Consider the following 57,671-nt stretch of genomic DNA (forward strand, 5'->3'; position numbering starts at 1 on the left):
GAGCACGCCGGCGTACTTTTGCCGCGTCCGGAAACGACCCGAAATGCCTTTGTGCTCTGGCCATTGGCACTCTTGCTGCCGCAGGCGTGCTTGCCTGGCGATGGGCGCTGCTATGCTGAACTATGGGCGAACTGGTCCGGCGCGCAAAAGCTCTGGCCGGTAGCCTTCGAGTGGCAAGGGCAGGCGCTGACGCCGGACACTTTGTTGCGCGCGTATGCAGATATCACTGATCAGCACAGCACTGAGCCCCTTTGAACAGACCTGCTTTCAGTCGGTCTTGAAGGCCGCCACGGCATGCAAGCGGGATTTCTCCAGCGCCTTGCCAAGCTCTGCCCCTTGTAAACCCTGCTCCAGTAATGGCTGTACGCTGACAGCGCGTGCGTGCTCGGCGGCCTTGCGCAAGTAATCGGCCTGAGGGTAGGGCCTGTCTTCCAGCCCCGTCCGACCCTGGGCATCGGCCTGGCAAGCACCGAGAAACTGCTCGAAGCGCTCGGGCCGGCGGTAGATATCAAAGGCCTTGAACAGTTTCAGCAGGGTCTCCGGGCGTAATTCCAGCGCGCGGTGGCAGTGGGTGTGGTACTCGCATACCAGTAGCGCCAGTTCCTGACACTCACGCGGCGCCTTTACCCGCTGGTTGACGGCCTTCACCGCTGCCAGGCCTTTCTTTTCATGGCCATGGTGTTTCGGCCAGTGTTCTTCCGGTGTCAGTCCCTTGCCCAGATCATGCAGCAGGCAAGCCCAGCGAGCCGCCAGCGGCAACTCCAGACGCGCGGCCTGTTGCAGCACCAGTAACTGATGGATGCCGGTATCCACTTCGGGATGGTGTTGCTCCGGCTGGGGTACGCCGAACAGGCGGTCCACTTCCGGCAGCAATTCAACCAGGGCGCCGCAGTCGCGCAGGGTCTGCACAAAGATCTCCGGGTTGCGCTCCATCAGCGCGCGGCTGATTTCCTTCCATATACGTTCTGCATTGAGCGCCTGGAGTTCGCCGGACCGGGCCAGTTCACGCATCAGGCTCAGGGTTTCTGCCGCGACCTGAAAACCCAGGTGATGGTAGCGGGCGGCAAAACGGGCGACGCGCAGCACGCGCAGCGGGTCTTCGACAAAGGCCGGGGCAACGTGGCGCAGGATGCGCGCTTGCAGGTCAGCCTGGCCACCATAGGGGTCGATCAGCTGGCCCTGATCATCCATGGCCATGGCGTTGATGGTCAGGTCCCGGCGTTGCAGGTCCTGCTCCAGGGTCACATCCGGGCTGGTGTGAAAGGTAAAACCGCCATAACCGACACCGCTTTTGCGCTCGGTACGAGCCAGCGCATATTCCTCGCCGGTTTTGGGGTGCAGAAAGACCGGAAAGTCCTGGCCGACCGGGGTATAGCCGGCGTCCAATAGCTGCTCCGGTGTTGCCCCGACCACCACCCAGTCGTGTTCATCATGGGGATAGCCCAGCAGGCGGTCACGCACGGCGCCGCCGACAAGATAGGTGGTGTAAGACATGGATAATCTGCTGTCGCTCGGTGTCAGCGCAGGCTAAGACTTTCTGCGGGGCACTGCAAGCGGCCGTTAACTGGGTGGCTGGGAAATACTGATTAACCCCCAAACCTGTGAGGCTCGGTTGGCGCTGCCCCGCTCTGGACCGTTAGATGCCAGGCGACCGCCAGGGATGGCGGAAGAGCAGAAAATGCAGGAGCAATTTTCTGCCAGTGCATCGACGAGCCCCAGGGACGGCTTGTAGCGTGTCTGGGACAGATGGCTGGCAATGCCCCCGGACAAAAGCTAATAATCAGTATTCCCTAAATCGGTGGCAGATTGAGGTTGAAACGCGGCATGCTGTCATCTTCCCTTTCGTGTTGCGGCGGCACATGCAGAGCATCAACCAGGTTATCCCCCTGCATACATTCCAGGTGCACATCGAAGCCCCACAGCCGATGCAGGTGGCGCAACATTTCTTCGCTGGATTTACCCAGGGGTTTGCCGTTGTGGCGCTGATGGCGAAGGGTCAGTGAACGGTCACCGCGGCGGTCCACATCCCAGATCTGGATATTCGGCTCGCGGTTGCCCAGGTTGTATTGCGCCGCGAGCAGTTCACGTACCTGGCGGTAGCCGTTTTCATCGTGAATTGCACTGATTTCCAGCGCATCGTCCTGATCGTCATCGACGACGGCAAACAGTTTGAAATCGCGAATCACCTTGGGTGAGAGGTATTGCAGAATAAAGCTTTCATCCTTGAAGTCGCGCATCGCCAGTTTGATGGTCTGCAGCCAGTCACTGCCGGCAATCTCCGGGAACCAGCGCTGGTCTTCCTCGGTGGGGTGCTCACAGATGCGGCGGATATCCTGCATCATGGCGAAGCCCAAGGCATAGGGGTTGATACCGCTGTACCACTTGCTGTCGAACTCGGGTTGCATGACCACACTGCTGTGCGATTGCAGGAATTCGAGCATGAAGCCGTCGGTGACCTTGCCCTCGTCATACAGGTGATTGAGCAGGGTGTAATGCCAGAAGGTTGCCCAGCCCTCATTCATCACTTGCGTCTGACGTTGCGGGTAGAAGTACTGTGCGATCTTGCGCACGATGCGAATGATCTCACGCTGCCAGGGCTCGAGCAGCGGGGCGTTTTTCTCGATGAAGTAGAGCAGATTTTCCTGCGGCTCGCTGGGGTAGCGTTCCCTGGTCTGGCGGCGCTCGACCTGTTCCGGGTTGACCGGGATGGTACGCCAGAGATCGTTGACCTGACGTTGCAGGTACTCTTCGCGCTCTTTCTGCCGCTGGCGCTCTTCGGCAGCGGAAATCGGATAGGGGCGCTTGTAGCGATCAACCCCGTAATTCATCAGCGCGTGGCAGGAATCGAGCAGGTCTTCCACGGCATCGATACCGTAGCGATCCTCGCATTCACTGATGTACTGACGGGCAAACACCAGATAGTCGATGATGGCGCTGGCATCGGTCCAGGTGCGGAACAGGTAATTGCCCTTGAAGAAGGAATTGTGGCCGTAGCAGGCGTGGGCGATGACCAGTGCCTGCATGGTCATGGTGTTCTCTTCCATCAGATAGGCGATGCAGGGGTCGGAGTTGATGACGATCTCGTAGGCCAGGCCCATCTGCCCGCGCTTGTAGTTTTTTTCCGTATGCAGGAAATGCTTGCCATAGGACCAGTGGTGATAACCCAGCGGCATACCGACCGAGGCGTAGGCATCCATCATCTGTTCCGCGCTGATCACTTCGATCTGGTTGGCGTAGGTATCCAGGCCGTAAATATCGTGGGCAATGCGTCCTATTTCGCGGTCATATTCGCGGATCAGCTCGAAGGTCCATTCCGAGCCGGTGGAGATGGGTTGGCGGCTCATGTGGTCATCCTCTTCTGGAACAGCTTGCGGAATACCGGATAGATGTCGCCGGGATCGATAATCTGCTGCTGGGCAAAGTGCTCGGGGAAATGCTCGCCGACCTGCTCATAGGCGTACCACAACGCCTGGTGGTCACGCGGGGTAATTTCCACATAGCAGTAATATTGCATGGCCGGCATGATCTGCTCCTTGAGCAGACGCTGGCAGATCGGCGAGTCATCATTCCAGTTGTCGCCGTCAGAGGCCTGGGCACAGTACAGATTCCACTCCCCGGGGGCGTAGCGTTCCTGAATGATCTCGTGCATCAGACGCAGAGCGCTGGAGACAATGGTGCCGCCGGTTTCCCGCGAGTAGAAAAATTCCTCTTCGTCGACTTCCTTGGCGCTGGTGTGGTGGCGAATGAAGACCACCTCAATGCGTTCGTAATTCCGTTTGAGGAACAGGTACAGCAGGATGTAAAAGCGCTTGGCCATGTCCTTGGTGGCCTGGGTCATGGAACCGGACACATCCATCAGGCAGAACATCACCGCCTTGGAGCTGGGCGACGGCTGCTTGCTGATCAGGTTGTAGCGCAGGTCGAAGGTGTCGAGGAAGGGCACCTTGTCGATGCGTTCGCGCAGGCGCTGGATTTCAGCTTCCAGTGCCTGGATATCGCTCAGATTGTCCGGTTGCTCCAGCCGCAGCTGCTCGAGCTCGCGTTCGGCCGCACGCAGCCGCGCCCGGCTGCCACCGGAGAGGGCGATACGTCGGGCATGTGCAGCGCGCATGGAGCGCACGATGTTGATGCGTGAGGGATTGCCTTCACTGCTGATGCCGGCCCGTACCGATTTGAAGGTGTCGGTACCGACCAGATGACGCTTGACCAGGTTGGGTAACGCCAGATCCTCGAACATGAAATCGAGAAATTCGTCCTGGGTGATCTGGAAGACGAATTCATCCATACCCTCGCCGCTGTTGGCGGCATCACTGCCACCCTGGCCACCGCCGCCGCCCTCCGGGCGCGCGACGCGGTCGCCACTGACGAACTCGCGGTTGCCGGGATGGACCTGGGTCTGCCGACCTCCAGGGCCGTGATGGAAAATGGGTTCATCGATATCCCGACTGGGAATGCTGATCTGCTCTCCCTGGCCAATATCGGTAATCGAGCGCTTGCCAACCGCTTCGGACACCGCTTTCTTGATGTGCGACCGGTAGCGGCGCAGGAACCGCTGGCGGTTGACTGCGCTCTTGTTCTTGCCGTTGAGGCGGCGGTCAATCACATAACTCATGCGGTGCCCTCCGGATTACTGCGCTTTCCTGACGCGCAGATACCATTCCGACAACAGCCGCACCTGCTTTTCGGTGTAGCCGCGCTCGACCATGCGGGTAACAAAGTCGTTGTGCTTTTTCTGGTCCTCGTTGGAGGCTTTGGCGTTGAAGCTGATGACCGGTAGCAGATCTTCGGTGTTGGAGAACATCTTCTTCTCGATCACGCCGCGTAATTTTTCGTAGGACAGCCAGCTCGGGTTCTTGCCATTGTTGTTGGCACGGGCGCGCAGCATGAAGTTGACGATCTCGTTGCGGAAGTCTTTCGGATTGCTGATACCCGCAGGTTTCTCGATCTTCTCCAACTCTTCATTCAGCGATGCGCGGTTGAGGATTTCGCCGGTATCCGGGTCACGGTATTCCTGGTCCTGAATCCAGAAGTCGGCGTACATTACATAGCGGTCGAAAATGTTCTGCCCGTACTCGCTGTAGGATTCCAGGTAAGCAGTCTGGATTTCCTTGCCGATAAAGTCGACATAGCGCGGCGCCAGGTATTCCTTGAGGAAGCGCAGGTAGCGCTCGCTGACCTCGGCGTTGTACTGCTCCTGTTCGATCTGTTGTTCCAGCACATACAGCAGGTGCACCGGGTTGGCGGCGACCTCGGTGTTGTCATAGTTGAACACCCGCGAGAGGATCTTGAAGGCAAAGCGGGTCGACAGACCATTCATGCCTTCATCCACGCCGGCAGTGTCGCGGTATTCCTGGATCGATTTGGCCTTGGGGTCGGTATCTTTCAGGTTCTCGCCATCGTAGATACGCATCTTCGAGTAGACGTTGGAGTTTTCCGGCTCTTTCAGGCGCGACAATACGCTGAACTGGGCGAGCATTTTCAGCGTGTCCGGTGCGCAGTGGGCATGGGCCAGCGAGCTGCTGGTCAGCAGTTTCTGGTAAATCTGGATTTCATCGCTGACACGCAGGCAGTAGGGCACCTTGACGATATAGATACGGTCGAGAAAGGCTTCGTTGTTGCGGTTGTTGCGAAAGGTCTGCCATTCGGACTCGTTGGAGTGCGCCAGAATAACTCCGTTGAACGGGATCGCGCCGAGGCCTTCGGTGCTGTTGTAGTTGCCTTCCTGGGTCGCGGTCAGCAGGGGATGCAGTACCTTGATCGGCGCCTTGAACATTTCGACGAATTCCATCAGGCCCTGGTTGGCGCGGCAGAGTGCACCGGAGTAGCTGTAGGCGTCCGGATCATTTTGCGGAAATTCCTCCAGCTTGCGGATATCGACTTTGCCCACCAGCGCAGAAATATCCTGGTTGTTCTCGTCACCGGGTTCGGTCTTGGCAATGGCGATCTGTTGCAGAATTGAGGGGTAGAGCTTGACCACGCGGAACTGGCTGATGTCGCCGTTGAACTCGTGCAGTCGCTTGACCGCCCAGGGCGACATGATGCTGTTGATATAGCGGCGCGGGATGCCGTAATCCTCTTCAAGAATAGTCGCATCCTCATCGGCATTGAACAGGCCCAGTGGGGATTCAAATACCGGCGAGCCCTTGATGGCGTAAAAGGGGACTTGTTGCATCAGGGCCTTGAGCTTTTCCGCCAGCGAGGACTTGCCGCCGCCGACCGGGCCGAGCAGGTAGAGAATCTGTTTCTTTTCCTCCAGTCCCTGGGCGGCATGGCGGAAGAAGGACACGATCTGTTCAATCGATTCTTCCATGCCGTGGAAGTCAGCGAAGGCAGGGTAACGCTTGATTACCTTGTTGGAGAAGATGCGCGACAAGCGCGGGTCCATCGAGGTATCGATCAGCTCGGGCTCGCCAATGGCCTGGAGCAGGCGCTCCGAGGCGGTGGCATAGGCCATGGGATCAGTTTTGCACAGCTCCAGGTACTCCTGCAGGCTGTATTCTTCCTGCCGGGTGGCTTCGTAACGGTTTTGGAAATGACTGAATAAGCTCATGGCACGACCTCGCTCTAACCCTGTATGAGGTCCGGGCTTCCACACAGTGGCCCGCCGTTGCTGCGGCACGTGGGTGAGCACATCCAGATGCGTTATTCCCCCAATACCACCCGTCAAGGGCAAGGCCAGGAAGTCTGTCGGAGAAGGCAGCTAGCCAGATCAGGCTTTACCGCCAGGTCCGGCAGGCTTCCCGAGTCAGGAAGCCGGCAGACCGGCTTTCAATTTGGCAGCGTGATGATGCTCGAATCTCACGCTTACCTTTTTCGATTGCCTGATTAAGAGGATAGTTCGTTTGGCGCAGGGGGAAAGTAATAATTTTTTATTTCTGTTGCGGCGGGTGTCATTCAGCGCTCTGGCTGACCTGATCCGGGTAGCTCTGTTGCCAGAGTTCGAAGCCACCATCCAGACTGTAGACTTCGGCAAAACCGAGCCCGGCCAGATAGTCGGCAGCGGGCTGACTGGAGTTGCCGTGGTAGCAGCAAACGATCACGGCAGTAGCCTGCTCGGCGTTGGCGACCCAGTCAGCCAGGTTGCTGTTATCCAGGCGCACAGCGCCGGGCATGTGGCCCTGGGCAAAGCTGTGCGGGTCGCGAATATCCACCAGTTGGGCACCCTGCTGGCAAAGTGCAGCAGCCTGTTCGGGGTTGATCCGGTTGAAACTGGCCATGGTTTGCCTCCTCAATGCTCGCAAGCGCAGCTGATGCTTTCGCCGCTGTTCAGGTTCATCAGGGTCATGCGGTTGCCCCAGACGCAGCCGCTGTCGAGGCCGATGACATTGCTCAGGCCGGTTTTGCCTTCTAGCGCGGCCCAGTGGCCGAAGATCAGCCGAATCTCCGGGTCTTTGCGTGGGTAACTGAACCAGGGAGCATATCCCTTGGGGGCACTGTCGAGCCCCTCCTTGGATTTGAAGTCGAGCGTGCCGTCGGCTTTGCAGAAGCGCATGCGGGTAAGGTAGTTGGTAATCATCCGCAAACGGTCGATGCCTTTCAGCTCCGGTTTCCAGCGCGAGGGTTCGTTGCCGTACATCTCGTCGAGAAACCAGGGTAGCTGCTTGTCACAACGGACCACCTCAGACACTTCATCTGCCCGTTTCAGGGTTTGCTTGACGCTCCAGATCGGGGGGATACCGGCATGCGTCATCAGGGTATTCAGCTCTTCGTCGAAGTGCGCCAGGGGGCGCTGGCGCAAACTACCCAGCAGGATATCGCGATCCGGCGCCTTGAGAATCGGTAGCAGGGTATCGGATTTGCGCAGGCGGCTACGATCGCGGGCGGAAGCCAACAGGTGCAGGTCGTGGTTGCCGAGTACGGCTATGCAGGCGTTATCCAGCTGGTTCAGGAAACGCAGCGTTGCCAGAGAATCCGGCCCGCGGTTGACCATGTCGCCGACCGACCAGAGCACATCGGTCGAGGGATTGAAGTCAACCTCGGCCAACAGACATTGCAATGGTTTCAGGCAACCCTGCAGGTCGCCGACAGCATAGGTGGTCATGGCCGGGCCTTGTGCATCAGTTCAGCGCGTTGGGCTTGGTCAGCCGGAACAGCGGGATCGGGGCACGGAATTTACGTCCATCGGCACACAGCATGCCATAGCTGCCCTGCATGGTGCCAATCGGGGTTTCCAGGATACAACCGCTGGTATAGGTATGGCTGTTGCCGGGCTCAATGGTCGGCTGCTCGCCCACCACGCCGGGCCCGCTGACCTGCTCTTCCTTGCCATTGCCGTCGGTTATCAACCATTGACGGTCAAGCAACTGTGCGCTGTGCGTACCCTGGTTGCTTATGGTGATGGTGTAGGCAAAAGCATAGCGATTGCGCTCGGGCAGTGATTGTTCACTCAGAAAGCGGGTGGCAACAGCGATATGGATTGTGTCGATCAGGGTCTGACTCATAAGGTTTGCTCGTTGTTGTCTGCCTTGCCCAGGCGGTTGGCCAGGCGAACAAAGCCGGCCAGATCAACCTGCTCAGGGCGCAGACCGGGGTCAATGCCTTCTTCCTCGATGATCTGGGCACTGAGCAGGCGCTTGAGCGTGTTGCGCAAGGTCTTGCGCCGCTGATTGAAAGCCTCACGCACCACGATTTCCAATTGCCGGGGGTCACTGGCTGGATGCGGTAGCTGGTGGTGGGGTGTCAGCCGGACGATGGCTGAGTCGACCTTGGGCGCGGGACTGAAGGCGCCGGAACCGACGTCGAACAGGTGCTCGACCTGACAATGGTACTGCACCATGATGCCGAGGCGGCCGTAGTGATTGTCGCCCACACCGGCAGCCAGTCGTTGCACCACTTCTTTTTGCAGCATGAAGTGCATGTCGCGAATGTGCGTGGCCTGGTTGAGCAGGTGAAACATCAACGGCGTGGAAATGTTGTAGGGCAGGTTGCCAACCACGCGCAGCGGGCGTTCGTCATCCTCCAGAGTGCTGAAGTCAAACTTCAGCGCGTCGCCTTTGTGTAACTGGAATTGCGGATTGTGGCCAAATTGGGCTAGCAGGACAGGGTGTAGATCCCTGTCCAGTTCGACGACATCCAGACGCGCTCCGCTGCTCAGCAGGCCGGCCGTTATGGCGCCCTGACCCGGACCGATCTCCACCAGGTGCTGGTCTGCCTGTGGATGAACGGCACGCAGAATACGGTTGATCACGCCCTGATCGTGCAGGAAATTCTGACCGAAGCGCTTGCGGGCCCGGTGCGGAGCAAAATCTGTCATGCCTGAGTCCTGGCTGCCAGCATCTCGCTGGCAGTATGCAGGGCGACCCGGAGGCTGCCGACATCTGCCCGGCCGCTTGCGGCCAGATCCAGTGCCGTTCCATGGTCGACCGAAGTGCGAATAATGGGCAGGCCAAGGGTGATGTTCACCGCCTGGCCAAAGCCCTTGTGCTTGAGTACCGGCAAGCCCTGATCATGGTACATGGCCAGAACCGCATCGGCTGATTGCAAATGTTTCGGGGTAAATAGCGTATCCGCTGGCAGTGGGCCAACCAAATCCATGCCCTCGCTGCGCAGACGCATTAGCAGCGGAATAATGATATCCAGCTCTTCACGGCCAAGGTGGCCATCTTCTCCGGCATGCGGGTTGAGACCGCAGACCAGGATGCGCGGCTGGCGAATGCCGAACTTGGTTTGCAGGTCGTGCTGCAGTATGCGCAGCACCCGCTCCAGCAGTGCTGGCGTGATGGCATCGGCGACGGCACGCAAGGGCAAGTGGGTCGTCGCAAGTGCCACCCGCAGACCGGGGCAGGCCAGCATCATTACCACTTGTTCAGTCCCGGTCAGCTCGGCAAAAAATTCGGTATGGCCACTAAAAGGCACCCCGGCCTCATTGATTACGCCCTTATGTACCGGGGCGGTAACGATCGCGGCAAAGTGTCCGCGCATGCAGCCTTCGCCGGCGAGCCGCAAGGTCTCGAGTACATAGCGGCCATTGGCCGGATCCAGCTTGCCGGGGTGGCAGGGCGCGGCGAGCCGGACTGGCAGCACGCTGAGTTCGCCGGCGGCCTGGGCCCGGGGCGGGCGGCCGGGATCAAAGGGACTGATGCTGACCTGCAGGCCCAATAATGCGGCGCGTTCGGCCAGCAGATTCGGGTCGGCAATGACTACCCGTTCATGTGCACAAGGCTCGCTGGCCAGTTGCAGGCAGAGATCAGGACCAATACCTGCTGGCTCACCAGCGGTTAACGCGATCGCCGCAACGGGCACTAGATCTTGATCTCGACGTAGGCATCCTGGCGAATCTCCAGCAGCCAGGTCTGCAGTTCGTCATCGAATTTGCGATTTTGCAGCAAGCTGGTGGCTTGTTGCTCACGCATGTCGTCAGTCATGTCCACGCGACGCTGGTCGGTCACTTCGATGATGTGCCAGCCGTACTGGGTTTCCAGTGGGCGCGATACCTGCCCTTCGGGCAAGGTGGTCATGACTTCAGCGAACTCCGGCACCACACTGTCAGCGGTGGTCCAGCCCATGCTGCCGCCATTCAGCGCACTGCCCGGGTCTTCCGAGAAGGCGCGGGCCAGATTTTCGAAGGATTCGCCATTGCGGATGCGTTCGTACAGACGCTGGATCAGTTGTGCTGTTTCATTCTCGCTACGGATTTCGCTGGGGCGGATCAGGATATGGCGAACCTGGTACTCGGTGACCAGTTGACCATCACCACCGCGCTCCTCCAGCAACTTGAGAATATGCAGGCCAGAGGGCGAGCGCAGCGGGCGGGTAATTTCACCAACGTCCAGCTCACTGACGGCACTGGCAAAGGCGCCGGGCAACTGGTTTGCCTTGCGCCAGCCAAGCTCGCCACCTTCCAGACCCAGGTCGCCACCCGCGTGGCTGCGCGCCAGATCGGCAAAGTCCGCACCGGCCTGCAGTTCCTGATAAATATCGTCTGCAGCAGCACGGATGCGGGCTTCTTCTTCGGCGCTGGCATACTCATCCAGGGGCAGGATGATCATTGCCAGACGGAATTCCTCGGCCAGCTGCGTGCGACCCAGCTCCGAGTTGAGGAAGTTGCGCACTTCCTGGTCGCTGACCTGAATGCGCTCGGCTACCCGGCGCTGACGCACCCGGCTGATGATCATTTCCCGGCGCACCTGTTCACGGGCTGCGGCATAGCTGATGCCATCCCGTTCCAGCGCGGCACGAAACTCGTCAAGGGTTACGCCATTGCGTTGAGCCAGTTGTTGCATGGTCTGGTTCAGGCTGTTGTCGTCAATGCGGATACCGGCCCGGTCACCCATCTGCAACTGGATGCTTTCCAGAATCAGTTGTTCGAGTACCTGTTGGCGCAGCACGTCTGCCGGGGGTATTTCACCGCCCTGTTCGCTGACCTGGCGGCGTACATTATCCACCCGTTGCTGCACCTGGCTGAGCATGACCACGTCGTTATCGACAATGGCGGCAACCCGGTCCAGTGGCACCACCTGTGCCTGTGCGCTAGTGATAAACAGGCCTGCGCACAGGCTGAGGACTGCGGTGTAAAGCTTAAAAGGCATTATTGTCTCGCTCTCTGTAGCCAGGGATACCATCGGTAAGCAGGGTTTCAACATTGCTGCCAGTCATATTGCCCAGACCCTTGAACACCACCTGCAAGAAAATGCCGCGGTCGGGCTGGTCATTCTGCCTGGGATTCAAGCTGGTTTCGTCATAATCAATCCAGTAGCGGTTAATGACCCGGAACTTCCAGCAGCAGCTTTCATATTCAAAACCACCAAAGGCATCCACCGTCTGATTGCGACCATAGTCCCGCAACCAGCGGCCGATCAGGCTCCAGTTGTTGCCAACCGGCCACATGAAGGAAACGTCATGCTGGTCGGTTTTATAGTAATTGGCAATGTAGCTATCGGTACCTGGTGTGCCGAAGTCCGGATTGAACGTCCATACGCCGCTTTCGCGGTCAAAGCGCAAGCGGTCTTTGCGATAACGATAGGCGAGGTTGACAATCTTCCGCGGGTCCTCGGCTGACTGATATCGCCAGGCGATACTGCCGGAACGCGTAGTGCGCTGGTCAGTATCCCAGTTAAGTTCAGCATTCAGACGCCAATCCTGATTGAAACGCAACTGGTATTGCAGCGCGAGCGGCGACACGGATGATTGCTCGGTTGCCCGGTTGCGATAATCGATACCCCTGAGCTGTACCTTGCGATCACTGAAGTAAAGCGCCTGGCCGATACTCACTCGCTGTCGCTCAATCCCGTTTTCCTGAATCCAGCGGTTGGTCAGGCCAAATGAAAGCTGGTTGGCATCGCCGATCCGGTCCTTGCCGGAAAAACGGTTGTCACGCCACAGGGACGCATAACTGAAGCCAATCTCGCCGGTGTCGAAAATTGGAATATCCCGCTGATCTTTTTCAGGTACGTACAAATAAAACAAACGCGGTTCCAGTGTTTGGGTATATCCCTGATCGAAAAGTTCCGTTTGCCGGTCAAAGTAGAGTCCGCTGTCCAGGCTGAAAATCGGTATGCTGCGGTCCTGGGATGATTGATAGCGCTCATCGGGCAACAAGGTGCTGCGGCCCTGACCGTCGAGCGAGAGATCATAGCGGGTATAGGCAAACTTGACGCTGGGCGTGACATACCCCCACTCGGCTCTGAGGGGCAGGCTGATTGCCGGCTCAATGTGTACCCGCTCACCTTCAGCGCGGGTAAGGCCGGTTAACCGGTCGTCATACCAGCGTTGATCCGGGGTTCCAGTGTTGCCATCCCGGTCGGTAAAAAAGCCGCTCATCAGGTTGCGTTCAAATCTGACGTACTCGCTGCCGTAGCTGGCTTTCAGCCCAAAAGGCATTCCCGGAACAGCCCCGTCCAGCGTGACCTGAGGCAAACGGTCATAGGGTGTGATATCCGTGACTGTGGCTCTTTCATAGGCGTGCAGGTTCAGCCCGGCAATAAAGTTGTTTCCACGCCAGCTCAGGTTGCCGCGCTGGTCGAGAAAGCTGCCGGTATTGATGCCGGTATTGGTCGACAGATCCTGAAAGTAGTAGGGGTCACTGATGTCGGTGTAATCAACCGAGGCAAGCAACCTTGGCGTAATGTCCGTCTGGTGCTGCCAGCTGTACATCCAGCGCTCGGAGCGGTATTTGGACTGTTCCTTGCGTTCTTTTTCCCGATCATCCAGCGCCGCTGCAGCAAATTGCCCTTCGCTGCGTCCGGTCAGATAACGAAACTCGCCTTCCATCAACAAGCCGCGATCACTGAGCAGCTGCGGGTACAAGGTGGCATCGTAATTGGGTGCCAGGTTGAAATAGTAAGGAACAGTGAGCTCGCTGCCCGAGTTGCTGCTGGCCGAAATGGACGGGACCAGGAAACCGCTCTGTCGACGGTCATCAATCGGGAAACGGATGTAGGGTGTGTAAAAGACCGGAAAGTCCTTGACCCGAAGGGTCACGTTGCGGGCTTGCCCCCAACCTTCTTCCTGATTGAGTTCAACTTCCTTGCCGTGCAGCGCCCAGGCATTGTTGCCGGGTTCGCAGGTGGTGTAGGTCGCGTCATTCAACAGAATGACAGCGTCTTCACGACGGTCAATTCGGGCCGCTGTCCCACGCGCATGCTGAGCATGCAGAACATATTCAGCACCTTCGACACGGGTCGCCCCGGTGTCTGTTTCCAGTTCGGCCCGGTCGGCCAGCAACAACATGCCACGATCACGGAGGCGAACCTCTTCACTGAGCGTTATTCGGTTACTGGTGCGATCAAAACTGGCTTGCTGTGATTCGGCCTGCAGCTGGCCGCGATTCAGCAGGACGTTACCCGTTAGTTCGCCGACGTCCTGTGACTGCGCGAACTGGCCGGTATCCGCTTCGGCGAACACCGTCAACTGGTCGGGGGCAGTGGTATCATCGCGCCCGCTGCGCGGAGGTTCAACATAAGTGCCTCCGCAATAGGGCGCGATGCGCGCTTGCATATCGGGGCTGAGCTCTTCCCGCGAGACCCAGTCAAGGTGACGGTAGGCGGTATCCGCTGCAGCCGGTGTAGCCGGTTGACGGGTATTGGCTGTTTCGGTTGCAGTTGGCGCAGCGTCCTGCGGAGCCGCCGTTGGTCGCTGTGGACGCGGTGGCAGAGGGCTGGTTGCTGTGTGTGGCGAACAATCCCAGCCCTGACCATCCGCGCTGGCACGACAGTCAACCTGCTGAGCCAGAGTGGTCATGGGTTGGGCCAGCAGGACACTGCCAGCCAGCAGAAGGGGAAAGCGCAGCGCGAAAGGTGGTGAACGATAGGCCATGGTGTTGTTATCCGGCTTCCAGTCTGGATGTGGCAGTACCTTGTGCGCGCCAGGCGCAACAGGCATGCTGCTGTTGATCGTCAGGATTGTGGATAATAAAGCATTGGGCGCTGCCAGAGCCAGCGCCAGCCGGACAGGAATTCAAATGATGGATGCCAGAGAAGTGCAATTGCGTCAGTGGTTGCCCGCCGCCATTGCGCAGGCAGCGCCTGAGCTTGGGCCTTTGCCCGCTGCCGAGCCGATCCTGAGCGCGGCCAGTGCCGATGCCAGCGCGCGGCGATATTTTCGTTGGCAGCAGGGCGATTTCAGCCTGATTATCATGGACGCGCCGCCGGAACAGGAAGACAGTCGGCCTTTTGTGCGGATTGCCGAGCTGATGACAGAGGCGAGCGTGCGGGTGCCGCGGATTTTTGTCAGCGATTTGCAGCAGGGCTTTTTGCTGCTGGAGGATATGGGGCAACGAACCTTTCTGGAACAGATTCAGGCGGGTATCTACGACAGCTGGCTGGAGCAGTTGTTCAGTGCTGCCATTGACAGCCTTGTGCGCTGGCAACAAGCCAGCCGGCCGGGTGTTTTACCGCCCTATGATAGTGCCGTGTTGCAGCGCGAGCTGGAGCTTTTTCCGGACTGGTATGTGGCGAGGCATCTGCAATGCAGCTTTAGCGAGGTGGATCGTGCAGACTGGGCCGAGTTGTGTCAGCTGTTGCTCGCCAGCATCAATGCCGAGACTCGTGTTTTTGTACATCGTGATTACATGGCGCGCAACCTTATGGTGCCTGCCAGTGGCGAGCCGGCGGTGCTGGATTTTCAGGACGCGCTCTATGGCCCCGCCAGTTATGATGCTACCTCGCTATTTGCCGATGCTTTTTTCAGTTGGCCGGAGCCGCGGCGTGATGCCTGGATGCACAGTTACTGGCAACGTGCTCGTGCAGCAGGCATCGAACTGCCGGGCGACTATGCGGTTTTCCAGCGGCAATACCGCTTGATGGGCGTGCAGCGGCACCTGAAAGTACTGGGTATTTTTGCTCGCATAAGTTACCGCGATGGCAAGCCCCGTTATCTGGATGATGCCCCGCGTTTTCTGGCCTACTTGCAGAGCGCCTGCCAGGCCGAGCCTGAGTTGGCTCCCCTGCAACGCTTGCTTGCACGGCTGGAATTAACGCCATGAAAGCCATGCTGCTGGCGGCGGGCAAGGGCGAACGCATGCGGCCGCTGACCCTGCATACCCCCAAACCCTTGCTGCTGGTGGCTGGCAAGCCCTTGCTGCAGTGGCACCTGGAAGCACTGGCGCGGTCGGGTATCCGTCAGGTGGTCATCAATCATGCCTGGCTGGGTGAGCAGATCGAGGCACACTTTGCCGACGGTGCCGCACTGGGTGTCGAGATACAGTGGTCACGGGAAACAGAGCCACTGGAGACCGGTGGCGGCATCTTTCAGGCGCTGCCCTTGTTGGGCGATCAACCCTTTGTGCTGGTCAACGGCGATATCTGGACTGATTTCGACTTCGCCGGTCTGCAGTTGCCGGCCAACAAGCTGGCGCACCTGGTGTTGATCGACAATCCTGCTCATCACCCGCAGGGCGACTTTGTTATGCGGCAAGGGGCGGTCAGGAATCCCGCTGCAGAACAGACAGGCCTGACCTACAGTGGTATCGCGGTGATTCACCCGGCACTCCTGGCCGGTCAGACTCCTGGCCGGTTTGCCCTGGCCCCGCTGCTGCGTGCGGCAGCAGATAAGGGTCAGCTCAGCGGCGAGTACTTTGCCGGTTGCTGGATCGATGTGGGTACCCCGGAGCGTCTGCAACAGGCGGCCAACGCAGCGGAGCGGATGACATGCTCTGGCCGGTAACCCTGGCCGGCGGTCTGCTGGGTGCCGCGGCTGCCGGTATACCCGGGGCTTTACTCGGTGCCGTGCTGGGGCATGCCCTGGACCGGCACTGGCGATTGCGTCGCTGGACTGATGTGCCGGTTCGGCTGCGCGCACTGGGCGGTCGGAAGCTGAGCTTTGAGCGCGTACTGTTTCTCTGTCTCGGGCATATGGCCAAGGCCAATGGCCGAGTGCAGGCCGTGCACCTGCAACTGGCGCGTGACCTGATGCAACAATACCGGCTGGACGAGACGCGTCGGCTGCAAGCCATGCGCTGGTTCAACGAGGGGCGCGACCAGGCACGTAGTCTGGAACGTCTGGTCGCACGCTTTGCTCGCCGCGAACCGGCTCTGGCAGTGGAGTTGATGGACGCCTGCTGGCGCATGGCACTGGCCAGCGGCAGCCTGGCCAGTGCTCAGCAGCAGTTGCTTAATCAATGGGGCAAGAAAGTCGGTGTTGGTCGCGGTGAACAACAGCGAATGCATCAAAAGCACCGCCCACACAGTCAGCAGCAGGCACCCGTCGCCCGGGAAGATCAACTGCAGCGCGATGCCCGTTTGCTTGGCGTGGCACTGGCGGATAGCCCGGACTCAATTCGGCGTGCCTATCGTCGCCAACTCAGTCGCCATCATCCGGACAAACTGAGTGCCCGTGGTGCCAGCGCCACTGTGCAGAACAATGCCGGCGAACAGATTCGTGATATCAAGGCGGCCTATGCGCGTATCCGCCAGTATCGCGGATTTTGAGCTCGGCGACTTATTTGCGCAGCCAGCCTTCTATGCGGCGATTCAACGACGTTTCCGACTGCCCCGGCAGCAGCGGATGCTGAACCTGATCATAGTTATGGCTACGACCAAGTCGACGGATTTCACGTTCCCGTCGCCGCAGCTGCTCGGGGTCGGGTTCGTCTCGGCTGTGAATTTCCAGCAGTGGCCTGTCCCAGGCTTCCAGCAGGCGGTGCAAGGGTTCACCCGCCGGCCATGGGCGTGGATCAAGCAGAACAACCTTGCCGAGGGCTGGATCATTGCTGTCCTGTCCGGCGGTTCGAAGTACCCACCAGGCGGCTTCACCCTGCCCTAGCAGGGCAACCTGTTCGGCACCTTCAGCTTGCAATGCCAGCCAGGCCTGACGCAGGCGCTGGCGAATTTGCTCGGCATGGGCCTGGCGGGCAATTTCCTGTTCGGCATCGCTCAGATGATCCAGATTGCCCAGTCTGTCCGGCAAGCTGATCGACAGCGTATGCCAGCCGGCATCACTCAAGTGGCGACGACTGGCAGCAATCAGGCGCGGAGCATCGGCATGCTCGCCACGGTCAGCGACCAGCAAAACCCCACCCAGGGGGGCGGGTCGGGCAGCGGGCAGGAAAAGGCCGAGGAAGTTGTCATCACCCGCTTCCAGCTGACGGAATTGTTCCTTGTCCAGTTCGCGTCGCAACGCTGCTTCTTGTCGACTGCTGCGACTGGGCAGATCAGCTCTTTGACTCAGAGCCGAAGGCTCTGTGGCGGGCGGGGTGTCGGCCGCCAGCGCATGAACGAATGTGCCCGATAGCAGGGAAAGCGTGCAGAATAACAGCAGGCAAGGGCGTAAGCGCATGGGGGCATCCTGAAACCGGCAATGGTCGGTACAAGAGTGCACTATCGGGTACAATAGGCGCAAATAATGCTGTTACCGGATATCCGCTATGCCTGATTACGCCATTGCCCCTTCGATTCTGTCGGCCGACTTTGCCCGCTTGGGTGAAGAGGTCGATCGTGTTCTTGCCGACGGTGCTGACATTGTTCATTTTGATGTCATGGACAACCACTACGTACCCAACCTGACCATTGGCCCGATGGTGTGCAGTGCCTTGCGCAAGTACGGCATCACTGCACCCATTGATGTGCATCTGATGGTCAAGCCGGTGGATCGCATCATTGGTGATTTTCTCGAAGCGGGTGCCAGCTATATCACTTTCCATCCGGAAGCCAGTGAGCATGTTGATCGTTCGCTGCAGCTGATCAAGGAAGGGGGCGCCAAAGCGGGTCTGGTGTTCAATCCGGCAACCTCGCTGGATGCCCTGAAGTACGTGATGGACAAGGTGGATATGGTGCTGCTGATGAGCGTCAACCCCGGTTTTGGCGGCCAGAAGTTTATTCCCGCTACCCTGGACAAGCTGTGTGAAGCGCGGGCGCTGATTGATGCCAGCGGGCGGGATATTCGTCTGGAAGTGGATGGCGGTGTGAATGTGCAGAATATTCGCGCCATTGCCGAAGCCGGTGCCGATACCTTTGTGGCCGGCTCGGCGATTTTCAATCAGCCGGATTATCGGGCGGTGATTGATGCCATGCGGGCTGAGTTGGCTCAGGTAAAAGTATAAATATTTTGGCTTGCATGGCTTTGCGCTGGCAGCAGCGGCTGAAGATCCATGCCGGACACGCCGTGAATACTTCCCTGTAGGCTCGTAGATGCTCGCAGAAAATTGCTCCTGCATTTTCTGCGCTTCCGCCATCCCTGGCGGTCGCTTGGCATCTAACGGTACGGCATGGGTCTCCAGCCGCTGCTGCCGGTTGGCCGTGTGCGCGCTGTCCGATACAAGACACATGATTGGTGTGCTAAGTGACGCGTTTGCAAAAGTTCTTCCCGGATAAAAGCCCCCAACTCGTCATGTTCGACCTTGACGGTACCCTGATCGACTCGGTGCCGGATCTGGCGGCAGCGGTGGATCGCATGTTGCAGCAGCGTGGCCGCGCCCGGGCCGGGGTCGACAAGGTGCGTTTGTGGGTGGGTAATGGTGCGCGGGTGCTGGTGCGGCGGGCGCTGGCAGGCAGCATTGAGCATGCGATGGTGGATGAGGTTGAAGCCGATGCCGCGCTGGCTGACTTTCTGCAGGCTTATGCGGCGGACCATTCGCGCAGCCAGTTATACCCCGGTGTGCGTGAATATCTGGATTATCTGCAGCAGCAAGGCACTCCGCTGGCGCTGATCACCAACAAGCCCAGTAGCTTTCTGCCGGATCTGCTCGCTGCCCATGGCTTGCAACAGCATTTTACCTGGGTACTGGGCGGCGACAGCTTGCCGGTACAGAAGCCCGATCCGGCGGCGTTGCATCAAGTGCTGGCAGAGGCGCAGGTGAGCGCGCGGCAGGCCTTGTTTGTGGGCGACTCGCGCAGTGACATCCTTGCCGCCCGCGCGGCAGGCGTGCCCGTGGCGGCAGTGACCTATGGGTATAATCATGGCCGGCCGATTAGCGAGGAAAACCCTGACCTGCTGGTTGATTCACTGGCTGCGCTCATATAGCCTACGGACTTCCCACCCGATGGATGAATCAGCCGTGTTTGTCAGCAACCGCAAACTGATGAGAGTCATCAAAGCGCTCGCCCGCTGGCGTTGGCGTGCCTGATTGATAGCACCTGCCCCGTGCGCGCAGGTAACCGGTTTGTGTGACAATAATTTTGCCCCATGAGGCTGATCATGACTGAAGAAGAATTCAATCGCCTGGCTGGCCAGGACTTCAACCGCATACCGCTGGTGCGGGAAGTACTGGCTGACCTCGATACCCCGCTGTCTACTTATTTGAAACTGGCCGATGGCCCTTATTCCTACCTGCTGGAATCCGTGCAGGGTGGAGAGAAATGGGGGCGTTACTCTATTATCGGCTTGCCAGCCCGCACAGTATTGAAGGTGTATGAGCATCACGTCAGCGTACTGATGGATGGCATCGAAACCGAGCAGCACGAGTGTGCCGATCCGCTGGCTTTTGTCGAAGAATTCAAGGCACGTTATCGGGTCTCGGATATTCCCGGATTACCGCGCTTCAATGGTGGTCTTGTCGGCTATTTCGGCTATGACTGTGTGCGCTATGTCGAACAACGTCTGGCGCATTGCCCGAACCCGGATCCGCTGGGTAATCCGGATATCCTGTTGATGGTGTCGGATGAAGTGGTGGTCTTCGACAACCTGGCCGGCAAGTTGCACGCCATCGTGCTCGCTGATCCGGCTGAGGCGGGCGCTTTCGCCGCTGCCAATGCACGGCTGGACCAATTGCTTGAGCAACTCCGCCAGCCACTGGCTGAGCGCAAGGCATTGTCGCTGGATAATCCCCCGGACTGCGAGCTTGATTACCGTGCCAGTTTCACTCGCGAGGATTACGAGCGGGCAGTGGATACGGTGAAGGAATATATCCTTGCTGGCGACTGTATGCAGGTGGTGCCGTCGCAGCGTATGAGTATCGACTTCAAGGCTGCACCGATTGATCTGTATCGGGCTTTGCGCAGCCAGAACCCGACGCCCTACATGTATTTCTTCAACTTTGGCGACTTCCATGTCGTCGGTAGCTCGCCGGAAGTGCTGGTGCGGGTGGAGGACGGTGAAGTAACCGTACGCCCGATTGCCGGTACACGCCCGCGTGGCGCAACGCCCGAGGCTGACCTGGCGCTGGAACAGGATCTGTTGGCCGATGCCAAGGAGTTGGCCGAGCACCTGATGCTGATTGACCTGGGTCGCAACGATGTCGGTCGCGTGGCCAAGGTTGGCCAGGTCGAGGTGACCGAGAAAATGGTCATCGAGCGTTACTCCAACGTCATGCACATTGTATCCAACGTCAAAGGGCAACTGCTGGATGAGTTGACCCCGATGGATGCGCTGCGCGCCATTCTGCCCGCCGGCACCCTGTCCGGCGCACCGAAGATTCGCGCGATGGAAATCATTGATGAGCTGGAGCCGGTCAAGCGTGGCGTCTATGGTGGTGCCGTCGGCTACTGGGCGTGGAACGGCAATATGGATACAGCCATTGCAATCCGGACGGCGGTCATCAAGAACGGCGAGCTGCATGTGCAGGCCGGTGGTGGCATTGTCGCGGATTCGGTGCCGGCATTGGAATGGGAAGAAACCATCAACAAGCGCCGTGCCATGTTCCGGGCGGTGGCTCTGGCTGAACAGTCGGCGGTTTAAGGCACATGCCAGGCGCAGTAAAACGGCTGATCCTTGCCGTGGTGGTGCTCCTGGCCATGGCTTTGCTCTGGCGCTACTTGATCGATATCGGTTGGATCAGCGCTGAAAAGCTGAAGGACTTGCTCTTGCAGGCCTCCGCCTGGCAGCAAAGCATCTGGCTGTTACCGGCACTGATTGTGTTGTATGTGGTGTCACTCAGCATCATGTTTCCGCTCACGCTACTGGTCGTTGCTACCGGTTTTCTGTTCGATCCGCTCTGGGCGATTCTGTATGCCAGCATCGGGTCCCTGGCTTCGTCGGCAGTGAGTTATTTTATCGGGCATTACCTGGGGCGTGAAGCGATCGACCAGCATGGTAACGGCAGGATAAAAAGGGTAGGTGCCTTTATGCAGAGCAATACGGCCTACAGCATGATTGTGATCAATCTGCTCCCCATCGCTCCCTTTACCATGACCAACATGTTGGCGGGTGCCTTCAACATGCGTTTTTTGCCCTACATGATTGGCTCGGCTATCGGTCTGATTCCCGGGCTGGTCGCGGTGATTCTGCTGGGTGGTCAGTTGGGCAGGATTTTGCTGGCAAGTGAGTCAGAGCAAGTCTGGCAGGCTCTGGCTGTTGCGGCTGTGGTGATCGTTGCCCTGGCCGTCATCATTTATCTGACCAACAGGCGGGTTCACCTGGACGAGTAGGCATCGGGACAGACCGTGGCCGCGGTTTCAAGTGGCCTGTTCAGCATGAAAAGCGGCCAGCACTTCGCTGTAGAAGCCATCGATATTGTTGGCGAAGACACTGACATCGTGTTGCTCGGCAACGGCAACTGCGGCGTGTGAGAATTGCAGGCGTTTTTCTTCATTGCCCAGTAACTCGCTCACCTTGCTCGACCATATGCCAATATCATCCAGGGTCTTGTAGCCGGTATGGCCATCGTCGATGACATCATCGATACCGCTTGAGCGGATAGCCACGACGGGGAGGCCGGCTGACATGGCTTCAAGAATAACCATGCCCTGAGTCTCGGATTTTGAGGCAAACACGAAAAGATCGGCCATTTGATAATACGCCGGCATGTCTTCGGGTTTGACCGGGCCGGCAAATACGACCCTGTCCGCAACGCCCAGGGATTGTGCATGTTTCTGCAAAAACGCCTTGTCATCCCCCTGCCCAACCAGGACCAGCCGAACAGGCTGCTCGGGATTTTTTTGCAGTTCGGCCAGAGCATCGAGCAGGAACTTGATGTTCTTCTCCTTGCCCAGCCGTGAAACACTGATAAGCACCTTCTCTGTGATGCCCAGGCCGAGCTGTTGGCGCAGGTGCTCTCTGGTCAAACGATGTGGTTGGTTGAAATGCGCAAACTCGACTCCGGTTGGCTGCACAAACAACTGCCTGTCTACGCCGATCAAGCGTAGATACTCTGCCGTCGAATAGGTGGGTACAACGATACCGTTACACTTGTTGCAGAAGCGCCGGATGATCAGGTGCGAAATGACGTTGCGGAAGAGTGCGCCCGGGAGTGGTACATAATGTGCGTACATTTCCAGCCGCGTGTGGTAGGTATAAATCACGGGCACGCCCGCCCGTTTTGCCCGCCACATACCCAACGAGCCCAACCAGAAAGGATGGTGCACATGAACCAGGTCAGGGCGTAACTGGTTCATTTGTTTTTTCAGGCCGGCCTGTAGCGGGTTGGTCAGACGAAATTCACGACTCTGACCGAAAGACAGCAAGGTACGTACGCGGGTGATGTCCGGCATGGGGGGTGTCGACTTGCCATAATCAGGCGCGACAATATGCACATGGTGGCCCAGCTGTTTCAATCCTTCCGAAAGCCGCTGGATGGACAAGGTGACGCCGGAGATAAACGGGAAAAAATTGTTGGTGAAAAAAACGATACGTTTCTTTCGCTGGCGATACTGGCTGTCATCAATACTGAAATGGGTATAAAAATCACGATCCTGGTAGATGATTTCACGCAGTTTCAGGCCGACCAGCACCAGCACGCTGACGATGATCAGCAGGCGGGCAAGGCTCACGTAAAAGAAGGTATAGATAGCCGACCAGATGCTGTCCAGGGTTCGCAACAGGGATGATTTGCCGATGTCGGGCGTGATCGGGTTTATTGCAATCTGGTCGCCATTGACCGACACGGCAAGGTAATGATGAAAGCTGTTTTCGCCATCAACGATAATGCCGCCACCGCCACCCGTTGTGATGTGCTGCACGCCGTTGATGTTGGTCTCATGCAGTAGTGACAGGTTTGTCGAGAAAACCATATCCACTTCCCCTTGCTCGATGATCTCGAGTAATTGGCGAGCAATCTCGGGGTCGGAGAAATAGTTGTCTTCTTCAAAGATGGGCGTTTCTTCCAATGGTGGGTGCAGTGGCAGACCGACAAACAGAAAGCGATTGTCGGCCTCGCTGTTGTCCAGCTCGCGACTTAACCAGTCCAACTGCCAACGATAGGGTGAATTGCCGGTACCATCGAGGAAGATGAAGTGATTGTTGCCGACAGTGAAAGAAAAGAAATAGGGCCCTAAATACTGGTAATAACGGAAATCACCAAAGTCACTGTTCTCGTTCTCGCCATAGGTCAAGAGCCAGGGCATTTCCAGCTCTGCAAGCATGTTGAGTAAAGACCGATAATTTTCTTCCGCGCCGCTGCTGACGGCGTTGCCTGCGGAGATCAGAAACCTGTGCTCAGACTGATTCAGCACGGGAATCATCTGCTTCTGGAAAATGTTCGAGGAGTTGTTTATGTTGCCGATGACGGCGAATGAAAATACCTGCTCGTTGCCTACCGAGGCGTGTATCTCTTCGAGCTGCGCAACATGCATCGAAGCGTAGCGGGATTCGGAGAAAAACAGGTACAGCTGGTAGGTTATCAGTACCAGTACCAGCAAAACGACCAGATAATAAGCAAGTTGGAGTCTGCTGGGCTTTTGCATTGAGCTGGGGTGTCTCCATTCTGGCTCGGTTGTTTGATGGCACGAGTATAGCGGCATCAACCGGTGAAATGTATCGGCCCCGGTGCGCACGAGCCAGGCTGGTGATGTGGACGTCAGGCAAGCCCGGCGTGCTATAATTTTTGCCTTGAAAAACTCGGGGCAAGCAGCTGCAGGGGTGATGGCAGAATAACGCTGCGAACGTCACTGCGATGGCTTGAAGAGCCAGGAAAAATGCCCGATGCCTGAGCATCGTCTGTCCCTGTCTTCTTTGTCTTGCCTGTTTCGGCGTCGGTGCCAAGGTTTAACGTACCGATATTTCACGCCCGGCCTACGCTCATTTCCCGTAAATAGAGCCACACCCATTGAATACGCAGAGGATGTCGTGTCCAGGATACTGATGATCGATAACTACGATTCCTTCACCTACAACGTGGTGCAGTACTTTGGCGAGCTGGGTGCCGAGGTCAGGGTCATCCGCAATGATGAACTGAGTATCGAGCAGATCGCTGATCTGCAGCCGGAACGCATTGTGATTTCCCCCGGTCCTTGCACACCGACCGAAGCGGGTGTTTCCGTGCCGGTGCTCAAGCACTTTGCCGGCCAACTACCGATTCTGGGTATCTGCCTGGGACACCAGAGTATTGGTCAGGCATTTGGTGGTGATGTGGTGCGCGCACGGCAGGTCATGCATGGCAAGACCAGCCCTGTCTTCCATGACCGGCAGGGGGTGTTCGCGGGCCTGGAGAACCCTTTGACGGTGACCCGTTACCATTCCCTGGTTGTCAGTCTCGCTACCTTGCCGGACTGCCTCGAAGTGACGGGCTGGACTCAGCATGAGGATGGTTCGGTCGACGAAATCATGGGTCTGCGCCATCGCGAATTCTGTATCGAGGGTGTGCAATTCCACCCTGAATCGATTCTGTCCAGGCAGGGGCATGAGCTCCTGGCCAATTTCCTCGAACAACAAGGTGGCCGCCGCTAAGCCGCACAGGGAGACATCATGGATATCAAACAGGCACTGGCCAAAGTGGTCGAGCACATTGATCTGAGCACGGAAGACATGCAGGACGTGATGCGTCAGATCATGACCGGGCAATGTACGGATGCACAGATTGGCGGATTTCTGGTTGCCCTGCGGATGAAAAGCGAGAGCATCGATGAAATTACCGGCGCTGCGCAGGTCATGCGTGAACTGGCGGCCACCGTCGAGATCAAGGCCGAGCGGTTGGTGGATACCTGCGGTACCGGTGGTGATGGCGCGAATATATTCAATGTATCGACCGCCGCCGCGTTGGTGGTCGCCGCCGCTGGTGGTCAGGTGGCCAAGCATGGCAATCGCGCAGTATCCGGCAAGAGCGGCAGTGCCGACCTGCTGGAAGAAGCCGGCGTCTATCTGGACCTGAGTCCGGAACAGGTCGCCCGTTGCGTGGAAAGTGTCGGGGTCGGCTTTATGTTCGCCCCGGCGCATCACGGTGCGATGAAGTATGCCATTGGTCCCCGTCGCGAGCTGGGCATGCGGACCATTTTCAATATGCTCGGGCCGATGACCAATCCGGCCGGGGTGCGTCATCAGGTGCTGGGTGTATTCAGTGAGCAACTGTGTCGGCCGATGGCTGAAGTGCTGAAACGTCTGGGCAGCGAGCATGTGCTGGTGGTCTGTGCCAAAGATGGCCTGGATGAGTTCAGTCTGGCCAGCCCGAGTCATGTGGCGGAACTGAAAAACGGTGAGATTCGTGAATACCAGATCAGCCCCGAAGATGTCGGCCTCAAGAGTCAGAGCCTGATCGGGCTCAGCGTCGAGAACCCGCAGGCCTCGTTGACGTTGATCCGGGATGCCCTGGGCAAGCGTGAAAGCGAAGCCGCCGAGAAGGCTGCCGATATGATCATTCTCAATGCCGGCGCTGCACTCTACGCCATGGATCAGGCGGCAACACTGAAAGAAGGCGTCGACCTGGCGTCGGATGCGCTGTACTCCGGTCTGGCGCGGGAAAAGCTTGCCGAACTGGTGGCCTTTACCAATGTTTATCGTGAGGAGGCGGGTCAGTGAGCGTGCCGACCATTTTGCAGAACATCATCACGCGCAAGTACCAAGAGGTTGCCGAGCGGAGTCAGCTCACCTCGCTTGACGAGCTTGAACGGCTGGCGGCTGTTGCGGATGCTCCGCGGGGTTTCTCCCGCGCGCTGATGGAGCGTGCGGCACGGCGCGAGCCGGCGGTCATCGCGGAGATCAAGAAAGCGTCGCCGAGCAAGGGTATCTTGCGTGAAAACTTTGACCCTGCAGCGATCGCGCTCAGTTATGAGCAGGGAGGCGCGGCCTGTCTCTCGGTGTTGACCGATGTCGATTACTTTCAGGGTAGTGACGATTACCTGCGCCAGGCACGTGCAGCCTGTGCTTTGCCGGTTATCCGCAAGGATTTTCTGGTTGACCCCTATCAGGTGGTGGAAGCCCGTGCCATGGGTGCGGACTGTATTCTGTTGATTGTTTCGGCATTGGATGATGTGCAGTTGCACGAGCTTGCCAATGTGGCGCGTACGCACGCACTGGATGTGTTGGTGGAAGTGCATGATGGCGCCGAGCTGGAACGAGCGCTGGCGCTGGATACGCCGCTTATCGGCATCAACAACCGCAATCTGCATACCTTCGAGGTTACTCTGGATACCACCCTGGATTTGCTGCCTCAGGTCCCGGCGGACCGTTTGCTGATTACCGAAAGCGGTATTCTCAATCGCGCTGATGTTGAATTGATGCGGGCGCATGAGGTGTACAGCTACCTGGTTGGTGAAGTCTTCATGCGCGCCGCCAACCCGGGCGCAGAGCTCAAGCGCCTGTTCTACTGAGCACCTGCGCTGCCGCTTTTGAGCAGCCATGGTGCGTAGTGTCTTGCTTGATCAATCAGTTTTATTGATTGATTGGAACCATATATTGCGCTTTTTGTCTGACTGGTTCGATGTGAGAATGCCTTCATTGAATTGTCGGATGGGCGATATGCAGCTTAAAAACACCTCTCTCACCTATGGCTGGATAGCCATCGGCTTTCATTGGCTGGTTGCCGTCACGGTAATCGGTCTGGCTGTGTTGGGCCTGTGGATGACCGATCTGACGTACTACAGCCCCTACTATCGCAGTGCACCTTTCTGGCACAAGAGCATCGGCGTTTCCCTGGTGTTGGTCTTGCTGCTGCGCCTGATCTGGCGCTGGTGCAATCCCCGTCCGGCACATATCGCTGCCCACAAGGGCTGGGAAAAACGCTTGGCTGGGCTGGTACATGGTTTGTTGTACCTGTTGTTGGTAGTCATCGTGATCAGTGGCTACCTGATTTCTACCGCGAACGGGCAGGGCATTGATGTATTTGGCTGGTTTACCCTGCCTGCGCTGGTGTCAGGCTTGCCGGAGCAGGCTGATCGCGCCGGGTTTGTGCATTACTGGTTGGCAATTACCGTGTTGGTTCTGGCTGGGATTCATGCGCTGGGTGCGCTGAAACATCATTTTATTGACCGCGATAATACCTTGCGGCGCATGCTTGGGCTGCGCTTGCATTCATCTGAGGAGCATTGACATGAAAAAGACATTCGTCGGTATTGCATTGGGTAGTCTGATGGCGCTGAGCGGTAGTTTGCAGGCTGCCGATTATGTGATCGACAAGGAAGGCCAGCACGCCTTTATCAACTTCAAGATCAGTCACCTGGGCTATAGCTGGTTGTATGGGCGGTTCAACGATTTTGACGGCACTTTCAGCTGGGACGCAGACCAGCCCGAGGCCAGTGCGGTGAACGTCACCATCAATACCGCCAGCGTGGACTCAAACCACGCGGAGCGTGACAAACACCTGCGCAGTGATGACTTTCTCAATGTGGCCGAGCATCCGCAGGCGACCTTCACTTCCACAGCAGTGGAGATGACCGGTGAAGATACAGCGCAGGTAACCGGTGATCTGACGCTGAATGGCGTCACCAAGCCCGTCGTATTGGACGCCAGATTCCTGGGTGAAGGTGAAGATCCCTGGGGCGGTTACCGTGCCGGTTTTGAAGGCACCACCACCTTGCGTTTGAAGGATTTTGCTATTCCGATGGATCTGGGCCCGGCCTCCCAGGAAGTGGAATTGATGCTGACGGTGGAAGGTATCCGTCAGTAATGATCTGAGCCTGTTTCAAGGTCATATTCTTGTCGCCAGCCAACCCGGTCTACTCCCCTGTGGATCGGGTTTTTTGTGTATTGACGAACGCTTTTGCCGGCCCATCACCGGGCTGCACTCAGTGCATCTCGATAGGTGCTGGCCTCCGCCAGCAGCCAATCCCTGAACCCTTGCAAGGTGGCTGATTCGGCCTTGCGTTCGGGAATGGCAAGGTAGTAGGCGTTGTTGCTTTCAAAGCTGTGCGTGCAAGGGTTGATCAGCTTGCCGCTCGCCAGCTCCTCACGGATCAGAAAGGGTGGAATCAGGGCAATGCCCATGCCGTGCATGGCGGCTTGGCCAAGCATGGAAAACAGCTCCAGCCGGGTCCCATTCAGATCGTGTTCGACACGCATGCCGAGTGAAGCAAACCACTGCCGCCAGGCATAAGGGCGGGTGGTCTGTTGCAGCAACGGCAGCTGGGCAATTTGCTCTGGGGTCAGTTCGCTGGCCGGCGCGATCAGCGCCGGACTGCAAACCGGTACCGGGGATTCGTGCATCAGGAAATGGGCTTCGGTCCCTGACCAGTCGCCATCACCGAAGTAGATGGCAGCGTCGAACTCGGTATCAGCAAACAGAAACGGGCGGGTGCGGTTGGTCAGGTTGACGGTGACATGCGGATGTTGCACAAGAAAGCTGTTCAATCGCGGCAGTAGCCATTGCGTGCCGAAGGTCGGCACCAATGCCAACTCAAGCGTGGCAGTGCCCTGGTTGCCCATCACCGACAGGGTGTCGCGCTCTACGGCATCCAGCCCGTTGGCGATGCGTCGGCTGTAGGTCTGCCCGGTTTCAGTCAGCTTGACGCCTCGCCGGGTGCGCCGAAACAGCTGCACATCGAGAAACTCCTCAAGATTGGCTATCTGGCGGCATACTGCGCTCTGCGTCAGCGCCAGCTCTTCCGCCGCTTTGGTAAAGCTCTCATGCCGGGCGGCAGATTCGAAACAGATCAAGGCCTGGGTCGGGGGGATTTTGCGGCGCATAGTGGCATCCTTCGGATGGTTGCAGCCTAAATGCCAGACGCTGGAAGATGACTCTTTGTGCGTGGCTGGAAGGTTTGTGTTCTCGTTAGAGCCTTGAAGTGAGCCACTTCGCCTGTGTCAGTCCTCCAGCCTTTGGCATCAAGCCTGCAACGGCTGTTAATGATTTCGGAGTTCCAATTTAGCACAAGTTGCTGCGAAAAACGCGTTTGCCTGTCGTGGCTGTGGCGACTAGTCTTAATAGCACTTGAATCAGGGCATCTTGCGCCTGAATTACCCGTCACTGTCTGGAGTTACCCATGGCCGAATCAAAAGCAAGTTTCAACTGGGAAGATCCGCTGTTGCTGGATCAGCAATTGACCGAAGAAGAGCGCATGGTGCGAGATTCGGCCGCCCAGTACTGCAAGGAAAAGCTGATGCCACGGGTGCTCAACTCCTTCCGCAATGAAGAAACGGATATCGCCATTTTTCGTGAAATGGGCGAGCTGGGTCTGTTGGGCGCCACCATTCCCGAGCAGTACGGCGGCAGCGGCCTGAACTACGTGTGCTACGGCCTGATCGCCCGTGAAGTAGAGCGGGTGGATTCCGGCTATCGCTCGATGATGAGTGTGCAGTCGTCACTGGTCATGGTGCCGATCAATGAGTTCGGTAGTGAAGAGCAGAAAATGAAATACCTGCCCAAACTGGCCAGCGGCGAGTGGGTAGGCTGCTTTGGTCTGACCGAGCCGAACCACGGCTCCGACCCGGGCTCCATGGTGACCCGTGCCCGCAGCGTTGACGGCGGTTACAGCCTGAAAGGCGCCAAGATGTGGATCACCAACAGCCCGATTGCGGATGTGTTTGTGGTTTGGGCAAAGACCGATGACGACAAGATTCGTGGCTTTATTCTCGAGAAGGGCATGCAGGGCCTGAGCGCCCCGGCGATCAAGGGCAAGGTCGGTCTGCGTACTTCGATCACCGGTGAGATCGTGATGGAAGATGTGTTTGTGCCGGAAGAGAACATGCTGCCGCATGTGAGCGGCCTGAAAGGTCCCTTTACCTGCCTCAACTCGGCCCGTTACGGGATTTCCTGGGGGGCTTTGGGTGCCGCCGAGTTCTGCTGGCACACCGCGCGCCAGTACACTATGGATCGTATGCAGTTCGGTCGCCCGCTGGCGCAAACCCAGCTGATCCAGAAGAAGCTGGCCGACATGCAGACCGAAATCACCATGGCGCTGCAAGGCTGCCTGCGGCTGGGCCGGATGAAGGATGAAGGCACTGCAGCGGTGGAAATCACCTCGATCATGAAGCGCAACTCCTGTGGCAAGTCGCTGGATATTGCCCGGGTTGCCCGCGACATGCTGGGTGGTAACGGCATCTCCGATGAGTACGGCGTGATCCGTCATGTGGTCAACCTGGAAGTGGTCAATACCTACGAAGGCACCCACGATGTCCATGCCTTGATTCTGGGTCGGGCGCAGACGGGGCTGCAGGCGTTCTTTTAATGCCTGACGTCTTCCGCGGGCTGAAAGCTGGAAGGTATGGGGCGTGGTGTTGATTGGACTGCGGCGCTTGGTTAGACAACGTCCCACCAGGGCAGCCGCTCCAGGTACGCGCCATGCTTGACCTTCCAGCCTCTAGCCTCAAGCTTGCAGCGAAGGTCTCCACCCTTCATTTCGCTGCTACCTGTTTCTGAGGTGTCCGTTGTGTCTGCTTTATCTGGCTTGCGTGTCCTCGATCTGTCCCGCATTCTGGCCGGCCCCTGGGCGGGGCAGTTGCTGGGTGATCTGGGTGCGGATGTGGTCAAGATCGAACGCCCGCAGGGCGGCGATGATACGCGTGCCTGGGGGCCGCCATACCTGAAGGACAGCGCCGGATGCGACACCTCGGAAGCAGCCTATTTCCTCAGTGCCAACCGCAACAAGCGTTCGCTGGCAATCGACTTTACCCAGCCAGCCGGTCAGGCTGAGCTGAAGCGTCTGGTGGCCAAAGCAGATGTACTGATCGAGAACTTCAAGGTCGGCGGCCTGGCGGCCTATGGGCTGGACTACGCCAGCCTGCAGGCACTCAACCCGCGGCTGATCTATTGCTCGGTCACCGGGTTTGGCCAGACCGGGCCTTATGCCGCCCGGGCCGGTTACGATTTCATGATCCAGGGGTTGGGCGGCTTGATGAGTGTGACCGGGCAGCCCGACGGTGAGCCGGGTGCCGGGCCGCTCAAGGTCGGGGTTGCGCTCACCGATGTGTTGACCGGCCTTTACGCCAGCAACGCAATTCTTGCGGCATTGGCCGAGCGCGAGAAAAGCGGTCTGGGTCAGCATATCGATCTGGCACTGCTGGACGTGCAGGTCGCCAGCCTGGCCAATCAGGCACTGAACTACCTGACCACCGGCCAGGTACCGCAGCGCCTTGGCAATGCCCATCCGAACATTGTGCCCTATCAGGATTTTCCCACCGCAGATGGCAATGTCATTCTTACCGTCGGTAACGACAGTCAGTTCCGCGCCTTCGCCGCTGCTGTCGGGCAGGCGCAATGGGCGGATGATCCGCGCTTTGCCAGCAATGCATCCCGGGTCGCCCATCGCGACGAATTGATCCCCTTGATCCGCCAGCAAACGGTGTTTCGTACCACGGATGAGTGGGTCCGTTTGTTGCAGGAGGCGGGGGTGCCCTGTGGGCCGATCAATGATCTGCAGCAGGTATTCGCTGACTCGCAGGTGCAGGCCAGGGAGTTGCTGCTGCCGATGCCGCATCCGCTGAGTGGCCAGGTCAGCCTGGTGGCTAATCCGATCCGTTTGTCACGCACACCGGTCAGCTATCGCCATGCGCCCCCACTGCTGAACGCCGATGCCGCCGCTGTGCGAAGAGACTGGTTGGGCGACAGTGAGGTATGAGCCAGCCTGATGGCCACCCGACACGCGGTGCCGTGGTGGCCAGAGATGAACTCATGTCGGAATCAGTAATACCGGTTGGCGGCTTTCGCGTACAACGGATTCTGCGGTGCTGCCAATCAACAGATCCTGGATTGGGGTATTGCCGCGCTTGCCGATAATCAGGAGTGCAGCCTTTTCCTCGCTGGCGGTTTTGACGAGCTGGTCGGTTGCGTCGCCCTTGAGACGGCGTGTAGCAACATTGCTGAACGCGCTACTCAGGTTGCTCAGGCTGCGATGGGCTTCTTCTTCGTCATCGTGTTCGTCAGCATCCACCCACAAGGCCAGGCCATGGTTGCCCTGCCGGACAAAGCCTTCGAACCAGTGTTGGGCCGCTTTGGCCGGTGCCGAACCATCGGTGCCCAGAATGATCGGGGCGCCGGGTTCGGCAATGGCGCCGTCACTGGCGATTACCAGCAATGGAATTCGGGTCATGCGCGCCAGGTTGATGACAATATTGCCGATGAGGACTTCGCGGCTGGCGGAATGGCTGCGATTCAGGGCAATGATGCCGTCGGCAGCGCGGGTTTTGGCCACCTCGAGAATTTCCGAGGCGGCAAAACCACTGCGGACAACATAGTCGACAGCAATGCCCAGATCGGCGGATAGCTGCTCGGCCAGATGCTTCAGATGGCCTTCTGCGGCACCGGGCTGGTCACGCGTGCGCTGACGCTTGAAGCTTTCAACCACATGCACCAGGGTTAAATGTTCCAATCCAGCCAGCAATTTTATCGCTGGCAGGTACTCCAGCGTCCGGTCCCATTCCGGTGAATAATCCACTCCGACAATACAATGCTTCAGCATGGGGCATCTCCTGATTGTCTGTCATTGCTTTCTTGCAGTGTGGCATCAGCGGGAGATTTTTCCATGATCTGGGTCAGCTTCAGTCGGATGGCCTTAACGGCAATCGGCGGCTACCCAGCGAGCAATTTCGGTATGACGGGTTTCAACCTGCCCGGTCATGTCCTGCATGCCGGGTGGTAGTTCATTTGACTTGGTATTCAGTGTGCCGTTACCCGTGAAGGTGTGGCGCATCTCACGCGCACTGGTCATAACGACCTCACCCTCAATATCTCCGGTAAAACCTTCCTCACCATCACAGGTGCCGGCAAATGCCAAGCGGTCGCCACCGCGTTCGGTCAATTCAATGCTGCAGCCGGGCATGTCGCGCAGAAGGTCTTGCAGCAGGGCGTCGGCATCGGAAAAGGTAGCCAGATCATCGTTGGTGACGCATTCGTGATTCACCTGATCCTCATCCTGCTGCATCATGGCTTCCATCATTGCCCGTTGTTCTTCCGGCAACTGGCTGAGGGCCTGGCGCTGGGCTTCGCGAATCGCGGACATCATGTCCTGACCATTGATCAGAGTGGTGGTTTCAACCTGCCACAGGCCGGTTTCCGGCAATGGCGAGATATCCTGAGCCTGGGCGTTGAGCAGAATACCGCCAGCCAGGCAGGCGATAAGGGATTTGGTAGCTGACTGCCACATGGGGCAACTCCTTTTGGTCGTGGGTTGGTGCAGGGCCCTGACGGCCGCTGACATCTGACTATAGGAGTTTGTTGGACTACCGGCAACTGTGTGGGAGAGAGGGTGTCGGCGCCAGATCAAGCTGGCGCCGGTATAGACGCTGTCTCAGCCGCCAAACAGGGCCGGCTTTTCCTGACCCTTGCGGCGATTGTTGCGCGCCGGCTTTTCTTCCGGATCGGGAACGGCGCGATTGCCGAAGGCTTGCAGACGGCGCTCGCGCGCTACGGCGTCATCGGGCTCACTGATCACCGGCCGGGCGGCACGTTGCGGACGGCGCGGCTGATTGCTGCGTGGCTGGTCAGCAGGCCCTTTGGCCGGCTTGGGCCCTTTCGGTCCGTTGCGCTTGCCGTTGGCAGCGCGGCCTGGTTGCTGGCCGTTTTTGCTGCTGTCGGCATTGCGCTTGCGGCTGGGTTGATTGCCACGCGGGCGATCCGAACGTTCAGCGCGTTCAGGGCGATCATTGTTCAGATCATTCTGAGTGGGTGCGACAAAGCCCAGGTCATCCCCCGTCTCGATCTGCTGGCGAGTCATGCGTTCGATAGATTTGAGCAGTTTTTCTTCATCAGGACTGACGAGGGAAACAGCTTCGCCGCTGCGTCCGGCTCGGCCAGTACGGCCGATGCGGTGAACATAATCTTCGGATACATTGGGCAGCTCGAAGTTGACCACGTGGGGCAGTTGGTCGATATCCAGACCGCGGGCGGCGATATCGGTGGCGACCATGATCCGCAGGGTGCCGGCCTTGAATTCCTTGAGCGCTTTGGTGCGGGCGCTCTGGCTCTTGTTGCCATGGATGGCTGCGGCGGTCAGGCCCTGTTTGTTGAGGTACTCAGCGAGGCGGTTGGCACCATGCTTGGTGCGGGTAAACACCAGTACCTGTTCCCAGGCGCCCTGGGTAATCAGGTGGGCAAGCAGGGCACGCTTGTGGCCTGACTGAATACGGAATGCTTTCTGCTCGATGCGCTCTACCGTGGTGTTCGGTGGCGTGACTTCGATGCGTTGCGGATCATTCAGCAACCGGTTGGCCAGTTCGGTAATCTCTTTCGAGAAGGTTGCGGAGAACAACAGGTTCTGACGCTTGCCGGGCAAACGGGCAATGACTTTTTTCACGTCATGAATAAAGCCCATGTCGAGCATGCGGTCGGCTTCGTCAAGGACGAGGATTTCCACTTGCGACAAGTCGACCAGTTTCTGGTTGGCCAGGTCGAGCAGGCGACCAGGGCAGGCAACCAGGATGTCCAGGCCGGGTGCAATCGCGCGAACTTGCGGGTTGGGGCCAACACCACCGAACACGCAGGCGCTTTTCAGCGGCAGCTCTGTCGCATAGTCGGTGATGCTTTCGTGTACCTGGGCGGCCAATTCACGCGTCGGGGTCAAAACCAGTGCGCGGACCTGACGAGGTTTGCGCACGTGGCCGCTGGGCTGGCCATTGGGAAACAGCAATTCCAGCATTGGCAGGGCGAAACCGCCGGTCTTGCCGGTGCCGGTTTGTGCAGCGACCATCAGGTCGCGGCCTTGCAATACGGTAGGGATGGCTTGCAGTTGAACAGGTGTAGGCGTTGTATAGCCGGTGGTTGCCACGGCACGCAACAATGCGTCGGACAAGCCGAGAGAAGCAAAGGACATTCAGATAAACCCTGTGATGGCCGTTTGCGAACTGGAATCTGTCCGTGCGGCCGAAATTGAAGAAAGTGGAGTATAACACAGCTTGTAGCGGGCAGGGGCTTGCTGACCAGCCGCTCAAGGCTGGAAGGTCAAGAGCGCAGTCGCTGTGTTGCCCGTGTGCAAGACCTGCTGTGCAGAGTATGCGCAGTGCCGACACAGCAGCGTCTAGCCTTCCAGCTTCCAGCGGCGCGCAGTGCCTTTTAGCCCCGCAGATTGCGCCACACTGCCAGGCTGGCTTCTGCCTGGTTCAGGGTATAGAAGTGCAGGCCGGGTGCACCGCCGTCGAGCAGGCGCTGGCACATATCGGTGATGACATCGGTGCCGAAGGCGGCAATGCTGTCGCTGTCGTCGCCGTAGGCTTCCAGCTGCTTGCGGATCCAGCGCGGTATTTCCGCGCCGCAGGCATCGGAGAAGCGCGCCAGCTTGCTGTAGTTGGTGATGGGCATGATACCGGGAATGATCGGAATATCCACACCGGCCTTGCGTACGCGCTCGACAAAGTGGAAATAGCAATCAGCGTTGAAAAAGTACTGGGTGATGGCGCTGTCGGCACCCGCCCGGGCTTTGCGCACAAAGTTGGTCAGGTCCTGCTCGTAATTGCGTGCCTGCGGGTGCGCTTCCGGGTAGGCGGCAACTTCGATGGTGAAATGGTCACCGGTTTCGGCGCGAATGAACTCGACCAGTTCATTGGCGTAACGCAATTCACCTGAGGCCTGGCCCATGCCGGACGGCAAGTCGCCACGCAGAGCAACAATGCGTTGAATGCCCGACTCGCGGTACTGTTGGAGCAGGCTGCGCAAGTCTTCCTTGCTGTCCCCAACGCAGGACAGGTGCGGTGCGGTGGGCACTTTGACCTCCTGGTCGAGCTGCAGCACGGTGTTCAGTGTGCGATCACGGGTCGAACCGCCGGCACCATAGGTGACGGAGAAGAATTCGGGGTTTTCACCGGCCAGTACATGGGCAGCGGCAATCAGTTTGGCATGCCCGGCGTCGGTCTTGGTCGGAAAAAATTCGAAGCTGACCGGGGCAGAGGGGGATGTCATTGTAAGTTACCTTGTAATGGGCTGAAAGCCTGACGCTGGAGGCTGGAAGGTCAGGCTCGGTGATGTTGTGACAGCCATGCAGGTAACCAGTAATGCAGGTCTTTTGCCCGGTCGACACAACAGCTACGATCTTTCCCTTCCAGCCGTCAGTTTCACGCTTTCAGCGGCTGTCTATCAAATCAGCCTTGAACGGCTTTTAACCCTTTAGTAACGGTAGCTGTCAGGCTTGAAAGGCCCTTCGACGTCAACGCCGATGTAGTCGGCCTGAGTCTTGGTCAAGCGGGTGATGACGCCACCGAAGCCCTTGACCATTTCCAGTGCGACTTCTTCATCGAGTTTCTTCGGCAGCACCATCACGGTGACGTTGCTGGTCTTCTCGACGACCGGCAGATCGGCAAACTTTTCGTTGTACAGGTGGATCTGGGCCAGCACCTGGTTGGCGAAGGAGCCATCCATGATCCGGCTCGGGTGGCCAGTGGCGTTGCCCAGGTTAACCAGCCGGCCTTCAGCAAGCAGGATCAGGTAGTCATCATTCTCGACATCTACATTCGGGCCGGTGCGGTGGATCTTGTGCACCTGTGGCTTGACCTCTTCCCAGCCCCAGTGCTTGCGCATGAAGGCAGTATCAATCTCATTGTCGAAGTGACCGATATTGCAGACGATCGCACGCTTCTTCAGTGCCTTGAGCATGCCGGCATCACACACATTGGCGTTACCGGTAGTGGTCACGATCAGATCGATCTTGCCCAGCAGTGCGCTGTCGACGCTGGCGTCGGTGCCATCGTTGATGCCGTTCTTGTAGGGCGATACGACTTCGTAGCCATCCATGCAGGCTTGCATGGCGCAGATCGGGTCGCATTCGGTGATCTTGACGATCATGCCTTCCTGGCGCAGCGAAGCGGCTGAGCCTTTGCCAACATCGCCATAGCCGACGACGAGCGCCTGCTTGCCGGACAGCAGGTGATCGGTTGCACGCTTGATGGCGTCGTTGAGGCTGTGGCGGCAGCCGTACTTGTTGTCGTTCTTGCTCTTGGTCACCGAGTCATTGACGTTGATCGCGGGGATCTTCAGGGTGCCTTTTTTCAGCATATCCTGCAGGCGGTGTACGCCGGTGGTGGTCTCTTCGGTGACGCCGTGTACGCCCTCGAGCACCTGCGGGTATTTATCATGCAGGATCTGGGTCAGGTCACCGCCATCATCCAGAATCATGTTGGCATCCCAGGGCTTGCCATCTTTCAGGATGGTCTGCTCGATGCACCATTCGTACTCTTCCTCGGTTTCACCTTTCCAGGCAAAAACCGGAACGCCGGCAGCGGCGATTGCAGCAGCGGCCTGATCCTGGGTCGAGAAAATATTGCATGATGACCAGCGTACTTCGGCACCCAGCGCGGTCAGGGTTTCGATCAGTACAGCGGTCTGGATGGTCATGTGGATGCAGCCGAGAATCTTGGCACCCTTGAGCGGCTGCTCGGTCTTGTATTTGCGACGCATGGCCATCAGTGCCGGCATTTCCGATTCGGCGATGATGATTTCGCGGCGGCCCCAGTCGGCCAGCGACATATCGGCAACCTTGTAGTCTTTGAATTCTTTGTCGTTCATTACGGCACTCATTGGCGATTACTCCATTCGTAGTTAGCGAATGGGCGCGGTTCTTTCTGTACACTGCCCGCCGAGCCTGACGACAAACCTGTCGCTGCAGCGCCCCTCGGTCGGGGTGTGTTGCAAACTGTGTGCGGCTGCCGCCGCCCCGACGTGCAAGGGTTATTCTTGCATCGCCGTGGAAAGCCCGATCAGTCGACTGTCAGTACTTTCCATCCATAACCTGTTCGGATGAAACAATGTCACACGTATCACCCCTGAAACTGCTCGGACTGACCACCCTGTCAATCCTCTTGACTGCCTGTGGCAGTCAGTCGGCCGATCCGGATTCGCCGGAAGGTCAACGCCAGGCTGACTTCAAGCGCATGCTCAACAGCAGCGAGTCGCTGGATGGCATGTTGCGTGGCCGCCTGGCATTTGATGCCGATATCTTCGCTGCCCATGTGCAGCGACTGGTCGAACTCACCGATGCGCCCTGGGAATATTTTCCCGAGCCGGACGATTCTCGCCAACCCAATGCTGCGCGGCCCAGTGTCTGGTCCGATGCGGCCGGTTTTGCTGACGCCATCGAGCGCTATCAGCAAGCCGTTGCCGAGCTGGCGGTAGTCACCGCCGAACAGGGCAATGAACCTGATGCCTTGCTTCCGGCGTTGACCGGGGTCCAGCAAGCCTGTCGTGGCTGTCACGACGATTATCGCCGCTAGACACGAACCCCTGTCGTTGTGAGAGCCGTCAGGCCCGTGGCAATCCAGCGTCGGCACGCAGGGCTTCGGCCTTGTCGGTTTTTTCCCACGGGAAAGCGGTGAAAGTGTCGCCTTTCACGGTCATTTCGTAGGGGGTGCGACCAAAGTGACCGTAGGCCGCAGTGGCTCTGTACATCGGGTGCAGCAGGTCGAGCATGCGGGTGATCGCGAAGGGACGCAGGTCAAAGTGCTGCAGCACCAGCTGGATGATTTTCTCGTCGCTCAGCTTGCCGGTACCGAAAGTGTTGATCGATACCGAGGTGGGCAGGGCAACCCCGATGGCGTAGGACACCTGGATCTCGCACTTGTCAGCCAGGCCGGCGGCAACCACATTCTTGGCGACATAACGGCCGGCGTAGGTGGCGCTGCGATCAACCTTGGACGGGTCCTTGCCGGAGAAGGCGCCGCCGCCATGGCGGGCCATGCCGCCGTAGGTGTCGACGATGATCTTGCGCCCGGTCAGGCCGCAATCGCCCACGGGTCCGCCGATGACGAACTTGCCGGTCGGGTTGATATGGAACTGGGTGTCGGCATGCAGCAGTTCTGCCGGAATCACCGGCTTGATGATTTCTTCCATCACTGCTTCGCGCAGGTCGGCCTGGCTGATGTCGGGGTTGTGCTGGGTCGACAGCACGATGGCGTCGACGCCTGTTACCCGGCCGTTTTCATAGCGGCAAGTTACCTGGGACTTGGCATCCGGGCGCAGCCAGGCGAGGGTGCCATTCCGGCGAGCTTCAGCCTGACGCTGGACCAGACGATGGGAGAAGGTGATCGGAGCCGGCATCAACACGTCGGTTTCGTTGCTGGCATAACCAAACATCAGGCCCTGGTCACCGGCGCCCTGATCTTCCGGTTTTTGCCGGTCAACACCCTGGGCAATGTCAGGAGATTGCTTGCCGATGATATTGATCACACCACAGGTGGCGCCGTCGTAACCGACGTCGGATGAGGTGTAGCCAATGTCGCAGATGACGCCGCGTACCAGGTCTTCCAGATCAACCCAGGCACTGGTGGTGATTTCTCCGCCGACGATGGCCACCCCGGTCTTGACCATGGTTTCGCAGGCCACCCGGGCATACTTGTCTTCCGTGAGGATGGCATCGAGGACGGCATCGGATATCTGGTCAGCCAGCTTGTCCGGATGGCCTTCGGAAACGGATTCAGAGGTGAAGATGGAATAATCGCTCATGCTGGAGTTCCTGTTGCGCGAAGGACATGGGAGTCGGGTTTGCTGAAAGCTTGCAATTGCAACTGAAAGCCGTTGCGCAAGCCGATGTATTGGCTGGCATCAACGTGCAGGCCGGCTTGCTCTGCCCACCAGGACAGATCCGCCTGGTCAAAACCGAGCCAAAGATCGCCGCAGGTGTCGCGGACCCAGCTCTGATCGTGACGACAAAGCTCGGTCAGCACCAGTCGCCCGCCGGGTTTCAGGAAACCGGCCAGCTGCTGCAGGGCGTCGGCCGGAGCCGGCATGTGGTGCAGCACCATATTGCTGATCAAACAGTCGGCAGCCGGCAAGTTCTGAGCCTGCAGAGCGTCGGCAAGCAGGCATTCAACATTGTTCAGTTGCGCCTGCGTACAGAGCAGGCGTGCTCTGTCGAGCATTGCCGGTGCATTGTCCAGAGCAATGACACGCTGGAAGCGTGCAGCCAGGTCGGGCAGAAAGTCACCTTCGCCGGGGCCAATTTCTATTGCCAGGGCGTGCGCCGGCAGCTGCAGGCTGTCAATCAGGGCCACCAATGGCTCACGGTACTGGCTGATATGCGCCAGCAGGTCGTCCTGCGCTGGTGGGCCGTCGGCAAAGCGGGAAAAAAACTGTTCCGACAGGGCGCTGCGTTGACGATGAACCTGGCGGATGCCATCGGCCAGTTCAGCATCCAGCGCCAGAGCATCAAGCCCGGCCAGCAGCTGTTCATGTACCCGGCACCAATGGCTGTCACCCGCGGGCAGGCTGCGCCGATAAAAAATCGAATTGCCCTCGCGGCGGGTAATTACCAGCCCGGCTTTGGCCAGCACCTTGAGGTGGTGGCTCATGCCTGACTGACGCATGGCGAAAATTTGCGCCAGTTCGAGCACGCCGAAAGAGTCATTGCGCAAGACGCGCAGAATATCCAGGCGCAGCGTGTCGCCGGTTGCCTTGCACAGGGCAGCCAGAGCATCAGTGGCGGCACCCGGCAAGGGTGCAAGTTGGGCGACAGTGTTCATGCAGGCAAGTGTAGGGATGGTCGTAGCGCGATGCAACATCTATATCAAAGTTTTTTGATATAGATGTGTCGGTGTGTTGCCTTTCGTCAGTCGGCGGGTTGGCGATTCCCGCCACGCTGGGGGTTTTCATTGCCCGGCGCGGCCATTTGCGCGAAAATGCCGGGCTTCGCGGGCCAAGATGCCCGCTGCAACGATTTGCCAGTCAATCACAGGAGTTACACATGCCCAGCCGTCGTGACCGCGCCAATGCCATTCGTGCCCTCAGCATGGATGCCGTGCAGAAAGCCAAGAGCGGCCATCCCGGCGCGCCAATGGGGATGGCGGATATCGCCGAAGTCCTGTGGCGTGACTACCTGAAACACAATCCAGCCAATCCGAAATTTGTTGATCGTGACCGCTTTGTGCTGTCCAACGGCCACGGTTCAATGTTGATTTATTCCTTGTTGCATCTGACTGGCTATGAATTGTCGATCGCTGATCTGCAGAGTTTCCGTCAGCTGCACAGCAAGACCGCTGGTCACCCGGAATACGGTTATGCCCCCGGCGTGGAGACTACTACCGGGCCATTGGGTCAGGGGCTGGCCAATGCGGTCGGCATGGCGATTGCCGAGAAAGTACTGGCTGCGCAGTTCAATCGTGACCAGCACCAGGTTGTTGATCACTTTACCTACGTCTTCATGGGTGATGGCTGCCTGATGGAAGGTATCTCGCATGAAGTCAGTTCACTGGCCGGCACTTTGGGCCTGGGCAAGCTGATTGGTTTCTATGATGACAACGGTATTTCCATCGATGGAGAGGTGGAAGGCTGGTTTACCGATGATACGCCCCAACGTTTCGAGGCCTATGGCTGGCAGGTGATCCGCAATGTCGACGGCCATGATGCCGAAGAGATCAAGATCGCAATCGACACGGCGCGCAAGAATACCAGTCAGCCGACCTTGATCTGCTGCAAGACGGTGATCGGGTTCGGTTCGCCGAACAAACAGGGCAAGGAAGACTGTCACGGTGCGCCACTGGGGGATGAGGAAATTGTCGCTACCCGCGCGGCGTTGAACTGGCCGCATGGTCCGTTCGAGATTCCGGCCGAGATCAAAGCCGAATGGGATGCCCATGAAGCCGGTGCTGCGGCAGAGGCAGCCTGGAATGAGCGTTTTGCTGCCTATGCAGCCGCTTATCCAGAGCTGGCGGAAGAACTGCAGCGCCGTCTGGCGGGTGAACTGCCGGCTGACTTTGCCGAAAAATCGGCAGCGTATGTGTCTGCTGTGGCGGAGAAGGGTGAAACCATCGCCAGTCGCAAGGCCAGCCAGAACAGCCTGAATGCCTATGGCCCCTTGTTGCCGGAACTGCTGGGTGGTTCGGCCGATCTGGCTGGCTCCAACCTGACCCTGTGGCAGGATTGCAAGGGCGTCAGTGCCGATGATGCCAGCGGCAACTACCTGTTTTATGGCGTGCGTGAGTTCGGCATGAGCGCAATCATGAACGGTATTGCCTTGCATGGCGGTTTTATCCCTTACGGTGCGACCTTCCTGATCTTTATGGAATACGCGCGCAATGCGGTGCGCATGTCGGCACTGATGCGCCAGCGGGTGCTCTATGTGTTCACCCACGACTCCATCGGTTTGGGTGAGGATGGTCCGACCCACCAGCCGATCGAGCAGCTGGCCAGCTTGCGTTCAACGCCGAACCTGGATACCTGGCGTCCGGCTGATGCGGTCGAATCGGCGGTGGCCTGGAAGTACGCAATCGAGCGAGCCGATGGCCCCAGTGCGCTTGTCTTCTCGCGCCAGAACCTGCCGCACCAGAGTCGTGATGGTCAGCAATTGGCGGATATCGCGCGCGGTGGTTATGTGCTCAAGGACTGCGCCGGTGAGCCCGAGTTGATTCTGATCGCGACCGGCTCTGAAGTGGGTCTGGCGATGGATGCCTGTGAAAAACTGACGGCGGCGGGTCGCCAGGTGCGGGTTGTATCCATGCCTTCGACCAGCGTATTTGATCAGCAGGATGCGGCATACAGGCAGTCGGTTCTGCCGCTGGAAGTGGGGGCGCGGATCGCAATCGAAGCGGCGCACACTGACTTCTGGTACAAGTACGTGGGACTCGACGGCCGCATTATCGGTATGCAGACCTTCGGCGAATCAGCGCCGGCTGCTGCGCTGTTCGAGGAGTTCGGCTTTACCCTCGATAATGTACTGGCAGCAGCGGAAGAGCTGTTGGAGGATTGAACAACCGCTTAAGGCTTGAGGCTACAGGGCTGGAAGGTTGAGGTGAGTGTGGTTGGGTGGAGCGTGCGTTGGTCAGAGATTGCAGACCCTTTGCACTGTCCAGACAAACATGCCAATCCCGACCTTCAAGCCTTAAGCCTTAAGCCTTAGCCCTTAGCCCGTAAACCCAACGACCGGATTAACCACTACTACCTGATGGCCACCATGCCCCCAACACCTCGCCCGCCTTTTCGCCTCGCCCTGAACGGCTACGGTCGTATCGGGCGTTGCGTGCTGCGTGCGCTGTATGAGCGTGGCTGCGAGGGTTTGCAGGTGGTGGCGTTGAATGATCTGGCCGACCAGGCCAGCATTGAGTATCTGACCCGGTTTGATTCTACCCACGGGCGCTTTCCCGGCGAGGTCAGCGTGGTGGATGACTGTCTGCATATCAACGGTGATTGTGTACAGGTTCTGCGGGCGGCTGATCCGGAGGGGGTCGATTGGGCGGCGCTGGAAGTGGATCTGGTGCTGGAGTGTTCCGGCCAGTACACCACGCGTGAGCAAGCACTGCGTTTTACCCATGCCGGGGTGCCTCGGGTACTGTTTTCACAGCCGATGGTCTGCGAGCAGGCTGTGGATGCGACGGTGGTATACGGGGTCAATCAGCAATTGTTGAACGCTGAGCAGCGGCTGGTTTCCAATGCGTCATGTACCACCAATTGCGGGGTGCCATTGCTGAAGCTGCTGAATGAGCAGATCGGCCTGGAGTATGTGTCGATCACGACGATTCATTCGGCGATGAATGATCAGCCGGTGATTGATGCCTACCATCATGAGGATTTGCGCCGCACACGTTCGGCCTTTCAGTCAGTGATTCCGGTGTCGACGGGGTTGGCGCGGGGAATTGAGCGCTTGTTGCCGGAATTGGCGGGGCGTATTCAGGCGAAGGCGATCCGGGTGCCGACGGTGAATGTGTCGGCGCTGGATATTACCTTGCAGACCAGTCGGGATACGACGGCGGCTGAGGTGAATGCGCTGCTCAAGGCGGCGGCTGAGGGTGAGTATGCGGGGCTGCTGGATTACACCGAGCTGCCCCACGCCAGTTGTGATTTCAATCATGATCCGCATTCGGCAATTGTGGATGGCAGTCAGACGCGGGTGTCCGGGCCGCGCATGGTGAATCTGCTGGTGTGGTTTGATAATGAGTGGGGCTTTGCCAACCGGATGCTGGATGTGGCGGGGTATTGGTTGCGGCGGTGTGAGTCCGAGTGACCGATTGACGATTTTGAGATGGTTGTGGCTGCAGGTGCGTCCTGGGGTGCCATTGCCGGACAGCTACCATGGACACGCTGCAAGTACGTCCATGTAAGCTCGTCGATAGCCGTCCCTGACTATCGACGGTCCATGATAGCTGTCCGGCAATGGCACCTTTTAATGTTGGCGGTGGCTTCAGGCAACCCAGCAAGATTTAAACTGAGTTTGATTCAAGGAGCCATAAATGAGCGTATTGACCATGCAGGAGCTGGACCTCAAGGGCCAGCGGGTACTGATTCGTGAAGACCTGAACGTGCCGGTCAAGAATGGCAAGGTAGCCAGTGATGCGCGGATTGTTGCTTCATTGCCGACCATCAAGCTGGCGTTGGAGAAAGGCGCGGCGGTGATGGTGTGCTCTCACCTGGGCCGGCCGGAAGAGGGGGTGTTCAGTGAAGAGAACAGCCTGGCACCGGTAGCAGCCTATCTGAGCGAGGCGCTGGGCCGTGAGGTGCCGCTGGTGCGTGATTACCTGGCTGGTGTTGAGGTCAAGCCCGGTGAGGTGGTGCTGCTGGAGAATGTGCGCTTCAATAAGGGCGAAAAGAAGAATACCGATGAGCTGGCGCAGCAGTATGCGGCACTCTGTGATGTCTTTGTGATGGATGCCTTTGGCACTGCGCACCGGGCGCAGGGTTCGACCCATGGCGTGGCCAGGTTTGCCAGGGTGGCCTGTGCCGGCCCCTTGCTGGCGGCTGAACTGGCGGCATTGGCCAAGGCGCTGGACAAGCCGGCGCGACCAATGCTGGCGATTGTTGCCGGTTCCAAGGTGTCGACCAAGCTGGATGTGCTGAATTCGCTGTCCGAGAAGTGCGATCAACTGATTGTGGGTGGTGGCATTGCCAATACCTTCCTGGCGGCAGCCGGCTACCCGGTGGGCAAGTCCTTGTATGAGGCCGATCTGGTGGATACCGCCAAGGCGATTGCGGCCAAGGTGAGTGTGCCCTTGCCGACTGATGTGGTGGTGGCCAAGGCCTTTGCCGAGGATGCCGAGGCGACCGTCAAGGCGATTGCCGATGTAGCTGAAGATGACATGATTCTGGATATCGGCCCGCAGACGGCACGGGTGTTCGGCGAAATGCTCAAGGCATCGGGGACTATTCTGTGGAATGGCCCGGTCGGGGTGTTCGAGTTTGATCAGTTTGGTGGCGGTACCGAGGCGTTGGCCAAGGCGATTGCGGCCAGTGAGGGCTTTTCGATTGCCGGCGGTGGCGATACGCTGGCTGCTATCGACAAGTACGGAGTGGCCGCGCAGATTTCCTACATTTCCACTGGCGGTGGCGCTTTCCTCGAGTTTGTCGAGGGCAAGGTGTTGCCAGCGGTCGAGATTTTGCAGCAGCGCGCCAAGGCGTAAAGCCACTATAGGCTGAAGGTTTGAAGAGTCGGGCGCTGTATTGGTTGCTCAACAGCGAGTAAGCCTTCAATCTTTCAGCGATAAAGTTTTGCACAAATTTATGGAGAACAAGTTATGGCCTTGATCAGTCTGCGCCAAATGCTGGATCACGCTGCCGAGTATGGTTACGGCATTCCGGCGTTCAACGTCAATAACCTGGAGCAGGTGCGCGCCATCATGGAAGCGGCCGCCAACACCGATTCACCGGTGATTCTGCAGGCTTCAGCCGGTGCGCGTAAATACGCTGGTGCACCCTTCCTGCGTCACCTGATTCTGGCTGCCATCGAGGAGTTTCCGCATATTCCGGTGTGCATGCATCAGGATCACGGTACCAGCCCTGCGGTCTGCCAGCGTTCGATCCAGTTGGGTTTCTCGTCGGTAATGATGGATGGCTCTCTGGGCCCGGACGGCAAGACGCCGATGGATTATGACTACAACGTGCGAGTGACCCGCCAGGCGGTGGATATGGCGCATGCCTGTGGTGTGTCGGTGGAAGGTGAGCTGGGTTGCCTGGGCAGTCTGGAAACCGGGCAGGCGGGCGAAGAGGACGGTATCGGTGCTGAGGGTACTCTGGATCACAGCCAGATGCTGACCGATCCGGAAGAAGCTGCGGACTTCGTCAAGCAGACCCATGTGGATGCACTGGCGATTGCTATTGGTACCAGCCACGGTGCCTACAAGTTTACCCGTCCGCCAACGGGCGATATTCTCGATATCGGTCGCATCAAGGCGATTCACGCACGTATTCCGGATACCCATCTGGTGATGCATGGTTCCAGTTCGGTGCCACAGGAGTGGCTGAAAATCATCAACGAGTTTGGTGGTGACATCCCTGAAACCTACGGTGTGCCGGTGGAAGAGATTGTTGAAGGTATCAAGCACGGGGTACGCAAGGTAAACATTGATACTGACTTGCGTCTGGCCTCAACGGGTGCGGTGCGCCGTTTCATGGCGCAGAATCCCTCCGAGTTTGATCCGCGCAAGTTCCTGACCAAGACGGTAGATGCCATGCGAGATATCTGTATGGCACGCTATGAGGCCTTTGGTTGTGCGGGAAATGCGTCGAAAATTCGCCCGGTTTCGCTGGAAAAAATGTTCCAGCGCTATGAGGAAGGCGAGCTGGAACCGAAAATTCATTAAATGGCGACAACAGCGCTGTGATGCTCTGTTGGTCGCTTGATGCCTGGGGGGGCTTATGTCGGAAGCCGATGAGAGTGATGCAAATTTCACCCACGCACGTTTGCTGGAAGCGCTGGAAAACCAGTTGGCAGCGAATGAGCCGCCAGCTGCTCAGGCTACACTGAACAAGCTCACCCTGGTTGGTTACAGCCGTGAAGACAGCCTGGACCTGATGGTCCAGGTGCTTGCCCATGGCATTGGCGTGATGCTGGATGAGAACAAGCCCTTTGACTTGCCGGCCTACGAGCAGGCGCTGCGCAATCTGCCGGAGTTGCCTGATGCGCTGGAGTAACGGTTGGCAGGGTCTGACAACGCAGGCAAGCCGTTGACTGGGCAGCGGTCAGGCATAGCCGGAAAACCAAAAAAGGAATAAGCCGAATGCTGCTTTCACTATTGCGTGTGCTGCTGTTTTTCTTGTTCGCCGTGATTGTGGCGACCGTGCTGGGTACGCTGGTACAGACTCAGCTAAACCTTGCTGCCCTGCAGATGATTGGCGTTGAGGTGGGGCTGGCTGATCGCTTGACTACCACATGGCGCGACCTGCTGGGTTTTACCCCGATTTTTGTTGCTCTGGTGGCGGCATCATTGCTGTGTGCCTTGCCGGTTGCCGAGTTGCTTGGCCGTGTATTCAAGCCCTGGCGTGGGGTTATTTACGCGCTGGCCGGGGCAGTTGGGATCAAGGTGGCCTTCGATGTTGCAGATTATCTGCTGCCGATGCCGACCTTTATTGCTGCCACGCGAGGCTTGGGCGGTTTATTGTTGATGATGGTTGCGGTGGGCGTCGGCAGCTGGTTGTTTGGCCGGCTTACCCGTCCGGTAAAAAAACGTGGTTTACGGGTACTGGGCTGACGAGGAGAAAACCGATGCGCAAGATACAATATGCTCTCGCGGGTACGTTGGCACTGGCTGCGACTGCGGGGGTAAATGCTGCGGACTACCAGGTGACGACCCTTGCGGACGGGCTCAATCATCCCTGGTCTCTGGCCTTTCTGCCGGATGGCCGCATGCTGGTAACTGAGCGTGCCGGGCGGTTACGCCTGGTGTCGGCTGCGGGGGAACTGCAAGCCGAAGCCGTTACCGGGGTGCCCGAGGTGTTTGTTGACAATCAGGCTGGCTTGTTTGAAGTGGCCCTGGACCCCGAATTTGCGGATAACCAGCGGCTGTTCCTCAGTTATGCCTGCGGCAGCCCGGAGTCGAACAATACCTGTCTGGCCAGTGCCCGTTTTAATGGTGAGGCGCTGGAAGATGTCAGCGAGCTGTTCCGGGCTGAGCCCGGTAAACGCGGGTCGGCCCATTACGGTGGACGCATTGCTTTTCTGGCCGACAACACACTGGTTATGGGCCTGGGTGATGCCTTTATCCTGCGCGAAGAAGCGCAGAACAAGGGGAGTCATCTGGGCAGTATCGTGCGGCTGAAACGTGATGGCAGCGTACCGCAGGACAACCCCTGGGTGGGTCAGGCTGATGCCAAACCCGAGCTGTACAGTATCGGTCATCGCAATGTGCAGGGTATGGTCTGGGACGCAGTGAATCAGCGATTGCTCAGCCACGAACATGGCCCACGCGGTGGTGACGAACTGAATCTCATCGAGCCGGGCAAGAATTACGGTTGGCCAGTGATCACGTATGGGGTGGATTACAATGGAGCGGTTATTTCTCCCTACACTGAGAAGCCCGGCCTGGAGCAACCTTTGACTGAATGGACGCCGTCGATTGCGCCCTCGGGAATGACGCTGTACCGCGGGGAGCTGTTTCCAGAGTGGCAAGGCAGCCTGATGGTGTCAGCGCTGGCCGGCCAGCATGTACGCCGGGTTGAATTTGCCGGCACTGAGGTGGTGACCGAGGAAAACCTGTTCGGTGAACTGAATGCACGTTTCCGTGACGTTCGCACGGGGCCGGACGGCGCCCTTTACTTGCTGACAGATAGTCCACAGGGGCAGCTGTTGCGCGTTACTCCGTAACGCGTTCAGTAGCCACCGGCGGGCTCGTGGAAGCTGACGCCATGCCGTCCGCTGCGTTTGCGCTTGTACATGGCGTTATCGGCCTGGCGTAACAGTGAGGGCATGTCAGGGTCCGCTGAACGGGTCAGGGTGATGCCGATGCTGGCGCCCACCGCGATGCTCTGGCCAGCCAGCTCGATCGGCAGACTGAGTTCATCGAGGAATCGCTCGGCCAGTGCTGCGGCCTGATGCCGGTCGAGGATGCTTTCCGCTACCAGGACGAACTCATCCCCGCCGAGTCGGGCGACAAAATCGCTTTCGCGAGCGGTCTCCTGCATGCGTTCGGCGATGCACCGCAGTACCGCGTCACCGGTTTCATGACCGAGTTGATCGTTGATCTGCTTGAAGCCGTCCAGGTCGACCAGCATCACTGCAAGGTATTCGCTGCGCCGCTGGCTGCGCCGCATGGCTTCTCCGATATGCTGCTCCAATGCGGCCCGGTTGGCCAGATTGGTTAATGGGTCCTGCATGGCCATGCGCTCAAGGCGTGCATTGACGGCAGCCAGTTCGGCGGTTCGTTCTGCCACCTTTTCTTCCAGCTGACGCTCATGTTCCTGCAAGGTGGTAACCAGCTCACTCTGCGCGTTCAGTGCGCTTTGCTGGGCTTTTTCGCGTTGTTCTTTCAGGGTGTTGAAACGAGCGGCCAAGGCAAAGGACAGCAACAGCATCTCCAGGGCCGAGCCGACATGCATGGCATAAGTCGTCACGAAGTTGGAAGGCAGCAGACCGAAATTGCGCAGTGCCAGCAGGACCATGCCGGCAATCATCAGGCTCCAGGCCAGCAGCACAATGCGTGCGCCGGGCACGCGCACTCTTGCCGCTTGTACAATGCACGCCAGGACCAGGGGTGCCGTGATGATCGCCAACACCGACATGCCCTGAATACTGACCCGGATCGGGGCGACAAGGCTGAGCAGGCTGAAGGCCAGACATAGCCAGACGATCACTCCCAGCGGGGTATACCACTGCGGCAAGTGCTGTTTGATCTGCAAGAAGCTGCGGATGAACAGGGTGCCGAGCAGCCCGGACAGGCATAGCGACAGGGGTAATATGCGTGAGCCGTAGGCCCCGAGTTCTGGCCAGATAAACCGGGAACCGATGCCGGTAAAGCTGAGCGCACCGACCCCGAAAACCACTACAAAGGCGACGTAACACAGGTAGGTTTTTTCGCGCAGGACGCTGAACAGCAGGAGATTGTAGATTGCCATGGCCAGCAGCATGCCGAGGTACAGGGTAATGACCGCCATGCTGCTGACGCTGTAACCGGCGAAGGCCTGGGGTGACCAGATCTGGCTGGTCAGAGTCAGGCTGCCGCCGGAAGTCGCTTTGAAATACAGGGTTTTTTGCTCTCCTGCGGCCAACGAGATGACAAAGCTCGGGTCGCGGTGGGCAAACTGGCGGTCTGACAGTGGCACGCTGTCACCACTTAACTCGGGTTGCGGTCCGAGGCCATGGAGTTCTATGCGGTTGAGAGACGAATAGGGGAAATGGACAAACCAGATCTGATCGCGACTAGTGGTCGATTTCAGCGACAGGCGCAGCCACACGGCATCTTCGCTGTAACTGAAATTCAGATCACTGCGATTGGAAGCGGCTTGCCAGGTAACTTCCGAGCGATGGACGTCATCGAGCCCGTATTCGGCTGGCAGCAGGGCAAAGTCGAGCCAGGGTTGCAGATCGAGCTGACTCTCGCTACCACTGAGACTGAGCTCATGGTTGTGTGCCAGAAGCTGCGGGCTGGCCAGCAACAGCAATCCCGGAATCAGCCAGCACATGACTACTCGTATACTGCTGGTCACCCCGTCTACCCCTGTTCATCCATGGAATAATAACTGATACCGCTGCGTCCCTGCCGTTTGCGCGCATACATGGCCTGGTCGGCCTGCCGGATCAGCTCGTCAGCGACCAGCTCAGGGCTGGTTGCATGACTGACCCCGATACTGGCGCCAATCTGTACCTGTTGACCGTCCAGCATGATTGGCTTGGCCAGCGCATCAAGCAGGCGTTCAGCGACGGCATGGGCGTCATCACGTTGCTGCAGCCCCTCGCTGACGACAATAAACTCATCCCCGCCGAGACGGGCAACAAAATCACCAGCGCGTCCGGCTGCCTGCAGCCGTTCTGCTACTTCCTTCAATACCTGATCGCCAAAGGCGTGACCGAACACATCGTTGATCGGTTTGAAATCGTCCAGATCAATCATCAGCAAGGCCAATTGTTGATGATTGCGATCCGCCCGTGCCAGGGCCTTGTTCAAATGCCGTGACAAGGCAGGGCGGTTGGCCAGGCCGGTCAGCGCATCCTGCATGGCCATGTCTTCCAGCCGCTTGTTCGCCTGTTCCAGTTCGCGGGTTCGCTCAGTCACGCGCTGTTCCAGTACTCGCTCATGCTGTTGCAAGGCATGCACATGCTGGCGCTGTGCATTCAGGGCCGCAGTCTGGGCAATTTCCTTTTGCCGTTTCAGCTCATTGAAACGGGCTGCCAGACCGAAGGAAAGCAGCAGCATTTCAAGGGCTGATCCCACCTGTACGGAATACAGAGTAATGAAGTTATTCGGGATCAAGGCAAAGTTGCGCAGCGCCAGCAGCGCTGCGCCCATCAGCATCAACCCCCAGGCGAGCACAAAAATCCGGGCCCCGGGGGCGCCGAGGAAGATGCAGTGAATACCACAGATCATCATCAGCACCGTAGTGCCCAGGCCGAATACGGACATGACCTGGAGTGCCAGCTGAACAGGTAGCAGCAAGCTGGCAAGGGTCAGCAAAAGACCGGTCGCGGCGGCGACGCTAAGCAAGCGATACCAGGTTGGTGCATGACTTTTTACATCCAGGAAGCTGCGAGTGAACAGGGCGGCAACGCTGCTGGCGAGAATGAGTGAGGTCGGCAGAATACGGTTGCCCAGTTCGCCTGCGTTGGGCCACAGGTAATGTGGTCCCAGACCGTTGATGGCCATGGCGCCCATGCCGAAACTGATGATGAACAGCACATAGAGCAGAAAACTGGGTTCGCGCAGGGCGAAAAACAGCAAGAGGTTGTAACCTCCGAGCGCCAGAATCATACCCAGATAGGCAGCCAGAACCACATGGGCCTGGTTGCTGTGGGCGCGGAAGCTTTCAGCGGGCCAGATCATTGCGTCCATGCTCAGACTGCCTGCGGATTCGCCACTCAACAGCACCAGGCGGCGCTCACCGGCGTCCAGTTGCAGCGGGAAAGCAGCAGTACGGTGACTCAGGCTGCGTTCACTGCTGGGCAGCACATCACCACTGCGCTGTACCTCCCAGCTGCCACTCCCTGTCTGTTGGTACAGGCTGACACGGTCAAGCGACGGGTACAGCATTTCCACGATCCAGTTGGTCTCTTGATCTGGATCACCCACCAGCTCGAACAGCAACCAGATACGATCATTGGTATAGCCGAAGTTGATGTCTCGGCCCGCCGCGGCGCTGTGCATGTCAGCGCGTCGGGCAAGAACCTGGTCAGGGCTCATGCGACGGCTACTGTCTCGCAGATAGTGGACCCTGGACTGCAGACGCAGGGATTGAGTTTGATCGGCATTCAACTGCAGAGCCGGTGGGCTGGCATTGCCCGGGCTGGCGGGGAGGAGCAGGCAGAACAACAGGCAAAGCCCGGCAAATACCCGGTTGCAGGCGTTTTGGCGAATACGCCGGGGCCACTCGTTCATCCCTGTGAATACTGCCATGTGGTACCCGTCCGGGATCAGGCCTGCGAGCCGGTAATGGGGGCAGGTACAGCCCCGTTCCGGCACTACCGCTAGTTCAAGACCTGATATTGTTTTGGAATCTGCCAATACTATAGTTTGGCGGGTTAATGGCCGTCAAACCCCGGCGGTATCCTCAGAGGGGCCAGAAAAACAGCAGCAAGGGAATACTGACCAGTACCACCAGTATTTCCATTGGCAAGCCGAGACGCCAGTAGTCGCTGAAGCGAAAGCCGCCGGGCCCCAGAATCAGGGTATTGTTCTGGTGACCAATCGGGGTCAGAAAAGCACAGGAAGCACCGATGGCAACGGCCATCAGAAAGCTGTCCGCATCCACACCCAACTGGGCAGCAATACTGATGGCGATAGGGCACATGACAGCGGCAGTGGCGGCATTGTTCATGAAATCGGACAATGTCATGGTGATGATCAGAGTCAGCGTCAGGGCAATAATGGCGTTGCCCTGAGCCAGTTGATCGAGCAACCCCTGTGCCAGCAGATCGGCGGCTCCCGTATTGGCCATGGCTGCGGCCATCGGCATCAGGGCGCCAAGCAGTACGATGATGGGCCAGTCGATACCGTCATAAATGCGTCTGACCGGCACTACGCGCGTTACCATGTAACCGACCACGCCGGCGGTAAAGGCCAGCGCTGCTGACAAGGAGCCGGTGGCCGCCGCCAGCACGGCAGCCAACATGATGCCCAGAGCGGTCCACGCCTTGCGCTGGTTGGGAATCAGGATCGGCCGCTGGGCCAGAGGGATGCACTGGTACTCAGAGGCAAAGCCGGCTATTGCTTCGGGCGGCCCCTGCATCAACATCACATCACCCGCATCAAGCTCGGTCCAGCGCAGGCGTTTGATCGAGCGGTGGCCCTGGCGCGAGATGGCGAGCAGATTGATACCGAAGCGGCTGCGAATCTGCAGATCTGTGGCTGTCAGACCCAATAGCAGGGCATTGGGCTGGATGACCAGTTCCTGAATCACGATTTCATCATTGCTGTTGCGCTTGGTGCTTTTGGGTGTTTCTTCCTCGTCGGCCGTTTCGTTGTTGTCGGTGTTATGGCGGCTGGCGCGGACGCGAGAAATATCTGTCTTCTCGCTCGTTTCGCTGGCCTTGCCGTCAGTCTTGTTATCCGCTTCCTGGTGTTCTGTGGTTTCGTCGTCTTCATCCTCGGCGTCATCGGCAGCTTCGGGTTTGACGGACTCTTCCAGTTTCAGCCCCAGGCGGGTCAGGGTCGACCCCAGGCTTTCCGGCTCGGCTTCAATGACCAGGATGTCGCCGGCATGCAAGCGCCGGCCGGGCAGTGGAGCGGTGACGCGAAAGTCGTTGCGTACCATGCCGACAATCTGCGCATCGTCATCTTCCAGCAATAGCTCCGCTTCACGCAGGGTTTTGTCTATCAGGCTGGCGTCGTCGCCTATGCGGACTTCAGTCAGGTAGGTGCCGGTATCAAAGCTTTCGGCATTGCTCTGCTCACGATGTGGCACCAGCCAACGGGAAAAAGCCACGGCAAAAATGATACCGACCAAGGCTACTCCGAGGCCGACAGGCGTAAAGTCGAACATGGTAAAACCGCTGCCGGTATGTTCAGCACGAAAGCCAGCGACAATCAGGTTGGGCGGGGTACCGATCAGCGTGGTCATGCCGCCCAGAATAGTGCCAAAAGCCAGTGGCATGAGTACTTTTCCGGGCGGGATGCCCTGTCGTGCCGCATGCTGCATGGCAATTGGCATCAACAAGGCCATGGCACCGACATTGTTCATAAAGGCGGACAGCAGTGCACCAACCAGGGTCAGAGCGCCGAGGGCAATCAACGGGCTCTCAGTGTCTGGCAACAAACGCTGGGCCATGGATTCAACGGCACCTGTTTTCTGCAGGCCATGGCTGAGTATGAGAATGGCAGCGACAGTAATCACGGCCGGGTGGGCAAAGCCGAGAAAGGCTTCGGCACTGGGCGTCAGCCCGGCCAGTACGCAAGCCAGCAGCGATAACAGGGCAATCAGGTCATGGCGCCAACGGCCGAACAGAAACAGTACTATGGTGGTGCCGAGAATCCCGAAAATCAGCCACTGGTCCTGAGTCATGCGCCTTGCTCCTGTCGGATGTGTGTGCATGATGCCGAAAAGAGCAGTCGGAGTGTAGTCCGGGAAGGCTTGCGGAGGCTGATTGCGACAGATCTACCGGGCTGAACCTTGAACAGGGGTCAGACCTCGGCAGGCAGGTCGGGGTGCAAGGTGGTGCAATTTCGGCCGCGCTCTTTGGAATGGTAGAGCGCCTGGTCCGCCGCTTCAATCAGTGCCTGATGGTTGGCCATCTCTGCTTGCATACCGGCTACACCAAGGCTGATGGTCACCGTCAATGGCTCACCCTGGTGGTCAATGCGCAGGCGGGCGATGGAATTGCGCAGTCGTTCGGCAAACTGCACGGCACCCTGGATATCGGTATTTGGCAGCAGAACGACAAACTCTTCGCCACCATAGCGCCCGGCAAAATCCGTTTCCCGCGCCAGTTGGCGAGTCAGGCGGGCGACCTCGCGGATGACTTCATCACCGAGTTGATGGCCGTAGGTGTCGTTGAAGCGCTTGAAATGATCAATATCGAAAATAACCAGGCTGGCAGGTTCGTCATAACGCAGGTGACGAGCAAATTCGTGTTGCAGGCACTGCTCCCAGTAACGCCGGTTGAGCAAGCCGGTGAGACCATCCAGATCGGCCAGTTCACGCAACTGCATATTGGCGGATTCGAGCTGGCGTTTGTTCACCGCGACATTGGTCACGTCATACACGATCAGGCAAACATGGTCGATGGTGCCACTGGTACTGCGCAGGGGCAAAATGGTGACGTTCTGGTACATTTCATCGGCCAGACCGGTGACCGGTTGATAGCTCTTGAAGTGGAACAGGTTGGGACGTTGTTCCCAGATGGTAAAGGCGCGGGTGCCGAGCATGACCGCGTTTTCCACTTTTTGCGTGAACCAGCTGGCATCTATCTCGGGAAACAACTCAAACAACGGCTGCAGGCGCACCTTGCCGGTTTCCATGCCGGAGTGGTTTTCCATGAAACTGTTCCACACTTCTATGCGGTAATCGCGGTCCAGCACCACCACGCCGACGTCGATGCTCTGGACAATATCCAGCAGCCAGTGCAGTTCGTTCATGTCGAAAGATGTGCTCATGGCAACTCCGCGTCAGTCCAGCATGAAGTCAAGGATTTCGCGCAAGCGCGGCACCGAGTCTTCGGTAAACAGCAGTAACAGATCGAAATGCACGTCCAGCTCTTCCAGGCTGTAACTGATTTCTACCGCCAGGGTTCGCTTCCAGCGCCGCTGGTTGATGCGTATCAGGTCATCAATCGGGCAGTGTTGCCCCAGCACCATGGGGTGCCCCTGCGATAAATTGATATTCAGTTGTTCGGACAGGCCGTTGAGGCAGGCGCCAATAATGATACTGGCGAGATCCAGTTGCATTTCCAGATGGGAGTTTTCGTCATTGCGCGCATGCAGCAGGCGGGCAATGTCTTCGATTTCCGAGTCATGAAATATCAGCAGGGCTTCACCGGCTATCCCGCCGCCGATGTAGCCCTGGCAGATGGCCGACAATTGCCGGTCGTTCTGGGCATCGGCCAAGGTCATATGCAGTTCGCCGACCTCGAGGATATTCACATTGGGAATCGGCAGCTTGATAAATACACCGAGCACGCGGCCCAGCAGTTCGGCCGCCCGCCCCATAGCCACGTTGGAGACTTCCCGGAAAGCGTCGCGGAATGAAACCTGCGGCATTTCCGGCGCCGCTGGAGACGCGTCATCGGTAGCCTGCAGTTCGATAGTCAGGCCGAGATCATCGAGCGCTGCAGCCAATTGCAACGGATCGGCTGGTTTCTTGATGAAGGCTCTGGCACCGAGCGCCTTGGCACGGCGCACAGCCTCATCCTGTACGTCACCGGAAACAACGATGACTTCCGCTGCGAGCCCTTCTTCACGCAACTGGCTGAGTACGCCAAATCCATCCAGCTCAGGCATGGTCAAATCCAGCAACACCACTTGACCGTCACCCTGGCGGATCGCTTCCAGGCCTTCGATACCATTAACCGCCTGGGTGATGCGAAATGGCCAGTCAGCAGGCAGCGAACGAATCAGCTGCTTGCGGGCCATGCCGGAATCATCACAGACGAGCAGGGGAATCTGGCTCAAAGTGGGTCCATCCTGTAGCTAAAAGAGTTGAACGTTCTTGTCCCTAGCATGACAAGATATTGCACGCTTGAGAAGTCCGCAGGCGACGAATAACGGCGTTCTGCTATCACTTTTGTTCTCTTGGTCATGTGACACTGGTCTACACTGATAATTCAACGCATTGACGCGAGTACCATGGCTGACATCCTGAGCAATCCGCACCAGCATCAGCGCAAGGTTCTGCGCGCCTTGCTGTGGCTGACCGTTTTTGTTGCTGGCTGGCTGGGTCTGGTCAATCTTCAGCGCGGGCTTTTCTGGCTGGGTGTTCTGGATCTGGTCTACGCCGGCTTTTCCATGGCGTTATTGTTGATTGTAAACCGCACACCCCGGTTACGGCTCTGGAGTCTGGTTTACCTGCTGCCGTTTTTGACCATTACGGTTTACAGCCTCACTTTGCCTGATACCTCACACACGGGATTTGCCTACATTCAGGCCATTCCCATTGTGTCCTACCTGTTGCTCGGGGTGCGTCCTGGTTTCTGGCTTTCTCTGCTGTTTGTCAGCCTGGGTGTTCTGGCCTACAGCTATCGCTTTCTGTTGGGGGGCGAGTTGATTATCAGCGTGGTATCACTGCTCAACATCATCATAAGCAGTTTTGCCATCATGCTGTTTTCGCATATTTACGAGCGCAGTCGGGTGCAGAATGAAAACCATCTGCGCGAGCTGGCAGCCACCGATACCCTGACCGGGCTCTCCAACCGCATGTCCCTGTCCGGTACATTTCAGCGCGAGTGCAGCAGGGCGCTGCGGTTGCAAGCCCCGCTGAGCCTGGTGGTGATCGATATTGATCATTTCAAGTACATCAATGATAGGCA

Annotated in this window: 48 protein-coding genes, 2 pseudogenes and 1 riboswitch (2 of these 51 cut by a window edge); of the genes and pseudogenes, 24 read left to right on the forward strand and 26 right to left on the reverse strand. The window is 58.3% G+C overall.

The window, feature by feature from the left end:
• Nucleotides 1-255: the 3' end of a 2-amino-4-hydroxy-6-hydroxymethyldihydropteridine diphosphokinase gene (gene folK / locus BLU07_RS00260; RefSeq protein WP_092383017.1), read on the forward strand. Its footprint begins 306 nt before the window's first position; 255 of the gene's 561 nt are visible here — the last part of the coding sequence; the start codon falls outside the window, past its left edge; it ends in the stop codon at nucleotides 253-255.
• A gap of 12 nt (nucleotides 256-267) precedes the next feature.
• On the opposite strand, the gene BLU07_RS00265 is transcribed toward folK, so the two are convergent.
• The 11 genes from BLU07_RS00265 to BLU07_RS00315 form a co-directional block, all read right to left on the reverse strand.
• Nucleotides 268-1,494 (reverse strand): multifunctional CCA addition/repair protein, encoded by a 1,227-nt coding sequence (locus BLU07_RS00265; protein ID WP_092383019.1) that lies wholly within the window; start codon nucleotides 1,492-1,494, stop codon nucleotides 268-270.
• 296 nt (nucleotides 1,495-1,790) lie between these two features.
• On the reverse strand, nucleotides 1,791-3,344 hold the full coding sequence (locus tag BLU07_RS00270) for a SpoVR family protein (protein ID WP_092383021.1): 1,554 nt from the start codon (nucleotides 3,342-3,344) through the stop codon (nucleotides 1,791-1,793).
• Nucleotides 3,341-4,612 carry a YeaH/YhbH family protein gene (locus tag BLU07_RS00275; protein ID WP_092383023.1) on the reverse strand — a complete coding sequence of 424 codons (1,272 nt, stop codon included), beginning with the start codon at nucleotides 4,610-4,612 and terminating at the stop codon, nucleotides 3,341-3,343. The genes BLU07_RS00270 and BLU07_RS00275 overlap by 4 nt, the downstream gene beginning before the upstream one ends.
• 15 nt (nucleotides 4,613-4,627) lie before the next feature.
• The gene (locus BLU07_RS00280) at nucleotides 4,628-6,550 is read right to left on the reverse strand and encodes a PrkA family serine protein kinase (RefSeq protein ID WP_092383025.1); all 1,923 of its coding nucleotides are present in this window, start codon (nucleotides 6,548-6,550) and stop codon (nucleotides 4,628-4,630) included.
• A gap of 340 nt (nucleotides 6,551-6,890) precedes the next feature.
• Complete coding sequence (gene glpE / locus BLU07_RS00285; protein WP_092383027.1) at nucleotides 6,891-7,217, reverse strand: thiosulfate sulfurtransferase GlpE; 327 nt, start codon at nucleotides 7,215-7,217, stop codon at nucleotides 6,891-6,893.
• 11 nt (nucleotides 7,218-7,228) lie between these two features.
• Nucleotides 7,229-8,041: a symmetrical bis(5'-nucleosyl)-tetraphosphatase gene (locus tag BLU07_RS00290; protein ID WP_092383029.1), complete on the reverse strand. Its 813-nt coding sequence runs from the start codon at nucleotides 8,039-8,041 to the stop codon at nucleotides 7,229-7,231.
• Nucleotides 8,042-8,057: 16 nt separating this feature from the next.
• Nucleotides 8,058-8,441 (reverse strand): Co2+/Mg2+ efflux protein ApaG, encoded by a 384-nt coding sequence (gene apaG / locus BLU07_RS00295; RefSeq protein WP_092383031.1) that lies wholly within the window; start codon nucleotides 8,439-8,441, stop codon nucleotides 8,058-8,060.
• Nucleotides 8,438-9,253, reverse strand: coding sequence for a 16S rRNA (adenine(1518)-N(6)/adenine(1519)-N(6))-dimethyltransferase RsmA (rsmA, locus tag BLU07_RS00300; RefSeq protein ID WP_092383033.1), 816 nt, complete (start codon nucleotides 9,251-9,253; stop codon nucleotides 8,438-8,440). Before rsmA ends, apaG begins: the two co-directional genes overlap by 4 nt.
• A complete protein-coding gene (gene pdxA / locus BLU07_RS00305; RefSeq protein ID WP_092383035.1) occupies nucleotides 9,250-10,242 on the reverse strand; it encodes a 4-hydroxythreonine-4-phosphate dehydrogenase PdxA in 993 nt (330 codons plus the stop codon). Before pdxA ends, rsmA begins: the two co-directional genes overlap by 4 nt.
• Entirely contained in the window at nucleotides 10,242-11,528 is a 1,287-nt protein-coding gene (locus BLU07_RS00310; protein ID WP_092383037.1) for a peptidylprolyl isomerase, read from the reverse strand. The genes pdxA and BLU07_RS00310 overlap by 1 nt, the downstream gene beginning before the upstream one ends.
• Nucleotides 11,518-14,253 carry an LPS-assembly protein LptD gene (locus tag BLU07_RS00315; RefSeq protein ID WP_092389466.1) on the reverse strand — a complete coding sequence of 912 codons (2,736 nt, stop codon included), beginning with the start codon at nucleotides 14,251-14,253 and terminating at the stop codon, nucleotides 11,518-11,520. Before BLU07_RS00315 ends, BLU07_RS00310 begins: the two co-directional genes overlap by 11 nt.
• Nucleotides 14,254-14,398: 145 nt before the next feature.
• Between BLU07_RS00315 and BLU07_RS00320 the strand changes: the two genes are divergently transcribed.
• The 3 genes from BLU07_RS00320 to BLU07_RS00330 are packed head-to-tail and all read left to right on the forward strand — an operon-like array spanning nucleotide 14,399 to nucleotide 16,865.
• Nucleotides 14,399-15,421 (forward strand): aminoglycoside phosphotransferase family protein, encoded by a 1,023-nt coding sequence (locus BLU07_RS00320; protein WP_092389468.1) that lies wholly within the window; start codon nucleotides 14,399-14,401, stop codon nucleotides 15,419-15,421.
• Nucleotides 15,418-16,101 carry an N-acetylmuramate alpha-1-phosphate uridylyltransferase MurU gene (gene murU, locus BLU07_RS00325; protein WP_092383039.1) on the forward strand — a complete coding sequence of 228 codons (684 nt, stop codon included), beginning with the start codon at nucleotides 15,418-15,420 and terminating at the stop codon, nucleotides 16,099-16,101. The genes BLU07_RS00320 and murU overlap by 4 nt, the downstream gene beginning before the upstream one ends.
• The gene (locus BLU07_RS00330) at nucleotides 16,086-16,865 is read left to right on the forward strand and encodes a TerB family tellurite resistance protein (RefSeq protein ID WP_092383041.1); all 780 of its coding nucleotides are present in this window, start codon (nucleotides 16,086-16,088) and stop codon (nucleotides 16,863-16,865) included. The genes murU and BLU07_RS00330 overlap by 16 nt, the downstream gene beginning before the upstream one ends.
• A 10-nt stretch (nucleotides 16,866-16,875) precedes the next feature.
• On the opposite strand, the gene BLU07_RS00335 is transcribed toward BLU07_RS00330, so the two are convergent.
• Nucleotides 16,876-17,712 (reverse strand): DUF3530 family protein, encoded by an 837-nt coding sequence (locus BLU07_RS00335; RefSeq protein ID WP_092383043.1) that lies wholly within the window; start codon nucleotides 17,710-17,712, stop codon nucleotides 16,876-16,878.
• Between the two features lie 88 nt (nucleotides 17,713-17,800).
• Here BLU07_RS00335 and rpe point away from each other — a divergent pair, with 88 nt between their 5' ends.
• The 4 genes and pseudogenes from rpe to BLU07_RS00355 all read left to right on the forward strand — a co-directional run bounded on the left by rpe (nucleotide 17,801) and on the right by BLU07_RS00355 (nucleotide 21,737).
• Entirely contained in the window at nucleotides 17,801-18,475 is a 675-nt protein-coding gene (rpe, locus tag BLU07_RS00340; protein ID WP_092383045.1) for a ribulose-phosphate 3-epimerase, read from the forward strand.
• 239 nt (nucleotides 18,476-18,714) lie between these two features.
• Nucleotides 18,715-19,498 (forward strand): annotated as a pseudogene (locus BLU07_RS00345) (phosphoglycolate phosphatase).
• Nucleotides 19,499-19,569: 71 nt separating this feature from the next.
• A complete protein-coding gene (gene trpE / locus BLU07_RS00350) occupies nucleotides 19,570-21,048 on the forward strand; it encodes an anthranilate synthase component I (protein ID WP_092383049.1) in 1,479 nt (492 codons plus the stop codon).
• Between the two features lie 5 nt (nucleotides 21,049-21,053).
• Nucleotides 21,054-21,737: a TVP38/TMEM64 family protein gene (locus BLU07_RS00355; protein WP_092383051.1), complete on the forward strand. Its 684-nt coding sequence runs from the start codon at nucleotides 21,054-21,056 to the stop codon at nucleotides 21,735-21,737.
• 27 nt (nucleotides 21,738-21,764) lie between these two features.
• Here BLU07_RS00355 and BLU07_RS00360 read toward each other — a convergent pair whose 3' ends face one another.
• Nucleotides 21,765-23,990 carry a glycosyltransferase gene (locus BLU07_RS00360; RefSeq protein WP_092383053.1) on the reverse strand — a complete coding sequence of 742 codons (2,226 nt, stop codon included), beginning with the start codon at nucleotides 23,988-23,990 and terminating at the stop codon, nucleotides 21,765-21,767.
• 397 nt (nucleotides 23,991-24,387) lie between these two features.
• Here BLU07_RS00360 and BLU07_RS00365 point away from each other — a divergent pair, with 397 nt between their 5' ends.
• The 5 genes from BLU07_RS00365 (at nucleotide 24,388) to BLU07_RS00385 (ending at nucleotide 28,123) form a co-directional block, all read left to right on the forward strand.
• The gene (locus BLU07_RS00365) at nucleotides 24,388-24,972 is read left to right on the forward strand and encodes an anthranilate synthase component II (protein WP_092383054.1); all 585 of its coding nucleotides are present in this window, start codon (nucleotides 24,388-24,390) and stop codon (nucleotides 24,970-24,972) included.
• Nucleotides 24,973-24,990: 18 nt separating this feature from the next.
• Nucleotides 24,991-26,037 carry an anthranilate phosphoribosyltransferase gene (gene trpD, locus BLU07_RS00370; protein ID WP_092383056.1) on the forward strand — a complete coding sequence of 349 codons (1,047 nt, stop codon included), beginning with the start codon at nucleotides 24,991-24,993 and terminating at the stop codon, nucleotides 26,035-26,037.
• Nucleotides 26,034-26,828: an indole-3-glycerol phosphate synthase TrpC gene (gene trpC / locus BLU07_RS00375; RefSeq protein ID WP_092383058.1), complete on the forward strand. Its 795-nt coding sequence runs from the start codon at nucleotides 26,034-26,036 to the stop codon at nucleotides 26,826-26,828. The genes trpD and trpC overlap by 4 nt, the downstream gene beginning before the upstream one ends.
• A 148-nt stretch (nucleotides 26,829-26,976) precedes the next feature.
• A complete protein-coding gene (locus tag BLU07_RS00380; protein WP_092389470.1) occupies nucleotides 26,977-27,546 on the forward strand; it encodes a cytochrome b in 570 nt (189 codons plus the stop codon).
• A gap of 1 nt (nucleotide 27,547) precedes the next feature.
• Nucleotides 27,548-28,123 (forward strand): YceI family protein, encoded by a 576-nt coding sequence (locus BLU07_RS00385; RefSeq protein ID WP_092383060.1) that lies wholly within the window; start codon nucleotides 27,548-27,550, stop codon nucleotides 28,121-28,123.
• 104 nt (nucleotides 28,124-28,227) lie between these two features.
• Here the strand turns inward: BLU07_RS00385 and BLU07_RS00390 are convergent, their stop codons facing one another.
• A complete protein-coding gene (locus tag BLU07_RS00390) occupies nucleotides 28,228-29,139 on the reverse strand; it encodes a LysR family transcriptional regulator (RefSeq protein ID WP_092383062.1) in 912 nt (303 codons plus the stop codon).
• A gap of 296 nt (nucleotides 29,140-29,435) precedes the next feature.
• Between BLU07_RS00390 and BLU07_RS00395 the strand changes: the two genes are divergently transcribed.
• Nucleotides 29,436-30,620, forward strand: a complete 1,185-nt coding sequence (locus BLU07_RS00395) for an acyl-CoA dehydrogenase (RefSeq protein WP_092383064.1) — start codon at nucleotides 29,436-29,438, stop codon at nucleotides 30,618-30,620.
• Between the two features lie 201 nt (nucleotides 30,621-30,821).
• Nucleotides 30,822-32,009, forward strand: a complete 1,188-nt coding sequence (locus tag BLU07_RS00400) for a CaiB/BaiF CoA transferase family protein (RefSeq protein WP_092383066.1) — start codon at nucleotides 30,822-30,824, stop codon at nucleotides 32,007-32,009.
• A gap of 51 nt (nucleotides 32,010-32,060) precedes the next feature.
• Here the strand turns inward: BLU07_RS00400 and BLU07_RS00405 are convergent, their stop codons facing one another.
• From BLU07_RS00405 to ahcY, 5 genes and pseudogenes are all read right to left on the reverse strand, one after another.
• The gene (locus tag BLU07_RS00405; RefSeq protein ID WP_092383068.1) at nucleotides 32,061-32,849 is read right to left on the reverse strand and encodes a universal stress protein; all 789 of its coding nucleotides are present in this window, start codon (nucleotides 32,847-32,849) and stop codon (nucleotides 32,061-32,063) included.
• Nucleotides 32,850-32,942: 93 nt separating this feature from the next.
• Nucleotides 32,943-33,533, reverse strand: a complete 591-nt coding sequence (locus tag BLU07_RS00410) for a DUF3617 family protein (protein WP_157719024.1) — start codon at nucleotides 33,531-33,533, stop codon at nucleotides 32,943-32,945.
• Between the two features lie 177 nt (nucleotides 33,534-33,710).
• Nucleotides 33,711-35,198: pseudogene (locus BLU07_RS00415) on the reverse strand (DEAD/DEAH box helicase); the annotation flags it as partial.
• 239 nt (nucleotides 35,199-35,437) lie between these two features.
• Entirely contained in the window at nucleotides 35,438-36,280 is an 843-nt protein-coding gene (metF, locus tag BLU07_RS00420) for a methylenetetrahydrofolate reductase [NAD(P)H] (RefSeq protein WP_092383072.1), read from the reverse strand.
• A 204-nt stretch (nucleotides 36,281-36,484) separates the two neighbouring features.
• Nucleotides 36,485-37,891, reverse strand: coding sequence for an adenosylhomocysteinase (ahcY, locus tag BLU07_RS00425; RefSeq protein WP_092383074.1), 1,407 nt, complete (start codon nucleotides 37,889-37,891; stop codon nucleotides 36,485-36,487).
• Between the two features lie 23 nt (nucleotides 37,892-37,914).
• Nucleotides 37,915-37,993, reverse strand: a riboswitch (S-adenosyl-L-homocysteine riboswitch).
• Between the two features lie 125 nt (nucleotides 37,994-38,118).
• On the opposite strand from ahcY, the gene BLU07_RS00430 reads away from it, so the two are divergent.
• Nucleotides 38,119-38,583 (forward strand): c-type cytochrome, encoded by a 465-nt coding sequence (locus tag BLU07_RS00430; RefSeq protein WP_092383076.1) that lies wholly within the window; start codon nucleotides 38,119-38,121, stop codon nucleotides 38,581-38,583.
• A gap of 28 nt (nucleotides 38,584-38,611) precedes the next feature.
• Here BLU07_RS00430 and metK read toward each other — a convergent pair whose 3' ends face one another.
• Nucleotides 38,612-39,811, reverse strand: a complete 1,200-nt coding sequence (gene metK, locus BLU07_RS00435) for a methionine adenosyltransferase (protein ID WP_092383078.1) — start codon at nucleotides 39,809-39,811, stop codon at nucleotides 38,612-38,614.
• Complete coding sequence (locus BLU07_RS00440) at nucleotides 39,808-40,827, reverse strand: ArsR/SmtB family transcription factor (RefSeq protein WP_092383080.1); 1,020 nt, start codon at nucleotides 40,825-40,827, stop codon at nucleotides 39,808-39,810. Before BLU07_RS00440 ends, metK begins: the two co-directional genes overlap by 4 nt.
• A gap of 221 nt (nucleotides 40,828-41,048) precedes the next feature.
• On the opposite strand from BLU07_RS00440, the gene tkt reads away from it, so the two are divergent.
• The 7 genes from tkt (at nucleotide 41,049) to BLU07_RS00475 (ending at nucleotide 48,869) form a co-directional block, all read left to right on the forward strand.
• Complete coding sequence (gene tkt, locus BLU07_RS00445; RefSeq protein WP_092383082.1) at nucleotides 41,049-43,049, forward strand: transketolase; 2,001 nt, start codon at nucleotides 41,049-41,051, stop codon at nucleotides 43,047-43,049.
• A gap of 204 nt (nucleotides 43,050-43,253) precedes the next feature.
• Nucleotides 43,254-44,300 carry an erythrose-4-phosphate dehydrogenase gene (gene epd / locus BLU07_RS00450; protein WP_092389472.1) on the forward strand — a complete coding sequence of 349 codons (1,047 nt, stop codon included), beginning with the start codon at nucleotides 43,254-43,256 and terminating at the stop codon, nucleotides 44,298-44,300.
• Between the two features lie 226 nt (nucleotides 44,301-44,526).
• Nucleotides 44,527-45,690 (forward strand): phosphoglycerate kinase, encoded by a 1,164-nt coding sequence (locus tag BLU07_RS00455; protein ID WP_092383084.1) that lies wholly within the window; start codon nucleotides 44,527-44,529, stop codon nucleotides 45,688-45,690.
• Between the two features lie 114 nt (nucleotides 45,691-45,804).
• Nucleotides 45,805-46,869 (forward strand): class II fructose-bisphosphate aldolase, encoded by a 1,065-nt coding sequence (gene fba / locus BLU07_RS00460; RefSeq protein ID WP_092383086.1) that lies wholly within the window; start codon nucleotides 45,805-45,807, stop codon nucleotides 46,867-46,869.
• 55 nt (nucleotides 46,870-46,924) lie between these two features.
• Nucleotides 46,925-47,200: a hypothetical protein gene (locus BLU07_RS00465; protein ID WP_092383088.1), complete on the forward strand. Its 276-nt coding sequence runs from the start codon at nucleotides 46,925-46,927 to the stop codon at nucleotides 47,198-47,200.
• An 86-nt stretch (nucleotides 47,201-47,286) separates the two neighbouring features.
• Nucleotides 47,287-47,757, forward strand: a complete 471-nt coding sequence (locus BLU07_RS00470; protein WP_092383090.1) for a hypothetical protein — start codon at nucleotides 47,287-47,289, stop codon at nucleotides 47,755-47,757.
• Nucleotides 47,758-47,771: 14 nt separating this feature from the next.
• Nucleotides 47,772-48,869, forward strand: coding sequence for a PQQ-dependent sugar dehydrogenase (locus tag BLU07_RS00475; protein WP_092383092.1), 1,098 nt, complete (start codon nucleotides 47,772-47,774; stop codon nucleotides 48,867-48,869).
• Nucleotides 48,870-48,874: 5 nt separating this feature from the next.
• On the opposite strand, the gene BLU07_RS00480 is transcribed toward BLU07_RS00475, so the two are convergent.
• From BLU07_RS00480 to BLU07_RS00500, 5 genes are all read right to left on the reverse strand, one after another.
• Nucleotides 48,875-50,707, reverse strand: a complete 1,833-nt coding sequence (locus BLU07_RS00480; protein ID WP_157719025.1) for a diguanylate cyclase — start codon at nucleotides 50,705-50,707, stop codon at nucleotides 48,875-48,877.
• A 5-nt stretch (nucleotides 50,708-50,712) separates the two neighbouring features.
• Complete coding sequence (locus BLU07_RS00485; protein WP_092383096.1) at nucleotides 50,713-52,608, reverse strand: diguanylate cyclase; 1,896 nt, start codon at nucleotides 52,606-52,608, stop codon at nucleotides 50,713-50,715.
• 154 nt (nucleotides 52,609-52,762) lie between these two features.
• The gene (locus BLU07_RS00490) at nucleotides 52,763-54,712 is read right to left on the reverse strand and encodes an SLC13 family permease (RefSeq protein ID WP_092383099.1); all 1,950 of its coding nucleotides are present in this window, start codon (nucleotides 54,710-54,712) and stop codon (nucleotides 52,763-52,765) included.
• Between the two features lie 119 nt (nucleotides 54,713-54,831).
• Nucleotides 54,832-55,803, reverse strand: a complete 972-nt coding sequence (locus BLU07_RS00495; protein ID WP_092383101.1) for a sensor domain-containing diguanylate cyclase — start codon at nucleotides 55,801-55,803, stop codon at nucleotides 54,832-54,834.
• A 12-nt stretch (nucleotides 55,804-55,815) separates the two neighbouring features.
• Nucleotides 55,816-56,817: a response regulator gene (locus BLU07_RS00500; protein WP_092383103.1), complete on the reverse strand. Its 1,002-nt coding sequence runs from the start codon at nucleotides 56,815-56,817 to the stop codon at nucleotides 55,816-55,818.
• Between the two features lie 174 nt (nucleotides 56,818-56,991).
• Between BLU07_RS00500 and BLU07_RS00505 the strand changes: the two genes are divergently transcribed.
• Nucleotides 56,992-57,671, forward strand: partial view of a GGDEF domain-containing protein gene (locus BLU07_RS00505; RefSeq protein WP_092383105.1) — the 5' portion only. The gene runs 385 nt beyond the window's last position; the window shows 680 of its 1,065 coding nt (coding positions 1-680); the start codon lies at nucleotides 56,992-56,994; its stop codon lies beyond the right edge, outside the window.

The organism is Halopseudomonas salegens (genome assembly GCF_900105655.1).
Classification (GTDB): Bacteria; Pseudomonadota; Gammaproteobacteria; order Pseudomonadales; family Pseudomonadaceae; genus Halopseudomonas; species Halopseudomonas salegens.

Bases quoted from the DNA above. Each gene is read 5' to 3' on its own strand.
- BLU07_RS00265 (WP_092383019.1), bottom strand. From the start codon at position 1,494: ATGTCTTACACCACCTATCTTGTCGGCGGCGCCGTGCGTGACCGCCTG.
- BLU07_RS00270 (WP_092383021.1), bottom strand. From the start codon at position 3,344: ATGAGCCGCCAACCCATCTCCACCGGCTCGGAATGGACCTTCGAGCTG.
- BLU07_RS00275 (WP_092383023.1), bottom strand. From the start codon at position 4,612: ATGAGTTATGTGATTGACCGCCGCCTCAACGGCAAGAACAAGAGCGCA.
- BLU07_RS00280 (WP_092383025.1), bottom strand. From the start codon at position 6,550: ATGAGCTTATTCAGTCATTTCCAAAACCGTTACGAAGCCACCCGGCAG.
- glpE (WP_092383027.1), bottom strand. From the start codon at position 7,217: ATGGCCAGTTTCAACCGGATCAACCCCGAACAGGCTGCTGCACTTTGC.
- BLU07_RS00290 (WP_092383029.1), bottom strand. From the start codon at position 8,041: ATGACCACCTATGCTGTCGGCGACCTGCAGGGTTGCCTGAAACCATTG.
- apaG (WP_092383031.1), bottom strand. From the start codon at position 8,441: ATGAGTCAGACCCTGATCGACACAATCCATATCGCTGTTGCCACCCGC.
- rsmA (WP_092383033.1), bottom strand. From the start codon at position 9,253: ATGACAGATTTTGCTCCGCACCGGGCCCGCAAGCGCTTCGGTCAGAAT.
- BLU07_RS00310 (WP_092383037.1), bottom strand. From the start codon at position 11,528: ATGCCTTTTAAGCTTTACACCGCAGTCCTCAGCCTGTGCGCAGGCCTG.
- BLU07_RS00315 (WP_092389466.1), bottom strand. From the start codon at position 14,253: ATGGCCTATCGTTCACCACCTTTCGCGCTGCGCTTTCCCCTTCTGCTG.
- BLU07_RS00320 (WP_092389468.1), top strand. From the start codon at position 14,399: ATGATGGATGCCAGAGAAGTGCAATTGCGTCAGTGGTTGCCCGCCGCC.
- murU (WP_092383039.1), top strand. From the start codon at position 15,418: ATGAAAGCCATGCTGCTGGCGGCGGGCAAGGGCGAACGCATGCGGCCG.
- BLU07_RS00330 (WP_092383041.1), top strand. From the start codon at position 16,086: ATGCTCTGGCCGGTAACCCTGGCCGGCGGTCTGCTGGGTGCCGCGGCT.
- BLU07_RS00335 (WP_092383043.1), bottom strand. From the start codon at position 17,712: ATGCGCTTACGCCCTTGCCTGCTGTTATTCTGCACGCTTTCCCTGCTA.
- rpe (WP_092383045.1), top strand. From the start codon at position 17,801: ATGCCTGATTACGCCATTGCCCCTTCGATTCTGTCGGCCGACTTTGCC.
- trpE (WP_092383049.1), top strand. From the start codon at position 19,570: ATGACTGAAGAAGAATTCAATCGCCTGGCTGGCCAGGACTTCAACCGC.
- BLU07_RS00355 (WP_092383051.1), top strand. From the start codon at position 21,054: ATGCCAGGCGCAGTAAAACGGCTGATCCTTGCCGTGGTGGTGCTCCTG.
- BLU07_RS00360 (WP_092383053.1), bottom strand. From the start codon at position 23,990: ATGCAAAAGCCCAGCAGACTCCAACTTGCTTATTATCTGGTCGTTTTG.
- BLU07_RS00365 (WP_092383054.1), top strand. From the start codon at position 24,388: ATGATCGATAACTACGATTCCTTCACCTACAACGTGGTGCAGTACTTT.
- trpD (WP_092383056.1), top strand. From the start codon at position 24,991: ATGGATATCAAACAGGCACTGGCCAAAGTGGTCGAGCACATTGATCTG.
- BLU07_RS00380 (WP_092389470.1), top strand. From the start codon at position 26,977: ATGCAGCTTAAAAACACCTCTCTCACCTATGGCTGGATAGCCATCGGC.
- BLU07_RS00385 (WP_092383060.1), top strand. From the start codon at position 27,548: ATGAAAAAGACATTCGTCGGTATTGCATTGGGTAGTCTGATGGCGCTG.
- BLU07_RS00390 (WP_092383062.1), bottom strand. From the start codon at position 29,139: ATGCGCCGCAAAATCCCCCCGACCCAGGCCTTGATCTGTTTCGAATCT.
- BLU07_RS00395 (WP_092383064.1), top strand. From the start codon at position 29,436: ATGGCCGAATCAAAAGCAAGTTTCAACTGGGAAGATCCGCTGTTGCTG.
- BLU07_RS00405 (WP_092383068.1), bottom strand. From the start codon at position 32,849: ATGCTGAAGCATTGTATTGTCGGAGTGGATTATTCACCGGAATGGGAC.
- BLU07_RS00410 (WP_157719024.1), bottom strand. From the start codon at position 33,533: ATGTGGCAGTCAGCTACCAAATCCCTTATCGCCTGCCTGGCTGGCGGT.
- metF (WP_092383072.1), bottom strand. From the start codon at position 36,280: ATGACATCCCCCTCTGCCCCGGTCAGCTTCGAATTTTTTCCGACCAAG.
- ahcY (WP_092383074.1), bottom strand. From the start codon at position 37,891: ATGAGTGCCGTAATGAACGACAAAGAATTCAAAGACTACAAGGTTGCC.
- BLU07_RS00430 (WP_092383076.1), top strand. From the start codon at position 38,119: ATGTCACACGTATCACCCCTGAAACTGCTCGGACTGACCACCCTGTCA.
- metK (WP_092383078.1), bottom strand. From the start codon at position 39,811: ATGAGCGATTATTCCATCTTCACCTCTGAATCCGTTTCCGAAGGCCAT.
- BLU07_RS00440 (WP_092383080.1), bottom strand. From the start codon at position 40,827: ATGAACACTGTCGCCCAACTTGCACCCTTGCCGGGTGCCGCCACTGAT.
- tkt (WP_092383082.1), top strand. From the start codon at position 41,049: ATGCCCAGCCGTCGTGACCGCGCCAATGCCATTCGTGCCCTCAGCATG.
- epd (WP_092389472.1), top strand. From the start codon at position 43,254: ATGCCCCCAACACCTCGCCCGCCTTTTCGCCTCGCCCTGAACGGCTAC.
- BLU07_RS00455 (WP_092383084.1), top strand. From the start codon at position 44,527: ATGAGCGTATTGACCATGCAGGAGCTGGACCTCAAGGGCCAGCGGGTA.
- fba (WP_092383086.1), top strand. From the start codon at position 45,805: ATGGCCTTGATCAGTCTGCGCCAAATGCTGGATCACGCTGCCGAGTAT.
- BLU07_RS00465 (WP_092383088.1), top strand. From the start codon at position 46,925: ATGTCGGAAGCCGATGAGAGTGATGCAAATTTCACCCACGCACGTTTG.
- BLU07_RS00470 (WP_092383090.1), top strand. From the start codon at position 47,287: ATGCTGCTTTCACTATTGCGTGTGCTGCTGTTTTTCTTGTTCGCCGTG.
- BLU07_RS00475 (WP_092383092.1), top strand. From the start codon at position 47,772: ATGCGCAAGATACAATATGCTCTCGCGGGTACGTTGGCACTGGCTGCG.
- BLU07_RS00485 (WP_092383096.1), bottom strand. From the start codon at position 52,608: ATGGCAGTATTCACAGGGATGAACGAGTGGCCCCGGCGTATTCGCCAA.
- BLU07_RS00490 (WP_092383099.1), bottom strand. From the start codon at position 54,712: ATGACTCAGGACCAGTGGCTGATTTTCGGGATTCTCGGCACCACCATA.
- BLU07_RS00495 (WP_092383101.1), bottom strand. From the start codon at position 55,803: ATGAGCACATCTTTCGACATGAACGAACTGCACTGGCTGCTGGATATT.